At 67.2% G+C, this 56,110-nt stretch carries 56 protein-coding genes and 1 riboswitch (1 of these 57 running past the window's edge); of the genes, 41 read left to right on the top strand and 15 right to left on the bottom strand.

Annotated elements, in window-relative coordinates:
• Window positions 1–24: 24 nt before the first annotated feature.
• Window positions 25–528 (bottom strand): hypothetical protein, encoded by a 504-nt coding sequence (locus tag KXZ72_RS08275; protein ID WP_226080142.1) that lies wholly within the window; start codon window positions 526–528, stop codon window positions 25–27.
• A 69-nt stretch (window positions 529–597) separates the two neighbouring features.
• Between KXZ72_RS08275 and proC the strand changes: the two genes are divergently transcribed.
• The 4 genes from proC (at window position 598) to KXZ72_RS08255 (ending at window position 4,198) form a co-directional block, all read left to right on the top strand.
• Window positions 598–1,431 (top strand): pyrroline-5-carboxylate reductase, encoded by an 834-nt coding sequence (proC, locus tag KXZ72_RS08270; RefSeq protein WP_226080140.1) that lies wholly within the window; start codon window positions 598–600, stop codon window positions 1,429–1,431.
• Window positions 1,432–1,512: 81 nt separating this feature from the next.
• A complete protein-coding gene (locus KXZ72_RS08265) occupies window positions 1,513–1,782 on the top strand; it encodes a hypothetical protein (RefSeq protein WP_226080139.1) in 270 nt (89 codons plus the stop codon).
• On the top strand, window positions 1,782–3,623 hold the full coding sequence (locus KXZ72_RS08260) for an alpha/beta hydrolase (protein ID WP_226080137.1): 1,842 nt from the start codon (window positions 1,782–1,784) through the stop codon (window positions 3,621–3,623). The genes KXZ72_RS08265 and KXZ72_RS08260 overlap by 1 nt, the downstream gene beginning before the upstream one ends.
• A 122-nt stretch (window positions 3,624–3,745) precedes the next feature.
• A complete protein-coding gene (locus KXZ72_RS08255) occupies window positions 3,746–4,198 on the top strand; it encodes a hypothetical protein (RefSeq protein WP_226080133.1) in 453 nt (150 codons plus the stop codon).
• On the opposite strand, the gene KXZ72_RS08250 is transcribed toward KXZ72_RS08255, so the two are convergent.
• The gene (locus KXZ72_RS08250) at window positions 4,195–4,866 is read right to left on the bottom strand and encodes a potassium channel family protein (protein ID WP_226080132.1); all 672 of its coding nucleotides are present in this window, start codon (window positions 4,864–4,866) and stop codon (window positions 4,195–4,197) included. The genes KXZ72_RS08255 and KXZ72_RS08250 overlap by 4 nt on opposite strands.
• A 31-nt stretch (window positions 4,867–4,897) precedes the next feature.
• Window positions 4,898–6,340, bottom strand: a complete 1,443-nt coding sequence (locus KXZ72_RS08245; RefSeq protein ID WP_404823646.1) for a TrkH family potassium uptake protein — start codon at window positions 6,338–6,340, stop codon at window positions 4,898–4,900.
• Window positions 6,341–6,434: 94 nt separating this feature from the next.
• Between KXZ72_RS08245 and KXZ72_RS08240 the strand changes: the two genes are divergently transcribed.
• The 4 genes from KXZ72_RS08240 (at window position 6,435) to KXZ72_RS08225 (ending at window position 7,767) form a co-directional block, all read left to right on the top strand.
• Complete coding sequence (locus KXZ72_RS08240) at window positions 6,435–6,887, top strand: ArsR/SmtB family transcription factor (RefSeq protein ID WP_226080126.1); 453 nt, start codon at window positions 6,435–6,437, stop codon at window positions 6,885–6,887.
• Window positions 6,888–6,996: 109 nt separating this feature from the next.
• A complete protein-coding gene (locus KXZ72_RS08235; RefSeq protein ID WP_005504750.1) occupies window positions 6,997–7,095 on the top strand; it encodes a 30S ribosomal protein bS22 in 99 nt (32 codons plus the stop codon).
• Window positions 7,096–7,179: 84 nt separating this feature from the next.
• Window positions 7,180–7,431: a glutaredoxin family protein gene (locus KXZ72_RS08230; protein ID WP_226080124.1), complete on the top strand. Its 252-nt coding sequence runs from the start codon at window positions 7,180–7,182 to the stop codon at window positions 7,429–7,431.
• A gap of 33 nt (window positions 7,432–7,464) precedes the next feature.
• A complete protein-coding gene (locus tag KXZ72_RS08225) occupies window positions 7,465–7,767 on the top strand; it encodes a Dabb family protein (RefSeq protein ID WP_226080123.1) in 303 nt (100 codons plus the stop codon).
• 78 nt (window positions 7,768–7,845) lie between these two features.
• Here the strand turns inward: KXZ72_RS08225 and aspS are convergent, their stop codons facing one another.
• Window positions 7,846–9,186 carry an aspartate--tRNA(Asn) ligase gene (gene aspS, locus KXZ72_RS08220; protein WP_226080121.1) on the bottom strand — a complete coding sequence of 447 codons (1,341 nt, stop codon included), beginning with the start codon at window positions 9,184–9,186 and terminating at the stop codon, window positions 7,846–7,848.
• A 90-nt stretch (window positions 9,187–9,276) separates the two neighbouring features.
• Between aspS and KXZ72_RS08215 the strand changes: the two genes are divergently transcribed.
• The 5 genes from KXZ72_RS08215 to ccsB are packed head-to-tail and all read left to right on the top strand — an operon-like array spanning window position 9,277 to window position 13,947.
• The gene (locus KXZ72_RS08215) at window positions 9,277–9,912 is read left to right on the top strand and encodes a histidine phosphatase family protein (RefSeq protein WP_226080119.1); all 636 of its coding nucleotides are present in this window, start codon (window positions 9,277–9,279) and stop codon (window positions 9,910–9,912) included.
• 2 nt (window positions 9,913–9,914) lie between these two features.
• The gene (locus KXZ72_RS08210) at window positions 9,915–10,511 is read left to right on the top strand and encodes a TlpA disulfide reductase family protein (RefSeq protein WP_226080117.1); all 597 of its coding nucleotides are present in this window, start codon (window positions 9,915–9,917) and stop codon (window positions 10,509–10,511) included.
• A 7-nt stretch (window positions 10,512–10,518) separates the two neighbouring features.
• Window positions 10,519–11,265, top strand: a complete 747-nt coding sequence (locus KXZ72_RS08205; protein ID WP_226080115.1) for a cytochrome c biogenesis CcdA family protein — start codon at window positions 10,519–10,521, stop codon at window positions 11,263–11,265.
• Window positions 11,249–12,928 (top strand): cytochrome c biogenesis protein ResB, encoded by a 1,680-nt coding sequence (gene resB, locus KXZ72_RS08200; protein WP_226080113.1) that lies wholly within the window; start codon window positions 11,249–11,251, stop codon window positions 12,926–12,928. Before KXZ72_RS08205 ends, resB begins: the two co-directional genes overlap by 17 nt.
• Before the next feature lie 20 nt (window positions 12,929–12,948).
• A complete protein-coding gene (ccsB, locus tag KXZ72_RS08195) occupies window positions 12,949–13,947 on the top strand; it encodes a c-type cytochrome biogenesis protein CcsB (protein WP_226080112.1) in 999 nt (332 codons plus the stop codon).
• Window positions 13,948–14,007: 60 nt separating this feature from the next.
• Here ccsB and KXZ72_RS08190 read toward each other — a convergent pair whose 3' ends face one another.
• On the bottom strand, window positions 14,008–14,319 hold the full coding sequence (locus KXZ72_RS08190; protein ID WP_226080105.1) for a DUF3024 domain-containing protein: 312 nt from the start codon (window positions 14,317–14,319) through the stop codon (window positions 14,008–14,010).
• A 67-nt stretch (window positions 14,320–14,386) separates the two neighbouring features.
• A complete protein-coding gene (locus KXZ72_RS08185; RefSeq protein WP_226080103.1) occupies window positions 14,387–15,388 on the bottom strand; it encodes an o-succinylbenzoate synthase in 1,002 nt (333 codons plus the stop codon).
• 52 nt (window positions 15,389–15,440) lie between these two features.
• Between KXZ72_RS08185 and KXZ72_RS08180 the strand changes: the two genes are divergently transcribed.
• The gene (locus KXZ72_RS08180; protein ID WP_226080102.1) at window positions 15,441–16,148 is read left to right on the top strand and encodes a FadR/GntR family transcriptional regulator; all 708 of its coding nucleotides are present in this window, start codon (window positions 15,441–15,443) and stop codon (window positions 16,146–16,148) included.
• Between the two features lie 9 nt (window positions 16,149–16,157).
• Here KXZ72_RS08180 and KXZ72_RS08175 read toward each other — a convergent pair whose 3' ends face one another.
• On the bottom strand, window positions 16,158–16,754 hold the full coding sequence (locus KXZ72_RS08175; protein WP_226080101.1) for a DUF1349 domain-containing protein: 597 nt from the start codon (window positions 16,752–16,754) through the stop codon (window positions 16,158–16,160).
• Between the two features lie 60 nt (window positions 16,755–16,814).
• On the opposite strand from KXZ72_RS08175, the gene KXZ72_RS08170 reads away from it, so the two are divergent.
• From KXZ72_RS08170 to KXZ72_RS08160, 3 genes are all read left to right on the top strand, one after another.
• Window positions 16,815–17,408, top strand: coding sequence for a maltose acetyltransferase domain-containing protein (locus tag KXZ72_RS08170; protein ID WP_226080100.1), 594 nt, complete (start codon window positions 16,815–16,817; stop codon window positions 17,406–17,408).
• Complete coding sequence (locus KXZ72_RS08165) at window positions 17,405–17,944, top strand: TetR/AcrR family transcriptional regulator (RefSeq protein ID WP_226080099.1); 540 nt, start codon at window positions 17,405–17,407, stop codon at window positions 17,942–17,944. Before KXZ72_RS08170 ends, KXZ72_RS08165 begins: the two co-directional genes overlap by 4 nt.
• A 67-nt stretch (window positions 17,945–18,011) precedes the next feature.
• Window positions 18,012–18,659: an SDR family oxidoreductase gene (locus KXZ72_RS08160; protein WP_226080098.1), complete on the top strand. Its 648-nt coding sequence runs from the start codon at window positions 18,012–18,014 to the stop codon at window positions 18,657–18,659.
• 49 nt (window positions 18,660–18,708) lie between these two features.
• On the opposite strand, the gene KXZ72_RS08155 is transcribed toward KXZ72_RS08160, so the two are convergent.
• From KXZ72_RS08155 to KXZ72_RS08145, 3 genes are all read right to left on the bottom strand, one after another.
• Window positions 18,709–20,112 carry a GntP family permease gene (locus tag KXZ72_RS08155; RefSeq protein WP_226080097.1) on the bottom strand — a complete coding sequence of 468 codons (1,404 nt, stop codon included), beginning with the start codon at window positions 20,110–20,112 and terminating at the stop codon, window positions 18,709–18,711.
• A gap of 7 nt (window positions 20,113–20,119) precedes the next feature.
• Window positions 20,120–20,638, bottom strand: a complete 519-nt coding sequence (locus KXZ72_RS08150) for a gluconokinase (protein WP_226080095.1) — start codon at window positions 20,636–20,638, stop codon at window positions 20,120–20,122.
• 316 nt (window positions 20,639–20,954) lie between these two features.
• Window positions 20,955–21,575 (bottom strand): histidine phosphatase family protein, encoded by a 621-nt coding sequence (locus KXZ72_RS08145; protein WP_226080094.1) that lies wholly within the window; start codon window positions 21,573–21,575, stop codon window positions 20,955–20,957.
• Window positions 21,576–21,673: 98 nt separating this feature from the next.
• Window positions 21,674–21,844: riboswitch (M-box (ykoK) riboswitch) on the top strand.
• Between the two features lie 394 nt (window positions 21,845–22,238).
• Here KXZ72_RS08145 and mgtA point away from each other — a divergent pair.
• The 6 genes from mgtA to KXZ72_RS08115 all read left to right on the top strand — a co-directional run bounded on the left by mgtA (window position 22,239) and on the right by KXZ72_RS08115 (window position 29,454).
• Window positions 22,239–24,953: a magnesium-translocating P-type ATPase gene (gene mgtA / locus KXZ72_RS08140; protein ID WP_226080088.1), complete on the top strand. Its 2,715-nt coding sequence runs from the start codon at window positions 22,239–22,241 to the stop codon at window positions 24,951–24,953.
• Between the two features lie 223 nt (window positions 24,954–25,176).
• Entirely contained in the window at window positions 25,177–25,683 is a 507-nt protein-coding gene (locus KXZ72_RS08135; protein WP_226080087.1) for a hypothetical protein, read from the top strand.
• A 184-nt stretch (window positions 25,684–25,867) separates the two neighbouring features.
• Window positions 25,868–26,290 carry a hypothetical protein gene (locus KXZ72_RS08130; protein ID WP_226080080.1) on the top strand — a complete coding sequence of 141 codons (423 nt, stop codon included), beginning with the start codon at window positions 25,868–25,870 and terminating at the stop codon, window positions 26,288–26,290.
• Window positions 26,291–26,324: 34 nt separating this feature from the next.
• Window positions 26,325–27,230 carry a 1,4-dihydroxy-2-naphthoyl-CoA synthase gene (locus KXZ72_RS08125; protein ID WP_226080078.1) on the top strand — a complete coding sequence of 302 codons (906 nt, stop codon included), beginning with the start codon at window positions 26,325–26,327 and terminating at the stop codon, window positions 27,228–27,230.
• Entirely contained in the window at window positions 27,230–28,384 is a 1,155-nt protein-coding gene (locus KXZ72_RS08120; RefSeq protein WP_226080076.1) for an AMP-binding protein, read from the top strand. Before KXZ72_RS08125 ends, KXZ72_RS08120 begins: the two co-directional genes overlap by 1 nt.
• A 131-nt stretch (window positions 28,385–28,515) precedes the next feature.
• Entirely contained in the window at window positions 28,516–29,454 is a 939-nt protein-coding gene (locus tag KXZ72_RS08115; RefSeq protein ID WP_404823645.1) for a 1,4-dihydroxy-2-naphthoate polyprenyltransferase, read from the top strand.
• A gap of 55 nt (window positions 29,455–29,509) precedes the next feature.
• Here KXZ72_RS08115 and KXZ72_RS08110 read toward each other — a convergent pair whose 3' ends face one another.
• Window positions 29,510–29,800, bottom strand: a complete 291-nt coding sequence (locus KXZ72_RS08110; protein WP_226080074.1) for a DUF4229 domain-containing protein — start codon at window positions 29,798–29,800, stop codon at window positions 29,510–29,512.
• 53 nt (window positions 29,801–29,853) lie between these two features.
• Here KXZ72_RS08110 and KXZ72_RS08105 point away from each other — a divergent pair, with 53 nt between their 5' ends.
• From KXZ72_RS08105 to KXZ72_RS08070, 8 genes are all read left to right on the top strand, one after another.
• Complete coding sequence (locus KXZ72_RS08105) at window positions 29,854–30,249, top strand: PLDc N-terminal domain-containing protein (protein WP_226080072.1); 396 nt, start codon at window positions 29,854–29,856, stop codon at window positions 30,247–30,249.
• Window positions 30,249–31,955, top strand: coding sequence for a 2-succinyl-5-enolpyruvyl-6-hydroxy-3-cyclohexene-1-carboxylic-acid synthase (menD, locus tag KXZ72_RS08100; protein WP_226080070.1), 1,707 nt, complete (start codon window positions 30,249–30,251; stop codon window positions 31,953–31,955). The genes KXZ72_RS08105 and menD overlap by 1 nt, the downstream gene beginning before the upstream one ends.
• Before the next feature lie 352 nt (window positions 31,956–32,307).
• Window positions 32,308–33,675 (top strand): NAD(P)H-dependent oxidoreductase, encoded by a 1,368-nt coding sequence (locus KXZ72_RS08095; protein WP_226080062.1) that lies wholly within the window; start codon window positions 32,308–32,310, stop codon window positions 33,673–33,675.
• 104 nt (window positions 33,676–33,779) lie between these two features.
• The gene (locus KXZ72_RS08090) at window positions 33,780–34,520 is read left to right on the top strand and encodes a FadR/GntR family transcriptional regulator (protein ID WP_226080060.1); all 741 of its coding nucleotides are present in this window, start codon (window positions 33,780–33,782) and stop codon (window positions 34,518–34,520) included.
• 70 nt (window positions 34,521–34,590) lie between these two features.
• Window positions 34,591–35,940 (top strand): MFS transporter, encoded by a 1,350-nt coding sequence (locus tag KXZ72_RS08085; RefSeq protein WP_226080058.1) that lies wholly within the window; start codon window positions 34,591–34,593, stop codon window positions 35,938–35,940.
• A gap of 91 nt (window positions 35,941–36,031) precedes the next feature.
• On the top strand, window positions 36,032–36,628 hold the full coding sequence (locus tag KXZ72_RS08080; protein ID WP_226080056.1) for a class I SAM-dependent methyltransferase: 597 nt from the start codon (window positions 36,032–36,034) through the stop codon (window positions 36,626–36,628).
• 98 nt (window positions 36,629–36,726) lie between these two features.
• On the top strand, window positions 36,727–37,590 hold the full coding sequence (locus KXZ72_RS08075; protein WP_226080054.1) for a polyphosphate kinase 2 family protein: 864 nt from the start codon (window positions 36,727–36,729) through the stop codon (window positions 37,588–37,590).
• 106 nt (window positions 37,591–37,696) lie between these two features.
• Complete coding sequence (locus tag KXZ72_RS08070) at window positions 37,697–38,974, top strand: acyl-CoA dehydrogenase family protein (protein ID WP_226080052.1); 1,278 nt, start codon at window positions 37,697–37,699, stop codon at window positions 38,972–38,974.
• Window positions 38,975–38,983: 9 nt separating this feature from the next.
• On the opposite strand, the gene KXZ72_RS08065 is transcribed toward KXZ72_RS08070, so the two are convergent.
• Window positions 38,984–40,246, bottom strand: coding sequence for an isochorismate synthase (locus KXZ72_RS08065; protein ID WP_226080050.1), 1,263 nt, complete (start codon window positions 40,244–40,246; stop codon window positions 38,984–38,986).
• 184 nt (window positions 40,247–40,430) lie between these two features.
• On the opposite strand from KXZ72_RS08065, the gene KXZ72_RS08060 reads away from it, so the two are divergent.
• The 4 genes from KXZ72_RS08060 to KXZ72_RS08045 all read left to right on the top strand — a co-directional run bounded on the left by KXZ72_RS08060 (window position 40,431) and on the right by KXZ72_RS08045 (window position 44,951).
• The gene (locus KXZ72_RS08060) at window positions 40,431–41,135 is read left to right on the top strand and encodes a demethylmenaquinone methyltransferase (protein ID WP_226080048.1); all 705 of its coding nucleotides are present in this window, start codon (window positions 40,431–40,433) and stop codon (window positions 41,133–41,135) included.
• 61 nt (window positions 41,136–41,196) lie between these two features.
• Entirely contained in the window at window positions 41,197–42,213 is a 1,017-nt protein-coding gene (locus KXZ72_RS08055; RefSeq protein ID WP_226083479.1) for a polyprenyl synthetase family protein, read from the top strand.
• Window positions 42,214–42,301: 88 nt separating this feature from the next.
• Entirely contained in the window at window positions 42,302–43,660 is a 1,359-nt protein-coding gene (locus KXZ72_RS08050; RefSeq protein WP_226080046.1) for an FAD-dependent oxidoreductase, read from the top strand.
• 145 nt (window positions 43,661–43,805) lie between these two features.
• Window positions 43,806–44,951 (top strand): alpha/beta hydrolase, encoded by a 1,146-nt coding sequence (locus tag KXZ72_RS08045; protein WP_318999863.1) that lies wholly within the window; start codon window positions 43,806–43,808, stop codon window positions 44,949–44,951.
• Here the strand turns inward: KXZ72_RS08045 and KXZ72_RS08040 are convergent.
• Window positions 44,948–45,895 (bottom strand): hypothetical protein, encoded by a 948-nt coding sequence (locus KXZ72_RS08040; protein WP_226080045.1) that lies wholly within the window; start codon window positions 45,893–45,895, stop codon window positions 44,948–44,950. The two genes, KXZ72_RS08045 and KXZ72_RS08040, sit on opposite strands and share 4 nt — an antisense overlap.
• Window positions 45,896–45,934: 39 nt before the next feature.
• Between KXZ72_RS08040 and KXZ72_RS08035 the strand changes: the two genes are divergently transcribed.
• The gene (locus KXZ72_RS08035) at window positions 45,935–46,972 is read left to right on the top strand and encodes an NAD(P)H-dependent flavin oxidoreductase (RefSeq protein ID WP_226080043.1); all 1,038 of its coding nucleotides are present in this window, start codon (window positions 45,935–45,937) and stop codon (window positions 46,970–46,972) included.
• Here KXZ72_RS08035 and KXZ72_RS08030 read toward each other — a convergent pair.
• Together KXZ72_RS08030 and KXZ72_RS08025 are read right to left on the bottom strand one after the other, a co-directional pair.
• Window positions 46,969–47,823, bottom strand: a complete 855-nt coding sequence (locus tag KXZ72_RS08030; RefSeq protein ID WP_226080041.1) for a hypothetical protein — start codon at window positions 47,821–47,823, stop codon at window positions 46,969–46,971. The two genes, KXZ72_RS08035 and KXZ72_RS08030, sit on opposite strands and share 4 nt — an antisense overlap.
• A 66-nt stretch (window positions 47,824–47,889) precedes the next feature.
• Window positions 47,890–49,494 (bottom strand): helix-turn-helix domain-containing protein, encoded by a 1,605-nt coding sequence (locus tag KXZ72_RS08025; protein ID WP_226080034.1) that lies wholly within the window; start codon window positions 49,492–49,494, stop codon window positions 47,890–47,892.
• Between the two features lie 199 nt (window positions 49,495–49,693).
• On the opposite strand from KXZ72_RS08025, the gene gabT reads away from it, so the two are divergent.
• From gabT to KXZ72_RS08000, 5 genes are all read left to right on the top strand, one after another.
• Window positions 49,694–51,034 (top strand): 4-aminobutyrate--2-oxoglutarate transaminase, encoded by a 1,341-nt coding sequence (gene gabT / locus KXZ72_RS08020; protein WP_226080032.1) that lies wholly within the window; start codon window positions 49,694–49,696, stop codon window positions 51,032–51,034.
• A gap of 11 nt (window positions 51,035–51,045) precedes the next feature.
• A complete protein-coding gene (locus tag KXZ72_RS08015; protein WP_226080030.1) occupies window positions 51,046–52,506 on the top strand; it encodes an NAD-dependent succinate-semialdehyde dehydrogenase in 1,461 nt (486 codons plus the stop codon).
• Window positions 52,507–52,589: 83 nt separating this feature from the next.
• Window positions 52,590–54,023, top strand: a complete 1,434-nt coding sequence (locus tag KXZ72_RS08010; RefSeq protein WP_226080028.1) for an aminobutyraldehyde dehydrogenase — start codon at window positions 52,590–52,592, stop codon at window positions 54,021–54,023.
• 50 nt (window positions 54,024–54,073) lie between these two features.
• Window positions 54,074–55,435, top strand: coding sequence for a flavin monoamine oxidase family protein (locus tag KXZ72_RS08005; RefSeq protein WP_226080026.1), 1,362 nt, complete (start codon window positions 54,074–54,076; stop codon window positions 55,433–55,435).
• A 134-nt stretch (window positions 55,436–55,569) separates the two neighbouring features.
• Window positions 55,570–56,110, top strand: partial view of a universal stress protein gene (locus tag KXZ72_RS08000; RefSeq protein WP_226080024.1) — the 5' portion only. It continues 344 nt past the right edge of the window; 541 of the gene's 885 nt are visible here — the first part of the coding sequence; its start codon is at window positions 55,570–55,572; the stop codon falls past the right edge of the window.

The raw sequence follows: 56,110 nt of genomic DNA, 5'->3' as shown, positions 1-56,110 counted from the left end.
ACTGGGCTGCCGATGCAAGCCATCCTAGACCTCGGGGGCCGCGGCCGGGCCGGGGTGGCGATAGGTGTCCCGCATATGGTCGGAATCCAGGAAATCGGCCACACCGATCAGGATCAGGCTGAAGACGATCTGCTCGGTAACCATCCACAGCGGATAAAACCCCGGGATCGCCGCCATCACGAGGGTCACCACGGGAAAAATCTTGCTGAATAGGCGCAGCCGCGAATAGCCCCAGACGTAGCCCAGGCGCGCGCGCCACGCAAAATAAAACAGCGTCGCGGTCATGGCCAGCACCACGAGGGAACGGGACCAGACCGAGAGCGCAACATGCTCGCCCGAGCCCGCCAGAATCAGCGCGATCACCACCGCGCCAATTCCCAGTAGCAGCTCGATCGCCAGCAGCCAGTACACAGCGGTAAACGCGCGGCGGGTGCGGGGATGCTCGCGGGCCGCCGGATCGATGCGGAGGGAGGATTTGGATCCGCCGGCCAGGCGATCCACCCGGCGCAAAAAACGTTCGCTGTCCATAAAACTCACACTAGACCCGGGGCCACCCTTTAGGGCGGATTATGGGCCGCGGACTTCTAGGATGGGGACATGACTACGATCCCGCATATTGCAATTCTTGGCACCGGTTCGATGGGCGCGGCGGTGCTATCCGGCCTGCTTCAGCCCGGGATTGAGGTGACCGGGGGAGTGACCGCGACCAATCGCAGTGCCGCCAAGGCCGATGCGCTCGCCGCATTGGACGGCGTGAACGCGGTGGCGCTTGAGCGCGATCCCGAGGGCAACCGCACGGCCGCCGCGGCCGCGGATATCGTGCTGATCGGTGTAAAGCCCGGGATGGTGCCCGCGCTCTTGGAGGAGATCGCCCCGGTGCTGCGCCCCGGCACCATCGTTGTGAGCCTCGCCGCCGGCGTGTCCGTGGCCACCTTTGAGCGCCTCCTGCCGGAACACACCATCGTGGTGCGCTCGATGCCCAATACCCCGGCCGTGGTGGGACGGGCGGTGACCGGCATCTCCGCGGGCACCCGCGCGGATGCCGCGGCGATGGCCACGGTACACGAGGTGTTTAGCACGGTGGGTGAGGTGCTGGAGGTGCCCGAGGAGCAGATCGATGCACTCAGCACGATCTCGGGTTCGGGACCGGCCTATGTTTTCCTGCTGATCGAGGCGCTGACCGAGGCCGCGCTGGCGAAGGGGTTCACGCGCGAACAGGCCGACATCATGGTGCAGGGCACCTTCCGCGGGGCCAGCGAGTTGCTCGCCCAATCGGAGAAGACCCCCGAGGAGCTGCGTATCCAGGTGACCAGCCCGCAGGGCACCACCGAGCGCGCCCTGAATGTTTTGCAGGGGGCCGGCCTGCCCGCGCTTTTTGCCGAGGCCACCGATGCGGCGCTCGCCCGGGCCCGGGAGCTCGCGCGCGCCTAACCCGTATGATTCCCCGGATTCCCAGCCGGTTGGGAGATCCGGGGACGTAGGATTTTCGCACCATTTCGGTTGTGGAGGTCCATGATGGAGGCAGCTCTTGATCCCGCCGCGGGGGAAGCGGCGGCGGCCCGGCTCGCGGCAATCTGCGCCGCCCAGTGGGAAGACCCTCCGGTCGAGGAGCGGGCGCTGCGCAGCGGCGTGGTGAGCTTCACCCTGGGAACCTGCGATTCCTGGCTCCGCGAGTCCCGCGCGCGGCTATGGGACGAACTCGCGGAGGGCCTGCGCGGTTTGCGCTCGGGAACCGGCGCCCTGGTGGAGGCCGATCGCGAGGTGGCCGGGGGCATGGGCTGATGATCGAGTGGGAGTGGGATCACCCCGGCCAGGGTGACCTTTGCGAGGTGAATGAGTGTGCACGGGCGTGGCGATACCGCGCCGAGCAGCTCGTGGCCCTGACCGCCGAGCTGGATGCGGTTGAACGGGAGGTGACGGCGGCCTGGCAGGGCGATGCCGCCGAGTCCTGGCTCGCGCTCCATCGGCGGGCCCGCGCGGAGGCGGACGAAATTTTTGAGGCCTATCGGCGCTGCGTCCTGACCGTCGAGAGCTTCGCGAGTGAGATGCAGGAGATCCTGGATCGCGCGCGCATCGGGCAGGAGGTGCGCGCCGATTGCGAGGCGGAAAGAGACCGGATCCTGATGCGCCTGAGCGATCCGGCGGTGCTGGTAGACCCCGACCTCGAACGCCACCTGCGCCGCGAATTGGCCTGGGCGGAGGACGATCTGGCCGCAAGCCGAGCCCGGATCGAGTTTCTGGCCGGCGATCGGGAGGAGAACGAGGCCGGGCTGCGGGGGCGACTCGCGGCGGCGCTCTCGGAGTTTCCCTCCGCACGGTTTGGCGAGGTATCCCTCGCGGCGAATAGAATCGCGCGGCTCCTGGACGGCCGCATCCCGGGGGAGGGTGCGGAGAGCCTGCTGAGGCGGCAGCTGGGCGAGATCCGCGGCCTGCCCGCCGCGGAGGTCCGCGGCGCCTGGGGGTCCCTCCCCGAATCGCTGCAAAAAACCTTGCTGCTGCGTTTTCCCGCCGAGCTGGGGGCTACCGAGGGCCTCCCCGCACCGGATCGGGACCGGGCCAACCGTTCCCTGTTGGGGCCCGCGCTTGAGGAGGCGCGGGAGGCTCTGGCCCGGGCCGAGGAGCGTGAGGCGGAGGCGATGCGCGACCCGGAGGGGCTCGCGGCGGCCCGGCGAAAGATGCAGGGGCTTGAGGCCCTCTGGGGTTATTTTTCTGGTGAATCGGCATGGGAAGTCGACCCGCCGCTCTTTCTTTATGCATTTGACCCGAGCGGCCCCGATCAGCCCCTGTCGGCGGTGGCCGTGGGGAATCTCGACGTTCTTCCCCGAATCGCCGTGGTGGTGCGCGGCCAGGACAGCGGGGTGGCCGATCTCAAGGGTGAACTCAGGATTGCTAAAAATCTGCGCGGGCGCGACGACGGGCTGGGGATCCTCTTATGGGACGGCTATCCGACCCCACACTTCTGGGCGGAAACAACGGCCCACCCCGACTCCGGTGAAGACGTACGGTTGTCCTATCCCACCGCGCAGGCCCTCGGGGAGGAACCGGCGCGCATCGGCGCGGTGCGCCTGGACCATACCCTCGAGGGGCTGCGGGCTCTTGGCCTGCCCGGGGCGCGCCTCACCGTGATTGGGCACTCCTATGGCACCAATGTGGTGGCGCGCGCACTCGCGCTGGGTGACCACGGGGTGGATGCGGCGGTACTCGTGGGCTCGGCCGGGCTCCCCAATACCCTCGCGCCCGAGGACCTGCATATGCCGCCGGAGCGAGTCTTTGTGGCCGAGGCCAAGGGCGATATGGTCGCGCCGCTGGGGCGGGTGCCCGGGCGCTACGACCCGCTGCGTGCCGGGTCTCCGTTCACCGGGATTGGCACCGAGGGCGGGCTGCAACCGGATGGATCGGTGCTGGATCCTATCCGTGGGCATGGGGCGATTGGGTCCTCAGAATCGGATGATCGGGGGCATTATTTTGGGCCCAATACGGAGCTGACTAAAAATCTGCAACGTATCTTCCTGGAACAGATCGGGGAGCTCACGCCCTCCGAGGCGCATGCGGATTATGAGGATGAGGCGGAGCACCATCGGCAAGTTGTCCGGGATTATTTTGACGGTCGAGGCGGAAGATAGCGATGATGCGGCGGGGTATGCGCGCATGGATCGCGACCGGGGTGATGCTCCCGGCGTTGGTGGGCTGTTCGGGGTGGCATGGCGAATCGTTGGTGGGTCCGAAAACACAGGGGGCGGGGGTTATGGAGGAGATTACGCCGCGGGAGCTGCGGGATCGGTTATGGCGGGAACTCGCGGATTTGGAGGAGCTTACGGGCGGGCCCTGGACTCAGGAACGGAGCCGGGGGCCCTCGCGTTGCGATGACGACACATATTATTACGATGCGGCCGGACGCTATAAGGGTGAGCACACGGACTTCCTGGCGATGGCCGATCAGATCGCGGATTATTGGCGCGGGCTCGGGTTCACCCCGGAGCGCATTTCATATCTGGACGATCAGGTGATCTACGAGATCACCACGCCCTGGGGCGATATTTTGAGCACCACGGTGAACGGTCCGTGGATTGAGATTACGGGGGAGACGCGGTGCCTGGCCGCGGATTGGGATCGGCAGCGCGCCGAGGACCTGCGCGAATACGGCACGGGCAGGCCGACCCCCAGCACCGACCCCGACCCCAACCGGGGCGCGGGCTAGGTCCCGATCGCGGCGAAACGCTCGATATCGGCGGAGGTTCCCGACACGATGACCAGGTCATGATTGGAGACCACGGTCTGCGAGGTGGCATAGGTAAAGGGTTTGCCGGGGGACTTTACGCCCACCACGGTGATGCGATATTTGCTGCGCACACCGGATTCGCCGAGGGTCATGCCGCGAATGGGCTTGGGCGGATACATTTTTACGAGCGCAAAATCATCATCAAACTGGATAAAGTCCAGCATCCGTCCGCTCACCAGGTGCGCCACGCGCTCGCCCGCCTCGGCCTCGGGATAGATCACGTGATTGGCGCCCACCCGGGCCAGGATCTTGCCGTGTGACTGCGAGACCGCCTTCGCCCAAATCTGCGGAATCTTCAGGTCCACAAGATTCGCGGTGATCAGCACACTGGCCTCGATCGAGGAGCCCACGGCCACCACGGCAATCGAGAAGTCCTGCGCGCCGATCTGCTTCAGTGCCTCGATATTACGCGCATCGGCCTGCACCGTATGGGTGACCCGGTCACTCCACTTCTGCACCAGATCAACATCGGTATCGAGGGCCAGGACCTCGCGGTCGAGACGGTCCAACTCACCCGCACAGGCCGCGCCAAAGCGACCGAGCCCAATGATAAGAACCGGTGCGTCGTGTTTGATGCGATCAACCAACGTGCTGCCTTTCTGTCTGCCGTGGGAAAAACTACCCGACGATCGGGCGTTCCTCCGGACGTCTATAGAGTTTAGAGCTGTTTGTGGCGGCCACGGCCGCGGCGAGCGTAACCGTACCCACCCGGCCGAGCAGCATCGTGATCGCCAGCACGTATTTTCCGGGATCATCCAGCGATTCGGTGATGCCCGTGGAGAGCCCCACCGTGCCAAAGGCCGAGACCACGTCAAAGAGCACGTCCTCGAGTGGGGCCTTGGTCATCTGCAACAGGATGATCGTGGAGGCCGCCACGATCGAGGCGCCCCAGAGCACCACCGAGAGGGCCACCCGCACCACGTCCTGCGGGATCCGCCGGCCAAAGGCCTCCATATCCGGGCTTCCCTTGGCCTCGGCCCAGGCCGCGAGGAAAAGCACCGCGAGCGTCGTGACTTTAATGCCACCCGCGGTGGACGCGGAGCCTCCTCCGATGAACATCAGCATCGAGGCCACAAGCTTGCTGGACCCGTTCAACTCGGACATATCCAGCGCGCTAAAACCGCCCGATCTGGTCATGACGGAGAGAAAAAGGGACTGGAACGCGGTATCCCCCGCGTTCATCCCGCCGAGTGTTCGCGAATTATCAAATTCCAGCGCGGTAAAGGCCATAGCCCCCGCAAAGATCAGGATCACCGTGGTCACGAGGGTGAGCTTGGCGTGAAGCGGCAGCTTGCGCGGGTGGAAGAGGTGCTTACGCAGCGCAAAGATCACGGGGAAGCCCAGCGCGCCGAGGAATACGGCGATCATGAGGGTGCCGAGGAAAAAATAATCGTTGCTGAAGCTGCCCAGCCCGGCGGCGTTGGGGGTGAAGCCGGTATTGGTGAAGGCCATCGCCGAATAATAAAAGCTCTGCCAGACCGCGGTGCCGGTGGGAACGCCGTCGATGAGCATCCGCGGAAAGAGCAGCAGCGCCACGGCACCCTCGATCACCACGAGGCTAATCGCCACCGTAAACAGCAGGTTTCCGATCTCGCCGAGGCGCACGGCCTGGCTCTCGGCCACGGGGCCGTGGTGGATGCGCATGGGGTTGCTATCGCTGGCCGCCATGAGCTTCGCGCGCAGCCCGAGGCGGCGCGAGATGATCATTCCGAGGATCGATGCAAGGGTCAACACGCCGACGGCGCCGATCTGCACACCGCTATACACAAAAATATTTCCGATGACCGACCAGTGTGCGGACATATCCACCGTGGATAGCCCGGTGACGCAGATCACGGAGACGGCCGTGAAGAGGGCATCGGCGAGCGGGGCGCGCGTGCCGCTCGCGCTGGCCATCGGGAGGGAAAACAGCAGGGTGAACATCAAAATGAGCGCCGTGAACACCAAAATGGCAAACCGGGAAGGCGAGTTGCCGGTGAAGACGTTTATCGCTTCCCGGACCCGCGCGAAGCCGCGACGCACGGCGATGGGCGAGTAGCCCTGCCCCCTCTGACGCGCCAATTTACCCCCACAAAATGAAAAAATTTATGCCCGGAAAAGTGGAACCCTGGCCGTAGTCATGGTACTCCGACTCCGGAGTTAGTAGCCTGGGGACATGGCAGACATTTTCGACGTGATCGCGGACTCCACTCGGCGCGACATCCTGCACCTCCTGCACGAGCGTGGGGAGGGCATCTCCGCGGAGGAGGACGCCGGCACGAGCGTCTCGGAAATTGTGGCCGCCCTGGGGCTGAGCCAGCCCACCGTTTCGAAGCACCTGAAGGTGCTGCGCGAGGCGGGTCTGGTGCGCGTGCGCGAGGAGGGTCAGCACCGTTTTTATAGTGTTTCGGCCGAGCCGCTGGAAATTATTGAAGACTGGTTAATGCCGTTTTTGGGTGGCGAGGCCGTGGCCAGCGATGTCATGGCTCTTGCGGCCAGTTTGCCCCAGCAGGCCCGGGAAATCGCCGATGCTATCGGTCACGCGGCCGCCGGAACCACCCACCGGGTGGCGTCCGCGGTGCAGGCCGTGAGCAAAAAACTCGGGGCCGGAAAGCCCGGAAACGAGTAGCGACCCGCCTCCGCGTCGCGGAACGCCCCCGGAATCGGTTACACTTACACGAGGCATTTTTTAGCCGGCCGCGGCTTTCGCGTCCATACCCAATCTTTGTGAGGTCTACGTGGGTTCCGTAATCAAGAAGCGTCGTAAGCGCATGTCGAAGAAGAAGCACCGCAAGTTGCTTCGTAAGACTCGTCACCAGCGTCGTAACAAGAAGTAGAGTTACAACCAGCTAGCGCCAACCCCTCGGGGTCGGCGCTTTTTGGTTTAACCGGGTGGGCACGCGGGGCGCTAGGCTCGAGGCGTGTCTACAACTCGTTTAACCCTGATCGGGAAGCCCGGCTGCCACCTGTGCGAGGACGCACGGGCCGTGATCGACGCCGTGCGTGCCGAACCGGGGATGCCGGAGGTGGAACTCGAGGAGCTCTCGATCCTCGACGATCCCGCGCTGCATGACCGCTACTGGGAGGAAATCCCCGTGCTGCTCATTAACGACCGGATGCACACCTATTGGCGCGTGGATCCCGCACGCCTGCGCGCGGCCCTCGGCGCCTAAAACACCACCCTCATACCCACAGGAGAATCCCGCATGAGCATTCGTCACGTTGTCACCTGGAAGCTTGCCGCCACCGATGAGGCCGAGCGCACCGCGCACGCCCGGGAGATGCGCGAGCGCCTGACCGCGCTCGTGGGACAGATCGAGTCGATCCGTCACCTCGAGGTGGGCATCAACAGCGTTTATCCCGAAAATAACTGGCACGTGGTGCTGGTCTCCGAATTTGACGACGTGGCCGGACTCGACGCCTATCAGGTGCACCCGCTGCACCAGGAGATCGTGACGTTTGTGCGCTCCGTGACCGCCGAGCGCGCCGCCGTGGACTACGAGGTCTAACGGGCGCAGGCGCCGCCCTCCGGGCAAAAAAATACCCGGGACACCACTGCGGTGTCCCGGGTATTTTTATCGCTTAGCCTACGGCGCGAGGCGCGTGGGGCCGCGGAACAGGAAGCTGGTCTCGCGGATCGACGTCTCGTGCAGCATGAGCATCAGCACGCGGGCGAGGCCCATACCGAAGCCACCGTGGCTCGGGGCGCCATAGCGGAAGAAGTCGAGGTAGAAGTCCAGCTCAACCGGGTCCATGCCCTTATCGCGCATCTGGGCCTCGAGGACCTCAACGCGGTGCTCGCGCTGGGCACCCGTGGAGATCTCCACGCCGTTGAAGATGAGGTCATAGCTATTGGTGAGCGTGGCGTCGTTCTCGTGGCGCATGTGATAGAACGGGCGGATGCTCGCCGCATAATCGGTCAGGAAGACAAACTCGTGGCCGTAGGTCTCGCGGACATAGGCCGCGATCTGACGCTCGCCCTCGGGGTCCATATCGTCATCGGCACGCGGAACCTCATAGCCGCGCTCCGCCACGATCTTCTTGGCCTCGGCCAGGGGGATGCGCGGGAACGGGGTGGTGGGAACCTGGATGTCCACATCGAAGAGGTCCTTGATGGCCTCGCCGTGCTTGGCCTTGACCGCGGCAAAGCCGGCCACCATGAGCTCCTCGTGCAGCTTCATGACGTCCTCGTGGCTGTCCACCCAGCTGATCTCGGCATCCACCGAGGTGAACTCCGTGGCGTGGCGGCTCGTGAACGAGGGGTCGGCGCGGAACGCGGGGCCCACCTCGAAGATCTTGCCAAAGCCGGCCGACTGGGCCATCTGCTTAAAGAACTGCGGGCTCTGCGCGAGATACGCCTTGCCGTCGAAATAGTCCACCTCAAAGAGCTCGGCGCGCGACTCGCTCGCGCTGGCCATGAGCTTGGGGGTGTGGATCTCGATGAAGTCATTATCGATCCAGTATTCGCGCAGCGCGTGCAGGAATGTGGTCTGGACCTTAAAGATGAGGTTCTGCTTGGGGTTACGCAGATCGAGGAAGCGCCAGTCCTGACGCTTATCCAGCGAGGAGTCCGCGGCAATCGGGGTCTCCGGGTTGGCGGCGCTCAGAACACGCAGCTCGCCGATCTTCACCTCGAGGCCGCCGAGCTTCACGCGCTCGTCGTGCTTCAGGTCGCCGGTCACGCTGATGAACGAGCCGTGCGCGAGACCCGAGATCGCCTCGGTGATCTCCAGCTTCGCGGCCGAGCTCGGATCGTCTTCCACGAGCTCACGAACCGCGGGATTCACCAGCTGCAGGGCCCCCGACTCATCGCGGAGCACGATGAACTGGACCTTTTTCTGGTCCCGCACCGTCTCTACCCAACCGGAAACGGTCACCGGGCCCTCGGCCCGCGCCGCCAAATTCTTCACTAGCACTCGTTCAGTCACGCCCTCCAGCTTAGTGTGGGAAGGGGGGTCACGTGGTGGCCCGACTTATAGTGAGCGTTTTCACAGCCGGGGGACACGTAGACTGGAGCGGTGGCCGCTAGTCAAATTCACCTCGTCCGACACGGAGAGGTACATAACCCCGATCGTGTTCTCTATGGACGCCTTCCCGAGTTTGGTCTCTCCGAACGGGGTCATAAAATGGCCGCCGCGGCGGCCAATAACCTGCTCTCGCGGGATCGCCACTACGGCACCCTGATCGCCTCGCCGCTGCAACGCGCGCAGGAATCCGCGGCCCCCGTCTCCACGCTGCTCTCGCTGCCCATCGGCACCGAGGAGCGCGTGATCGAGCCGCATAATTATTTCGAGGGCAAGCGCATGAGCCGCGCCGTCCTCAACCCGCTGAACTGGCATGCGCTGCGCGATCCCAACCTCCCCAGCTGGGGGGAGCCCTATGGCTCGATCGTCACGCGAATGATGGCCGCGATCGAGGACGTCTGGAAAAACACGTCCTCGGGAGATGCCGTGATCGTCAGCCATCAGCTTCCGATTTGGATGGTGCACCGCTATCTCGCCGGTGAGAGCCTGCGCCACGATCCCCGCAAGCGCCGCTGCGCGCTCTCGAGCATCACCACGCTCGAACGCTCGGGGGACGGCTTTATCGAGGTCGACTATCAGGACCCGGCGGCGGCACTCTCCGCCGGTTCCGTGGACGTGGGAGCCGTATAGCCGTGTTGAAAAAAACCCGCCTGGTAGCCATCGCGGCCGCCACCCTGGCCCTCGGGCTGGGCCTGAGCGCATGCGGATCCGATCCGCTCTCCGAGCAGTATCGCAGTGCCGATAATAAAAACTATATTGCCGGCGATGGCACGCTCACCGAGATTGCCGCGGCCGACCGCGGCGAGCCCGTCGCGTTCTCCGGCAAGGATGAGCACGGCAAAACCATCAGCTCCGAGGACCTCGCGGGCCAGGTTGTGGTGATGAACTTCTGGTACGCCGGCTGCGCACCGTGCCGCGCCGAGGCCCCCGATCTGGAGGCCGTTTACGGGGAGTTCAAGGATCAGGGTGCCACGTTTGTGGGCGTGAACGTCTACGATCAGGCCGATACCGCGCTGGCCTTTAACAACACCTATGGCATCACCTACCCCTCGATCCTGGATATCGAGGACGGCGCCGTGAAGCTCGCCTTCACCGGCCAGGTGCGCCCCAACGCCGTGCCCACCACCCTCGTGATCGATAAGGACGGCCGCGTGGCCGCCCGCATCCTCGGCAAGCTCAAGGATCGCTCGATCCTCTCGACGCTTGTCAAGGATACGATCGCCGAGTGACCCCGCGATGAGTATCGGCGAAATCATCGGCGACGGCGGCATGCTCGTCGCATTGCCGATCGCAATCCTCGCGGGCCTGGTGTCCTTCGCCTCCCCGTGTGTCCTGCCCCTGGTGCCCGGCTATCTCGCCTATGTGGGCGGAATGGCCGAGAGCGGCGAGGAGAATACCCGCCGCGGAAAATCCCGCATGCTCGCGGGCGTGGGCCTGTTTATCCTGGGCTTCACCGTGGTTTTTGTCACGATGGGTATCCTCGCGGGAACCGCGGGCGTGCTGCTGGATCAGTGGCGCGACCCGATCACCCGCATCCTCGGCATCATCATCATCGTGATGGGTCTGGTCTTTGTGGGCCAGTTCTCCTTTATGCAGCGCCAGATCAAGCCGCGCTGGGTTCCGGCCACGGGCCTCGTGGGCGCCCCCATCATGGGCTTTGCGTTTGCGATCGGCTGGGTCCCCTGCATCGGGCCGACCCTCGCCGCGATCATCGGCCTCGGCTATAACTCCGGTACCGTCTCGCGCGCCGTGATCCTCGCGGTGGCGTATTGTGTGGGACTGGGGCTACCCTTCCTCCTCGTGGCCCTCGGCCTGGGCTGGATGACCGGCGCCACCTCTTTCCTCAAGAAGCATATTCGCGCGATTAACATCGGCGGCGGAGTGCTGCTCGTTCTCATCGGTATCCTCATGGTCTCCGGGCTGTGGGGCATGCTGATGTCCAACCTAGGTTCGGTGATTTCCGGCTTTGACCCGGCCCTCTGATTACGTTGACTCGAGCTCCTCGCCGGAGCCGGAAGATTCCGGTTCGGCGGGGGTCACCCTGCCCAAGCTCGGCTTTATCGGCACCCTGCGTTTTGCCTGGCGGCAGCTGACCAGCATGCGCACGGCGCTGCTGCTCCTGCTGCTGCTGGCGATCGCCGCGGTGCCCGGATCGCTGGTGCCCCAGCGCAGCTCCGACCCCAATGGCGTGGTGCAGTATTTCCGCGATAACCCCGACCTGGCACCGATCCTGGACAAGATCCAGATGTTTGACGTGTACTCCTCGGCCTGGTTCTCGGCGATCTATCTGCTGCTGTTTATCTCGCTGATCGGCTGTATCGTCCCGCGCACCAAGCATCACTTCCAGGCGATGCGCTCGCGCCCGCCGCGCACCCCCGCGCGCCTGTCCCGGCTCTCGGTGCATCGCGAGCAGACCCTCGCCGGCGGCAGCGCCGGGGAGGCCGTGGACGCCGCGCGTGCGCTGCTGAAAAAATCCGGCTACCGCACAGAGCTCTATCAGGGCCGCAACGGTGAGGTATCCGTCTCGGCCGAGCGCGGTTATCTTCGGGAGACCGGAAACCTCGTATTCCACAGCGCACTCGTGCTGATCCTGGTGGCCGTGGGCTTCGGCGGTGGGCTCGGTTATGCCGGGCAGAAGGTTGTGGTGGTAGGCCAAACGTTTGTGAACTCCCTCGTGGACTTCAACTCGTTTAACCCGGGCCGGTTCCTGGACAGCGATACCCTCGCCCCGTACTCCCTTAAGGTTGACGATTTTAAGGTTGAATACGAGATGAAAAACCGGGACGCCTATGGTCAGGCCATCGACTATACGGCCTATCTCACCGCGCGTCATTCGGATGGGCGCGAGTCCAAGGAGCAGATCAAGGTGAATCAGCCGCTGCGCATCGAGGGAACCAATGTGTACCTCCTGGGCAACGGTTATGCCCCCAAGATCACCGTGCGTGATCCCGAGGGCGTGGTGAAGTTCACCGACTCGATCCCGTTCCTCCCGCAGGACACCAACCTCACCTCGCAGGGAGTGATTAAGGTTCCGGACGGGCTCGCGGAGCAGATCGGAATGGTGGGCTTCTTCTATCCCACCGCCGTGCAGCTGGACAGCGGCGCCTATACCTCCAATTTCCCCGATCTGGTCTATCCGATGCTCACGCTCAACGTGTACTCGGGTGACCTTGGCATTAACGACGGCGCACCCAAATCGGTGTACTCGCTGGACACGGATAAGATGACCGAGATCGCGGGACGCACGATCGCCAAGGACGGCGGGCCCGAGCCGATTAAGCTCATGCCCGGCCAGACCGCCGAGCTGCCCGATGGCCTCGGCACCGTGACCTTCGAGAATATCGACCCCAACGCGACCGATGAGGACTTCTCCTCCTCGGTGGCCCGCTTTGTCTCGCTGGATATTCACCGCGATCCCACCCAGGCGTGGGTCGCAACCTTCGGTGCGCTGATCCTGCTGGGCCTGCTGGCCTCGCTCTTTGTGCCGCGCCGCCGGGTCTGGGTGAAGGCCACCGATACCGAGGAGGGCACCGTGCGGGTGGAATATGCCGGACTGGCCCGGGGCGAGGATCCCGGCCTGCGCGAGGCCGTAGACGTGATTGCCCAGCGGCATCTTGGCGCCCTCGGCGCCGAGCAGGAAAAGTAGTGGAGAGGTAGTCTGGGTTCGTGAGTCTAAATGATATTTCTATCTGGTCGCTGTGGTCGGCTATCGCCGTCTACTCGATCGCCTTTGTCGCGTTCACCTTTGACCTCGCGCGCCGCAGCGCCGAGGTAACCGCCGCCGCGGACCGCGCGGCGGCCGCGGGTGCGGCCCAGGCGGCCGCCGCCGCTGCCGGGGGTTCCTCGCGCACCGCGGTGGGTACGCTCACCCGCGAGGAGGACCACTCGGGCTCGGTCACGGCGAGCCGCTCGGCGAGCCTGCGCGTGGCCGTGGCCCTCACCGTGCTTGGCTTCCTGCTGCACCTCACCGCCGTGATCACCCGCGGCGTGGCCGCGGAGCGCGTGCCGTGGGCCAATATGTACGAGTTTGCGATGACGGGCACCCTCGTGATCGTGGCGGTATTCCTGGCCACGCTCACGCGCGTGGACCTGCGCTTCCTCGGCGCGTTTGTGCTCGGGCTTGTGGTCATTTTCCTCGGCCTGTCCACGCTGAACTTCTATGTCGAGGTGGCCCCGCTGCCGCCGGCACTGCACTCGGCCTGGCTCGTGATCCACGTGTTTGTGGCCACGCTGGGAACCGCGTTTTTCACGATCGGCTTCGCGATCACCATCGTGCAGCTGATTCAGGACCGGCGCGAGCGCGCGGGCACCGAACTCAGCGCCAAGCACCTGCGCTTTATGGCCACCCTGCCCAGCTCGCAGCGCATGGATAACCTCGCTTACCGCACCAATATCATCGGCTTTATCCTCTGGACCTTCACCCTGATGGCCGGCGCCGTCTGGGCCGAGGCGGCCTGGGGACGCTATTGGGGCTGGGACACCAAGGAGGTATGGACCTTCATCATCTGGGTGGTCTACGCGGGATATATTCACGCCCGGGCCACGCGCGGCTGGCGCGGCAACCGCGCCGCCTGGCTGTCGATGGTGGGTGCCGTCACGGTGCTCTTCAACTTCACCGTGGTGAACCTGTTCTTCAAGGGCCTGCACGCCTATTCGGGACTCTAGCCTCCACGAAAAAACCGCGGCATCCGATTTCGGATGCCGCGGTTTTTTTATGCGCCGGGCCTAGAGCCGGAAGATCGGATCGGCCCCGCTGGACAGATAGTCGAGGATCTTGCGCACGTGCGGGGTGCGGCCCAGGCCGCGGTGCTCGTGATAGCCGCCGGATTCGGTGAACCAGTGCAGGCTCCACAGGCCCGTGGTCTCGGTATAGCGCAGCCGCGCGAGCGGGGCGGAGCCGGCGTCATCCACCAGGCGGATGGTCACGTCCAGGCGGCCAAACTCGGGTTCCAGGCGCGCGTGCTCCCGGCGATCCTCGGGCAGTGCGGAGGCGCACCAGCGCCGGATGCGGGCGAGGTCTGCGCGCGGAGCGGCCACGATGATCTCCTTCCGAAATTCTGCGGTGATAAGACCCTACTGAGCGTGCGCGCCGCGGGCAAATGCGTTAGGCGCGCTCGGCCAGATAGCCGTGGCAGGCGGCGAGGCGCGCAAACCACCAGGCCTCGCGTTCGGGGGCGGCCCGATACTCGTCCAACAGCGCGGGGGATACCTCGACCCGCGCGGCCGCGATGCTGCCGTTTATGGGCAGCAGCGGCGACTCGGTGACATCCGCTGCGAGCAGCGCCGCGGTGCCCAGGCCACACGCAAAGTCCAGGCCCGGTACCGTGGCGGCCAGCAGAGCCCCCATCGACAGCCCCACCGATGTATCCAGCGCGCTGGAGACCACCACGGGGAGCCCGGTCTCGGCGATCAGCGCCCGCGCCCGGGTAATGCCCCCGAGCGGCTGCGCCTTCACCACGAGCAGATCGGCGGCCCCGGCGCGCGCGACCGCGAGCGGATCGCTCGCCTTGCGCACGCTCTCATCCGCGGCAATCGGGATACCCAGGCCGCTCAGGCGCGCGCGCAACTCGGCCAGCTCGGGCACGGTGGCGCAGGGCTGCTCGGCATATTCCAGCCGATAGGGGGCCAGCGCCCGGAGCGCCTCCTCGGCCTGATCCACGCTCCACAGGCCGTTGGCATCCACGCGCAGGCGCGCATCCGGACCCATCAGCTCGCGCGTGCGGGCGACGCGCGCGATCTCCTGGCCCAGACCCTGACCGGGCTCGGCCACCTTGATCTTGGCGGTGGTGCAGCCCGGATAGAGCGCGAGGATGGCCTCTAGTGCCTCGGCCTCAACCGCCGGCACGGTGGCATTCACGGGGATGCGCTCGCGCAGCACACCCGTGACCGGGCGATAGGCAAAATCGAGGGCGCCGGCGAGCCACGTGGAGGATTCGGCGGTGTCATATTCCACAAACGGCGAAAACTCGCTCCAGCCCGCGGGCCCGGAAAATAGCAGCGCCTCGCGCGTGGTGATCCCGCGGAAGCGGGTGCGCAGCGGCAGCGAAACCACCCGCGCACTATCCAGCAGATGGTCAAGGGAGGGAAGCGGCACCGGGGTACTCATGTCTTCCATTGTCGCCCCTTCGGCGCGGCCGCGCATCCGCTAGTCTGGGGCCATGTCTTCGAGCCTCCATGATCGCGCCGTGGAAGACCTCGGCCGCCGCATTATTTCGGGTGAACTCGCGCCCGGCGATACCGTTCTGGCCACCGATCTGGCCGAGGAGATGGGCGTGGGCCGCTCTGTGATCAGGGAGGCGGTGCGGGTCCTGCAATCGCTGGGCCTCCTCGAATCGGTACGCCGCCTCGGCATCCGGGTATTGCCCGAGGAGAACTGGAACTCCTTCGATCCACAGCTGATCTCCTGGCGCCTGGCCGGTTCCGAGCGGGCCTCCCAGCTGCGTTCTTTGACCCAGCTGCGCCGGGCCGTGGAGCCCGCCGCGGCGGAGCTCGCCGCGCAATACGCCGATCCCGAGGCCGCCGCCGATCTGGTGGCCCTCGCCGATGATATGCGCACGCTGGGCCGCGCGGGAGACGTCGCGGGATTCCTCGCCGCCGATATTCGCTTCCACGCCGGCGTGCTGGAACTCAGTGGGAACCGCATGTTTGCCGCGATGGACGGCATGGTTGCCGAGGTGCTGCGCGGGCGCACGCGGCACGGCCTGATGCCCCACCACCCGCATGAGGACGCCCTGCGCCTGCATATCGAGGTGGCCGGCGCGATCGCCGCGGGCAACGGCGAGCGGGCGCGCGATGCGATGGACCGAATCATGCGGCGCACCGCCGCCGAGGTGGACCATAACCTCGGCACGGCCCCCGGGGCCTAAAACCCCGGGCTAGTGCAGCGCGGCATCGGCCGCTGTGCGCACCCAGGAGAGGAAACGCACGCTCAGCCCGGCGCGCGTGGGCGCGCACAGATACGGGCCGGCCTGCGCGGCGCAATTCGGGGGCAGATGGGTGACCCGCACCAGGCGCAGCGGCCCATCATCCACCCGGGAGCGCACCGTGACCGCCGCGGGCTCGCGGCTCAGCCGGATCGTGATGACGCGCCCGTTCCACTCCGGAACCGGCGCCACCGACCAATCCGAGCTGCCGTGGGTCACCACCGCGCCGAGCTGGAGGGCGCCATCGGCCCACTCCACCCCGGCCTTAATCCAGGTCTGCGTGTCCACGCGCAGGAAGAGCCCGGCCTGATCAAATTGCTCGGCAAACTCCGCCCGGAAGGACACCTCCATCGCGGACCCCACGGGCAGATCCGCCAGCAGCGCATGCTCGCTCTCGTGGATAAACCCATAGGAGGTATGCCGCCAGGCATCGCTGCCCGCGGCCGCCTCGACCAGCAGGTCCGTGCCGTCCTCGCGGAGGGATACCGGCGGGGTTGTCCAGGCTCCCTCGGCCCAGCCGAGGGGTGTACCGTGCTCCGGGTTTATCATTATGCTCCTCTGTTCCGCCCGATGTGTACGATCGTACACGAACGGGGTACACTCGTCACCATGCCCAGCACCGAGGACCGCGATACCCGCACCCAGCGCGAGCGCATGCTCGCGGGAGACCCCTATACGGCCGATGATCCGGAGCTGCGCGAGGCCGTGGCCGCCGCGCGCGCCCGCGCCGCCCGCTATGCCGCGGCGCATGCCGCCGATCCCGCCACCGCGGGCGCCGTGCTCCGGGAACTCCTGGGGTCCGTGGGTCCCGGGGTGGAGGTGCTGCCGCCGCTATATGTGGATTATGGAATACACATCACGATTGGCGAAGGCACGTTTATCAACTACGGACTCACGGCGCTCGACGTGGCCCCGATCCGGATCGGCGCCCACTGCCAGATCGGCCCACACGTCCAGCTCCTGACGCCGACCCACCCGATCGACCCGGGCGAGCGTCGGAGGGGCATCGAGGCGGCCGCGCCGATCACGATCGCCGATAACGTGTGGCTCGGCGGGGGAGTGATTGTGCTGCCCGGCGTGAGCATCGGGGAGAACTCGGTGATCGGGGCGGGCGCGGTGGTGACCCGGGATATCCCCGCCAATGTGGTGGCCGCGGGCAATCCCGCCCGCATCCTGCGCGCGATCGAGGGGGCCGGGGCATGACCGTGCGGCGCGTGGAGCCGGGGCGGCGCGAGCGCCTGCTTGAGGTGGCCACCGATCTGATCGCCGAGCGCGGTGTTGCCCGCACCTCGCACCGCGGGATCGCGGAGCGCGCGGGGGTCCCCCTCGGCTCGATGACCTATCATTTCTCGGGCATGGAGGAGATTCTGCGCGAGGTTTTCACGCGCTTTGCCGAGGACGCGAGTGCGCGTTTTTCCGCGGCTCTCGCGGCGGCATCGACCCGCGCGGAGGCGTGCGAGGCCGTGGTTGCCATTGTGCATGATGACTCCCTCGCCTCCCCGCGCGGCACGGTTCTGGTGCATGAGCTCTATGCGCTCGCGGCCCGCGATAGCGCCTATCGGGTCATCACCACCCGGTGGATGGCCCGCAGCCGGGCCGCGCTCGAGCTGCACTTTGACGCGGAGACGGCGCGCCACCTGGACGCGCTGATCGAGGGGCTGGGGGTGCACCGCGCGCTGGAAACCCCGCCCGCCGGGCGCGAGGTGACGCGCGATGCCGTGGCCCGGATTACCCGTTAAATCCGCTGCGGGCGAATACATAACGAATGAACTGTGCGTGCCGGGAAGTGCGTGCTAACTTGATGTTATGTCACGCATTGCCATTATCGGGGGACACGGCAAGATCGCCCTGTACCTCTCGGAAATTCTGATCGGACGCGGCCACCGGGTCGGATCCTTTATTCGCAACCCCGACCATGCCGAGGACGTGAGCGCCACCGGCGCGGAGCCCGTGCTGGCCGATGTGGAAAACCTCCTCACCTGGCAGCTCGCGGATCTGCTGGAGGGCTATGACGCCGTGATCTGGTCGGCCGGTGCCGGCGGCGGAAACCCCGAGCGCACGTTTGCGGTGGACCGTGATGCCGCGATCCGCTCGATGGATGCCGCCGAGCGCGCCGGAGTCGCCCGCTATGTCATGGTGTCCTATCAGGGGTCCAGCCTGGAACATAGTATTCCCGTGGACGATAGCTTCCACGCCTATGCGCAGGCCAAGGCCGAGGCCGATGATTATCTGCGCCGCTCAAACCTGGCCTGGACCATCCTCGGCCCGAGCCGGCTGATCGATGAGCCGGCAACCGGCACTATCTCGATCACCCGCGAGTCCGGGAGCGTGCGCCGCGAAAACGTCGCGCTCGTGGCCGCCGAGGTGCTGAACGTGCCGGGCACCGAGGGACGCACGCTTCCCTTTAACGACGGGGACACCCCGATTATCAACGCCCTCCAGGTTTTTAACTAGGCGCGCAAAAGGGCCCCGGCGAGCATGCTCACCGGGGCCCTTTGGGGTTCTAGGCGCTGGCGACCAGGAAGATCGCGAGGGCGATCACAAAGCCCACCACGGCGACAAGCGCCTGGCCCACGGTCCAGGTTTTCAGCGTGGTCTGGGTGTCCATGCCAAAGAAGCGGCTCACGAGCCAGAAGCCCGAGTCGTTCACGTGGCCGGCGAAGACCGATCCGGCGGCCAGGGCCAGCACCACGGCGGCCAGCTGCACGGGGTTATAGCCGCTGGTGAGGATCACCGGCTGCACGAGGGCGGCGGCGGTGGTCAGGGCGACCGTGGCCGAACCCTGTGCAATGCGCACGATAGCGGCGATCACAAAGCCCGCGAGAATCAGCGGCAGGCCCAGGCTATCCAGCGAATCGGCGATTGCGCCGCCGATGCCGGACTCGCGCAGCACGCCACCAAACATTCCACCGGCACCCGTGATCAGGATGATCGAGCAGACCGGGCCGAGGGCGCTGTCCACGATGGTCTCCACAAGCGAGCCGGGCTTGCCGGTGCGCCAGCCGAGCAGCCACATCGCCAGGACCACGGTGATCAGCAGCGCAATCGGGGTCTCGCCGAGCAGGCGCAGAACCTGAACCCAGCCGTCCTCGAGCGATACCACGCCCGCGGTGGCCAGGGCGTTCAGGCCGGTATTGAGGAAGATCAGGCCAAGCGGAAGCAGCAGCAGGAAGAGGACGGTGCCCAGCTTGGGGCTGGACTTGAACTTATCTCCCGATTCGTCGTTCTGTGCGCCGAAGAGAATATCGGGGATCGCAATATTATATTTGCGGCCCACATAGCCTCCGAAGAGGTGACCCACCACATACCAGGTGGGGATCGCGACGATCAGGCCAAATACCAGCACAAGACCCACATCGGCGCCGAGCAGGCCCGTGGCCGCGACCGGTCCGGGGTGCGGGGGCACAAAGATATGCATCACGGAGAATGCGGTGGCCGCGGGGAAGGCATAGGTCAGCAGCGAGCCGCCCAGGCGTCGCGCCACGGTGAAGATGATCGGCAGCATGACCACGAGGCCCGCGTCGAAGAAGATCGGAAAACCCATCATCAGCGAGGCGAGGGAGAGTGCCAGCGGTGCGCGCTTCTCGCCAAACTTATTAATCAGGGCGTCGGTGAGCACCTTGGCGCCACCGCTGGTCTCGAGCATCCGGCCCAGCATCGCGCCCAGTCCCACCAGGAGCGCCACGCTGCCCAGGGTTCCGCCAAAGCCCGTGGTGAGGACCGTGACCAGCTGGGACGTGGGGATGCCCGTGGCGATTGCCGTGAGCACGCTCACAATAACAAGCGCGAGGAATGCGTGGATGCGCCCCCAGATGATGAGGGCAAGCAGCAGGGCAATAGAGCCCGCCGCGACGAGAAGCAAACCCCAGGTGGGGAGCTCCCAGAGGAGAGACCATTCTCCGGTCATCGTGGTCCTAACTGGTTGGTGAAGAGAGATACTGGCGCACGGCGGCCACGATCTGTTCCGGTGTTCCGGCCGGATCGATGGCAATGCCGATTTCGCCATCCTCGAGAGGTTCGAGGGTGTTGTACTGCGAGTCGAGCAGGCTATTGGGCATATATTCGTGGTTGCGGTGCAGCTGGCGCTCGGCGATGAGCGCGCGGTCGCCGCGCAGGTGAATAAAGGCGGTCTCGGGCGCATAGGCGACCAGCTGATCGCGATAGCGGCGCTTCAGCGCGGAGCAGGCCACGACGATCGGGTGGCCCTCGGCCAGTTCCGATCCGATCCGCTGCGCGATGATTTCGAGCCACGGGGCGCGGTCCTCATCGTTCAGGGGGTGGCCGGCGGCCATCTTGGCCTTATTGGCGCTCGGGTGCAGGTCATCGCCGTCGATGAAGGTGAGGCCAAAGCTATCGGCGAGGGCCTGTCCAATGGTGGACTTTCCCGAGCCGGAGACGCCCATCACGATGAGGGGAGGCGTGTGCGTGGACATAGGTGGTTTCTCCTTTGATTCCGGATGTCGCGTTGCGGCGCAGGGAACGCCGCGGGGAGCACGTAATAAGTCAGACGTATTTACTGTAGCACCCGTCGCGGCGGCGCGCGGTCGCGAAAGACCCGCCGCGCACGGGGCACGGCGGGTCCGGAAAGGAGGGCGCAGGCGGGGATCAAAACCGGGGGAAAAGACCCCGGGATCCCCAGAATCCTGCGGGATTTTGGTGCCGCCGGTGAGCGTCGGGCGGGCACGGGCGTGCCCGCGCGCAGGATCACGGGCGCCGATGCGCGCGTGACCGGCGGGCGGCGCGGCGGGTCTAGGCCCCCGCGGTGCCGGGGGAGAGCGGGGTGCCCACCCAGCTCTCCAGGATCCAGCCCTCCCGGGAGGAGCCCTCGAGGATGGCCACCCCGGTATTGGGCATGATGTTTTCGCGGGCGAAGCCCGGGGCGATATTGCCCGCGTGCGCCCCCACCCAGGAGCGGATCAGCGCGCCGTGGGCCACAAGCGCCACGGTATTTAGGCCCAGGGCCTCCGCCTCGGCCACCACACGATTCACGCGGTCATAAACCTCGTGGCCGTCCTCGGCCCCGGGCATGCGCACCGCGCGGTCGCCCTCGACCCAGGCCAGCAGGGCCTCGTGATAGCCGTGGATCGCGTCCGTATCATCCCGCATCTCAAACTCGCCACAGTCGATCTCGCGCAGATCCTCGCGGATCGCCACCTCCAGGCCCAGCCGCTCCGCGAGCGGGGCCGCGGTGATCTGCGAGCGCACCTGCACGCTGGCAAAGATCGCCTCGATCGGCTCATCAAGTTCCCGCCCCAGGATCAGGGCCTGCTCGTGGCCCCGCTCGGTCAGGCCGGGGCCCGGCACCCGGGTATCCAGCACACCGGCAACATTGGAGGGGGTCTGTCCGTGACGAATGAGGATGAGTCGCATGCCCCGAGCCTAGGGTGCGGCGTGAGATTTGAAAACCTCGCCGCCGCCACGGGGGCCCCGTATTGCACACCATCCCCACCGGTGATAGGGTTCCACACGCAGCACTTCGTTAGGCGAGGCTCCTGCACGAATAAAGGCCACTGATCTGACGACATCGAGAGATGCCCAAGGTTAGGACAGATATCCCCGGATTAAGGGGTTATCCAAAGTGGCTTCCAAAATTTTTGGATACGTCGTGCAGTGTCAAAGCTCTTACGTGGAGGTGACGCAGATATCCCGGCAATCGAGGCTTTCCCTTGCGAGCGGATATTTTTGCCTTCTTTATTGTGCGCCCGATATTTTTCCGTGAGGTGACCGCAATGGACGACGGACCTAGTCGGCGCGCGCCGCGCCCCCACTTATTATGGATGACCCCCACCGGCGGGCACCCCGCCGCCTCACCGCGCGCCTAGGCGCGGAACGCGGCCCAGGGTGCCGCCCGGGCGGTCAATAATGAGTGTGCCGGCCCCGCGCGCAGCGCCCCCGCTCAGATTATTTTTTGCGTGATTCCACGCCCGCTCGATTCTCCCCGCCCCGGAAGCGGCCGCCGTTTGGCGTGCCCCGCTGCCGCAGCCCCGGGGTGATCGGCGTGCCCGGACGCGCCTCCCCGAAGGACCACCGATCATGAAGCTCAACGCCCCCGAAATCCGTAACCCGAACCCGACCGGCACGGCGCCGCGGCGCCGGACCACACTCGAAAAGACCATCGCGGTCTCCGAATCCCAGCAGCGTGCGCTGCGCGAGGCAGCCCTGCGCAGCCCGGAGGATACCTTCCAGACGGAGGGCACCTCGATTGCCGGGCTGAGCCCCAAAAAGGTGGCCCTCCGGCAGGCCCGCTATGGCCCCAATCAGGTGCGCCACGATAAGCCCGCCCCGGCGCTCCTGCAGTTTCTGCGCACCTTCACCAATCCGTTTATCATCGTGCTGATCTTCCTCTTTGCGATCATGCTTGTGACGGATGTGATCCTCGCCGATCCGGCCGAGGGCCCCGAGTACACCGGCGTGAGCGTGATCGCCGCGATGGTGCTGATCAGCGCCGTGCTGCGGTTCTGGCAGGAATACCGTTCCTCACGGGCCGCCGAGGAACTGAAAAAAATGGTGCGCACCACCGTGCAGGTCACCCGGCGCGAAAGCGATCGCTCGGTATCCCGGGAGATCCCGCTGGAGGAGATTGTGCCCGGCGATATTGTGACCCTCGCCGCGGGGGATATTGTGCCCGGAGACGTGCGCTTTGTGCGCACCAAAAACCTCCAGGTGAACCAGTCGATGCTCACCGGCGAGGCCCTGCCCGTGGAAAAAACCGTGGCCGCGCTGGAACAGATCCGCGCATCCGAGGTGCTCTCCGCAAGCAACCTCGGGTTTATGGGCACCTCGGTGGTCTCCGGCTCCGGAACCGCCGTGGTCCTGCGCACCGGCTCGCAGACCTATTTTGGCGGCATGAGCTCCTCGCTCCTGGGCACCCGCCCCGAGACGGCCTTTGATAAGGGCATCAAATCGGTCAGCCTCACGCTGATACGGTTCATGCTGGTCATGGTGCCCGTGGTCTTCCTGATCAACGGGCTCACCAAGGACTGGACCACCGCATTCCTATTTGGGGTAACCACCGCGGTGGGGCTGACCCCCGAGATGCTGCCGCTGATCGTGACCGCGAACCTCGCCAAGGGTGCGGGGCTGATGGCCCGCAATAAGGTGATCGTGAAGCGCCTCAACTCGATCCAGAACCTCGGCGCGATGGACGTGCTGTGCACCGATAAAACCGGAACACTCACCGAGGACCGCATCGTCCTGGAGCGTCACCTCGACGTGACCGGGCGCGGCAGCGAAACCACGCTGGGCCTCGGCGCCGCAAATGCGCACTTCCAGACGGGGCTGCGCAACCTGCTTGATGCCGCGGTGATCGAGGCCGCGGGCCCCGATGAGATCGCCCGGATCGAGGCCGAATATACGCTCGTGGACGAGATTCCGTTTGATTTTGAGCGGCGGCGGATGTCGGTGGTTGTGGACGATGGATTCTCCCACTTCCTGATCACCAAGGGGGCCGTGGAGGAGCTCCTGGAGTGCTGCGAGACCGAGCTGATCGGCCGCGATAGCGTGCGACTGAGCGCGTCCCGGCTGGAGGAAATCCGCGCCCTCGTGGACGCTCAGAACGAGCAGGGCCTGCGCGTTCTCGCCGTGGCCACACGGTCGTTCTCCCCCGGGGACGGCCCCCGGCGCGAATACGAGACCGCGGATGAGAGCGAGCTCACGCTGATCGGGTTCCTCGCGTTCCTCGATCCCGCCAAGGCCTCCGCGGCCGAGGCCATCGCGGTGCTCCGCGAGCACGGCACGGCGGTGAAGGTCATCACCGGAGATAACGAGCTGGTGGCACGCACGGTATGCCGCGCGGTGGGCCTGGACCCCCGCGATACGGTGCTCGGAACGGAGCTCGAGGGGCTGAACCCGGAGCGGCTGCGGGAGCGGGTCGAGACGGCCACCCTCTTTGCCAAGATCAACCCGGTGCAGAAGGCCCAGATCGTGGAGGCCCTGCGCGAGAACGGCCATACCGTGGGTTTCCTCGGCGATGGCATTAACGACGCCCCCGCGCTGCGCGCCGCGGACGTGGGAATCTCGGTGGACACAGCGGTGGATATCGCCAAGGAATCGGCCGATATTATCCTGCTGGAAAAGGATCTGATGGTCCTGGAAAAGGGTGTGATCGAGGGGCGGCGCACATTTATTAACACCATGAAATACATCAAGATGACGGCCTCCTCGAACTTCGGCAATATGTTCTCGGTGCTGGTGGCCAGCGCGCTGCTGCCGTTTATCCCGATGATCCCGCTTGTGGTGCTGGTGCAGAACCTCAGCTATGACCTGTCCATGCTGACCCTGCCCTGGGACCGGGTGGATCCCGAGGACCTGCGCAAGCCGCGCACCTGGGACGCCGGCAGCCTGTCCCGGTTCATGATTCGGATCGGACCGATCTCGTCGATCTTTGATATTTCCACGTTTGCCCTGATGTGGTTTGTCTTCTCGGCGAACTCCCCGGACCAGGCGGCGCTCTTCCAGTCCGGCTGGTTTATTGAATCGATCATCTCGCAGACCCTGATTGTGCACATGATCCGCACCCGCCGGGTCCCGTTCCTGAAGTCGATTGCAAGCCTGCCGGTGCTGCTGGCCACGGGCGCGGTCTGCATCTTTGGGCTGGTCCTGCCGTTTACCGGCTGGGGCCAGGGGCTGGGCCTCGTGGCGCTGCCGCTGAGCTATTTCCCCTGGCTCGTGGCCACGCTGGCGGCATATTGTGTCCTCACCCAGTTCTGCAAGAACCTTTATATCCGCAAATACGGTTCCTGGATCTAGCCCACTTCCCACCCGCGCAATGACTGTGTGGGGTCGGAATCCGACATAGCTGCGCCCCGGTGGGGTGGACTTCGCCCTCGCGAGGCCACCCCGTCGGTGCGCTCTGCTAGATTTAACCGCGCACGCACCCTCACTCTTCCCGCGTAATGGCGGGGAAAATCTCGGTCCGACGGCCGGGGGGAAATCGAACCTGACTATCGGGGTGCCTGCGGAAAGTATTCTCATGATGAAAATTGCAAAATCCCGCCTGTCCACCCTCGCCGTGGTTGTTGCCCTGAGCGGCCTCGCCCTCACCGGATGCTCCGCCGGCAACACCGAGACCGCGTCCTCGACCGGTTCCAGCAGCGCGGCGAAGCCCAGCAAGGCACCCGCCGAGAAGAGCGTGGCCGAGGCCTGCAAGATTGTAAACACCCAGATGGTCACCGCAAGCCAGGAAATGCAGCAGTCGGTGGGCGCGTTCGCCAGCAACCCGATGGCCGAGGGCGCCGCAACCACGGCCTCCGACGCCATGAAAAAGCTGGTAACTGACTTTGACGCCTCGCTTGAAGAAGGCTCCAACGCCGAGGTCACCGCCGCCGCCGCGCCGCTGCGCGATATGTTCGAATCGATGGGTGACCTGCTGCAGCAGATCTCCGTTGACCCCGCCTCGGTAGACGTTACGGCCCTGAACGAGATCATGTCCTCTGGCCAGGCCGCGGGCGAAAAGTTCAGCGCCCTCTGCGGAGGCTAGTCTCCCACGCAATGCGGCGGCCGCGCGGATTCCTCGGAGTCCGCGCGGCCTCCGTGTTGAGGGGGCGACAGGTCCCGCATCACGCGCCGACCGCGGGCCCCGGCGCGGCGCAGCAACCGGGTAGCCTGAAATCTGCGTCCCGCGAGGGACGTTTTTTATTCCCCGCCCGGAAGGCCCCGTCCACATGCACTCCCGCCCCGTGTCCCGCTCCCTGAGCCTGCTCTGTCTTGCCGCCGCGGGCCTTATCCTGACCGGCTGCGCAGCCCCGGGCGGGCAGAGCGTGGCCGCGGCCTGCGCGATCCTGCGCGAGCCGATCTCCGGTGCCCAGGAGCGGATGCAGGAGGCGCTGCTGGGCGGCGACGCCCGGCCGGATTCGCCCCGCGCGCTCTTTGACGGGATCGATGCCGATATCGAGACAGCGTTGAATAACGTGAGCAACCCCGAGGTGGCCGCGGTCGCCGGCGCTGCGCGCACCTCGATCCAGGACGTGGGCGATGCCCTGGAGGGTCTGGGAGGCAACCCCGGCAACGCCGATCCCGGAGCCGTCATGGCGGTGATCTCCGTGAGCGAGCGCGCCGTGGGGGAGTACACCCGGCTGTGCCGCTAGGGCCGCACGGCCGCGGGGTCATATGCTGGAGGGCATGACCGTCTCGGAAATTTTTGATGCCAGTGAGTGGAATACCGTCCCCGGATTTGAGGCCCTCACCGATATTACGTATCACCAGGATGTGCACGGCCAGGTGGCCCGCATCGCCTTTAACCGGCCCGAGGTGCGCAATGCGTTCCGCCCCCGCACCGTGGACGAGCTCTATGCGGTGCTGGATGACGCCCGCATGAACCCGCGCATCGGCGTGGTCCTGCTCACGGGCAACGGCCCGAGCCCGCGCGATGGCGGATGGGCGTTCTGCTCGGGCGGGGATCAGCGCATCCGCGGCCGCGACGGCTATAAATACTCCGATTCCGAGGAGGCCTCGGGTGTGGACCTGGCCCGCTCCGGCCGCCTGCACATCCTGGAGGTGCAGCGCCTGATCCGGATGATGCCCAAGGTGGTGATCGCCGTGGTTCCCGGCTGGGCCGCGGGCGGCGGACACTCGCTGCACGTGGTGTGTGATCTCACGATCGCCAGTGCCGAGCACGGCAAGTTTAAGCAGACCGATGCGGATGTGGGCTCCTTTGACGCCGGCTATGGCAGCGCCTATTTTGCGCGCCAGATCGGGCAGAAATTCGCCCGCGAGGTATTTTTCCTCGCCGAGGAATACTCGGCGCAGCGCGCCTATGAGATGGGCGCCGTGAACCGGGTTGTGCCGCATGCCGAGCTGGAGCCCACGGCGCTGGCCTGGGCCCGCACGATCCTGACCAAATCGCCCACCGCGATCCGGATGCTGAAATTTGCGTTTAATGCCGTGGACGACGGCATGGTGGGCCAGCAGGTCTTCGCGGGCGAGGCCACCCGCCTGGCCTATGGCACCGATGAGGCCGTGGAGGGACGCGATTCCTTCCTGGAAAAGCGCGCCCCCGACTGGTCCGCCTACCCCTGGCAGTTCTAGTGCGCGAACTGCGGGGCGTGGATACCCGGGATCTGCCGGGACTGATCGCGGCCCTCGCCGAACTCCTGGAGGGGCGCGGCCCCGCGCTGGCCCCCGAGGGTGCGCCCGCGGGGCCCGCGGCCACCGTGCCCGCGGGCGTGGACCTCGTGGTGTCCACCTCGGGCTCCACGGGCATCCCCAAGCGCATCGCGCATTCCCGGCATGCGCTGCTCGCCTCGGCCCGCGCCACCGAGGAGGTCCTCGGCGGCCCGGGCACCTGGGTGCTGGCGCTGCCCGCGCACTATATCGCCGGCCTCCAGGTGCTGATTCGCTCGCACGTGGCCGGGACCTCACCCGAGTCGCTGCCGGGCGGGATCTTTGATCCGGCGGAATTTGCCGCGGCCACCGAGCGCGCGGCCGCCCGCTCCCCGCGGCTCTATACCTCCCTCGTCCCGGCGCAGGTGGAGCGGCTGCTCGACGAGAATCACGCCGCGTCCCTCGCCCGCTATAGCGCGGTGCTGGTCGGCGGCCAGTTCACCCCGGGGCCGCTGCGCGCGCGTGCCGCGGCCGCCGACATCACCCTCGTGCGCACCTATGGCTCCAGCGAGACCGGGGGTGGCTGCGTATACGACGGGCATCCGCTGCCCGGGGTGATCGCGGAGAGCGTGGGCGGCGAGATCCTCCTCGGCGGCCCCACGCTCGCGCGCGGCTATCTGGATGCCGCGGGAGGCTGGGACCACGCGGCCACCGCCCGCGCGCTGAGCGGCACCGGCGATGACCGCCGCTTCCATACCGGGGATGCCGGAACCGTGAGTGCTGACGCGGGGGTCAGCATCACCGGCCGGCGCGATAACGTCCTGATCTCGGGGGGCATCAACGTGAGCCTGGACCGGATCGAGAACCTGCTGCGCGGCCTGCCCGGGCTCTCCCCGGCCGTGGTGGTCGCCGCGCCCGATGCGCGCTGGGGGCAGGTCCCGGTACTGGTGCTGCCCGCGGGAGAGGATCCGGATGCGGCCCTGCTGGCGCTCGCCCGCGCCGAATGCGAGCGCGTGATCGGGGTGGCAGCCCGCCCGGCGCGGTTGATCCGGGTGGAGAAAATCCCGCTGCTGTCCTCGGGGAAACCCGATCGTCGCGGCCTCACCGCGAGGATCGCCGCGCTTCCCCCGACGCCGTAATCACGCGCGTTTGGGTCGCAAATCGCGTAAACTCCACTACGACTACAGGAGGTTACCCGTTGGTGGCTAAACAGCAGCGTTTCCCCCCGGCCCAGGTGTCGGACTCACACGCATCCAAGAAACTGCGCAATGTGCCCAAGGGCACCGGCAAGAGCGGAAACCCCGCGGCCCGGCAAATGTCCGAGGTGCGCCCCGCGCGCGCGGGCGATTGGATCAACGGGGCCCGGCCGTTCACGCTGTCGATGGCCATCGCGCCCGTCGCGATCGGAACCGGCGCCGCACTCTCCGCGAGCGACCCCGGCGCCTATCACTGGGTGCGCGCCCTGCTGTGTCTTGTGGTGGCGATCTCCCTGCAGATCGGCGTGAACTTCGCCAATGACTATTCGGACGGCATCCGCGGCACCGATCAGCACCGCGTGGGCCCGAGCCGCCTCGTGGGCAGCGGCCGCGCGAAGGCCCGCACGGTCCTGAACGTGGCCCTGGCGTTTTTTGCGATTGCCGCGCTTGCCGGGCTCGCCCTCGTAATCGCCTCCCAGCAGTGGTGGCTGCTCGCCGTGGGTGCGCTCGCGATCGTGGCCGCCTGGTTCTATACCGGCGGGAAGCGCCCCTATGGCTATATGGGCCTCGGCGAACTTTTTGTTTTTATCTTCTTTGGGCTGGTCGCCACCGTGGGCACCACGTTTGTGCAGGTCGGTAACGTCCCGCAGGCCGCGTGGATCGGCGGGGCCGGCGCGGGCTTTATCGCCGTGGCCACCCTGATCGTAAATAACCTGCGCGATATTGAGCAGGACCGCGAGGCGGGCAAGCGCACCCTCTCGGTGCGGATCGGGGCCACGGCCTCGCGCATCAGCTATGTGGTGCTGCTGCTGCTTGCGGTGCTCGCGGGCACCTGGATCGCGATCTTCTACCCGCCGGCCTGGATGGTGCTCTTCAGCCTGCTGGCGATCCTGCCGCTGATCCTGATTGTGCTCACCGCGAAGACCGCGCGCGAGTTTATCCTCGCGCTGAAACTCACCGGTATTGCCCAGCTGATCTACGGCCTGACCCTCGGGTTTGGCCTCTTCATCTAGGCATAAAAAAGGGGCGGGCCGCGGAATGATTCCGCGGCCCGCCCCCGGTTAAGCGCTAGGCCGAGGGCGCGGCCGGGCGCGGATCCTCGTCCTCATAGAGATCGTCCTCGGCCTCCTCATCGGCACCCACATGCTCATAGGCGGGGTGGCGGGCCTCATAGAGGGACCCGGAAACCTTCTCGCGCGAGGTGCGCAAAAAGACCAGGGACACGGCCAGGCCGGTGACCGCCGCGACCAGCGCCGACCACATCGGGGGGACGCCCACCCAGATCAGCAGGCCCAGCGGCACGGCAAACGCGAGTAGGCGGAGGACGGTGTAATAGATCACGGGGAGCAAGGCTTTCACCCCTCCAGTGTACGCCGAGCCCCCGGGGCCTCCGATCCGGCTACCATAGGGGCATGGCCCGTCTCCTCTTTGCCCTTGCCGTCATCGTCATTGTGGCGACCGTTTATACCGTGATCGACTGCGCCCTCCGGGAAAACGATCGCATCCGGGGGCTGGGCAAGCCCGTGTGGCTCGTGGTGATCCTGCTGCTGCCCGTGGTGGGAATGGTGCTCTGGTATGTGATTGGTCGCGCCCGGGTCCCCGCGGCCCGCCCGCGCACACCCGATGACGACCCGAGCTTCCTCGGCGATATCCGCCGCAATACCGAGCATGATGAGCGCATTCGCAAGATCGAGGAGGAGCTCGCCGCGCTGGACTCCGAATCCGATCTGCCCGATGGCCCCGCCACCTATGGCCGCGAGGATAATAACGGCCCCGAGGACGAGCCGCACGCACCGGGCACCCGGTAATGCTCCCGGACGCTCCCGCCACGGTATTTTCGCGCGCGTTCCTCTCCGCCCTGATTTCCGCGGGTGTGCGCGATATTGTGCTGTGCCCGGGCTCGCGCTCGCAGGCACTTGCGCTCGCCGCGGCCGAGGAGGAGGCCGCCGAGCGGGTGCGACTCTGGGTGCGCATCGATGAGCGTTCAGCGGGTTTTCTCGCGCTGGGTCTCGCCGCCGAGACCGGGCTGCCGGTACCCGTCATCGTGACCAGCGGCACCGCCGCCGCGAATCTGCACCCCGCGGTGCTGGAGGCCCACCACTCGGGCATTCCGCTGCTGCTGCTGACCGCTGATCGCCCCACCGAACTGCGCGGAATCCGCGCCAATCAGACCACCGATCAGCCCCACCTCTACGGGGAAGCCGCGCGGCTGAGCCTGGATATTGAGGCCCCCGCCGCGGAGGTGGACGAGATCGCCCGCGCGCGCGAGTATGCCGGCCGGGCCCTCACCGCGGCGCTTGGCGGCCCCGGGGCCGCGCGCCGTCCGGGCCCCGTGCAGTTGAATATCGCCTTCCGGGCCCCGCTCTCCAGCGCCGGCCCCGCCTCCCCCTCGCCCCGGGAGAGTGCCGAGGAGGCGCTCCTGGCGCCCGTATTTCCCGAGCCCGCACCGCGGGAGCCGCGCGTGCTGGAGCGCGGCCCGCGCACGGTGGTGATCGCCGGAAACGGCGCCGGGCCGGATGCCGAGGAGCTTGCGCATCGCGGCGGCTGGCCGCTGATCGCCGAGATTTCCAGCGGCAGCCGCTATGGCCGCAACCTCGTGGTGCCCTATCGCGAGATGCTCGCCGATCCCGAGTTTGGTGGGCTGGTGGAGCGCGTGGTGGTCTTTGGCCAGCCCACGCTCAGCCGCGAGGTGCCCGCGCTGCTGGCCCGCGCGGGCGTGCAGGCCATCGTGGTGCAGCCGGGCGAGGGCGAGAGCTATGACCCCGGCCATAACGCCGAGGTGGCCGCGTCCTGCGTGGTGGCCGAGGGTGCCGCCGATCGCGCATGGCTCGCCCACTGGATCGTGACGGCGCGCGAGCTGATCCGGGAACGCTCGATTGATACCGCCCCCGATCTGGAGGCCGCGCACTCGCATGACCCGGCCACGCGCCTCGCCTATGTGCGGGGAGAATTCGCCGCGGTGCGGGCCCCGATCGATCGCCGCGTGCTGGTGGAGGCGCTGTGGCGCGCAACCTGGCCGCACGACCGCCTGGTCTTTGGCGCCTCGCGCCTGATCCGGGTGGCCGATGAGTTTTTGACCGGCAAAAAGGTCTCGGTTTTTGCCAACCGCGGGCTCGCCGGGATCGACGGCACCGTGGCCACCGCGACCGGAATCGCGCTGGCCAGCCAGGCCGATAATCCCACCGGGGTGACCCGGGTGCTGCTCGGGGACCTGACGCTGCTGCACGATGTGGGTTCGCTCCTGCGCGTGGACGGCGAGAGCGCCCCCCGGCTCCAGGTGATCGTGGGCAATGACGGCGGCGGAACCATCTTTGACGGGCTTGAGGTATCCGATTCCGCCCCCGCGGCCCTGGCCGAACGGGTGCTTTTTACGCCTCAATCGGTGAACCTGGAATCGCTCGCCGCGGCCTATGGCTGGGAGTATCGCCGGGTGGCCACGCGCGCGGATCTGGACCAGGCGCTCACCGCCCCCACGCTGGGTCCGGTCCTGATCGAGGCCCCGCTGCCGCGCTAGCGCTCCGCTACCCGGGGCCGCGGGCGGCCGCATCCCGCCAAAAACGCGGCATCTTCGTGCTGCCGTGCTGCCGTGCTGCCGCGCTGCCGTGATGCCGCGCTGCGCCGAAAAATCCTCGCGCCGATCCCACGCTAGCGCCGTGCGCGAGTACCGCGAATATCCCGGCGATACCCGCGCCGCTGCCGCCGGGCGTTCCGCCGCCGGAAAACCGCACCCCGCGGGCAAACCCCGGGCCGGGATTGACTGATGGTCAGACCAATGTTATCGTTATGCTGGCTTGATGGTCAGACCAACGAGTCTCGGAAGACTAAACCGGCAGCCCGCGGCGGTGCCGCCTACAAAGGAGTAGCACGTGAATCTTTTTTCCCTCATGCAGAAGCGCACCGCGGAGGCCGGGCCCATCCGGGTTGGTGTGATCGGCGCGGGCAAATTCTCCTCGATGTTCCTGACCCAGGCCGTGGGGAGCGCAAATATCCACGTCGTGGCCGTGGCCGATATCAATACCGCCAAGGCGCGCGAGGCCCTCGCCCGCACCGGCTGGCCGAGCGAGCGCTATGCGGCCTCCTCGATCGACGAGGCGCTGCGCACCGGCGGCACCGCCGTCATGGATAACTCCGAGGGTCTCCTCACCCACGATGCGATCGAGGTGGTCCTGGAAATCACGGGTAACCCCCTGATCGGCACGTATCACGCGGTGACCGCGATCGATCACGGCAAGCACGTCATCATGGTCAACGTGGAGGCCGATTGCATGGTGGGGCCGCTCCTGCAGCGTCGTGCCCAGGCCGCCGGCGTCATCTACTCGATGGCCTATGGCGATCAGCCCGCCCTCATCTGCGAACTCGTGGACTGGTGCCGCACCGTGGGCTTTGACGTGGTGGCCGCCGGCAAGGGCACCAAATATCTGCCCGAATATAACTATTCCACCCCCGATACAGTGTGGAACTACTATGGGTTCACCCCCGAGCAGCTCGCCGGCGGGGACTATAACCCGAAGATGTTTAACTCCTTCCTCGACGGCACCAAATCCGCGATCGAGATGGCGGCCGTGGCCAATGGCACGGGCCTGCTTCCCCAGGACGAGGGCCTGCTCTTCCCGCCCGCGAGCAAGGACGACCTGCCCACCGTCTTCCGCGAGAACCGCCTGGCCGGTGGAAGCCTGACCCGGCGCGGCACCGTGGAGATCGCCTCCAGCATGTACCGCGACGGCACCGAGGTCCCGGATAACCTGCGTTGGGGTGTTTATGTCACGTTTGAGGCCACCACGGATTATGCCGTGCAGTGCTTCGAGGAATACGGCGTCCACACCGATTCCACCGGACGCTATGGATCGCTGTATCGCCCGTATCACATGATCGGCCTGGAGCTGGGGGTCTCGATCGCCTCCGCCGTGCTGCGCGGCGAGGCCACCGGGGCGCCCACCGGCTTCCGCGGCGATGTGGTGACCACCGCCAAGACCGGCCTGACCGCGGGCACCACGCTCGACGGCGAGGGCGGCTATACGGTCTTCGGGAAGCTCGCACCGGCCTCCGCCTCGCTCGCGGTGAACGCGCTGCCGCTGGGTCTCGCCCACGGCGCCAAGCTCATTCGCGATGTCCCGAAGGACGGCATCGTGACCTGGGACGATGTGGAGCTGGATGAGTCGCAATTTGCCGTGAAGATCCGCCGCGAACTGGAGTCCGAGTTCCGCGCGGAGCATGCGGCCGAGGCGCGCGCCTAGCCCGCGTCAATGGTCTGACCGTCGAACCATGGATACTACACTGGACCTATTCGGCCACCGACAAAATCAGCGTCGATCGGGCCAGCAATCAGGGGAGTATCTACGTGGCAACCGCGGAGGATCAGTGGCAGCCGGTGCAGCGGCTACGCACTTACGAGCAGGTCATGGCGCAGATCGAGGAGCGCATCCTCGACGGCAGGCTCAAGGCCGGGGATCATCTCCCGAGCGAGCGCGAACTCTCGGTATCCCTCGGGGTCTCCCGGCCCTCGCTGCGCGAATCCCTGCGGGTACTCGAGGCGCTTGGCGTGATCGATATCCGGCGCGGGGGAGAGGGCGGGGCCGTCCTCAACTCCACGCCGGGTCAGGGCATGGTCAACCTGCTCAAATTGCAGATCGCCCTCGCCCAGTTCTCCTGGACCGATGTCCTGGAGACCCGCCTCGCCCTCGAACGCTGGACGGTCGAGGAGGCCGCGCGCCGCGCGACCGAGGAGGACCACCGCGAGCTGGGTGACATCCTGGATCGGATGGACGATCCGGAGATTCAGAGCCCCGAGTTTAACCGCCTGGACGCGGCCTTTCATATGCGCATTGCCGAGTCCACGGGCAACGCGCTGACCGCCCACTTCATGGGCTCGCTGCGCACCGCCATTCACCGCCAGATGGTGGAGATGTATGCGGGGCTCAGCGATTGGAAAAAAACGGCAAAAACCGTTCGCCGCGAGCACCGGGCCCTGTTTCAGGCCATCACGGACCGCGACGGAACCCGCGCGGCCGCACTGATGACCGCGCATATTAACGATTTCTATGACATGCAGTCGCCCCGGGGGGCGGTGCGGCCCGACTAGCACGGGCCCGATCCACCTCCCGGGCATAACCGGCCTCGTGGCCCACTTATCAAGGGAGATATGGATCAACATGACTACGGCAACCTCAACACGGGCGGCGCGGGCCGAGCACGGCTCACCCGATAAGCTGCGCACGGCTATCGGTAGCGCGGTGGGCACCACGATCGAGAACTATGATTTTCTCGCCTATGGCACCGCCGCCGCGCTGTATTTCAACACCGTATTTTTCCATGCCGAGGACCCCGTCATGGGTGTGTTGCTTGGCTTTGCCACCTTCGGAATAGGCTTCGCGATGCGGCCCCTGGGCGGCATCATCGGCGGTTATCTGGGCGATAAGATCGGCCGCAAGCCCGTGCTGGTGGGGGCGCTGCTGCTGATGGGAATCTCCACGGTCGCAATCGGCGTATTGCCCACCTACGCGCAGGTGGGCATCCTCGCGCCGATCCTGCTCACGCTGATCCGGATGATCCAGGGCATCGCCTTTGGAGCCGAATGGGGCGGCGCGATCCTGATGACTTTTGAGCATGCGCCGTGGAAAAAGCGCGGCCGCTATACGGCCATCCCGCAGGCGGGTGTCCCGCTGGGACTGCTGCTGGCCAATGTGGTTTTCCTCTGGTCCACCCAGCTGGATAGCGAGCTGGCCTGGCGCGTGCCGTTCCTGTTTAGCGCCGTACTGGTGATCGCGGGTATGGTCATCCGCGCGAAGGTATCCGAGTCGCCCGAGTTCACGGAGGCCAAGGAGGAGGGCCTGATCGTGAAGAACCCCCTCAAGGAGGTCTTCCGCAACGACTGGCGCACGATCCTGCGCGTCATCTCGCTGCGCCTCGCGGAGTCCGGTGGTTTTTATGTGATCGTCACGTTTATGCTGTCCTATCTGACCGGCGGCGATGAGCCCATCACCGACCGTTCGGTGGCCCTGACCGGGCTCATCGTGGCCGCGGCGCTCGGCGCGGGCACCACAATCCTGTTTGGCATGCTCTCGGATCGGATCGGCCGCCGCACCATCTACCTGATCGGCACGGTGTTGCTGATCGCGTTTGCCTTCCCGATGTTCCTGCTGGTCAATACCGGGCTGCCCTATCTGATCGTATTTGTTTATGTGATCGGGATGGCGCTGATCCACGATATGCTCGCGGGCGCGCAGGGTGCGTGGTTCTCGGAGCTCTTCAGCACCAATACCCGCTCCTCCGGGGCCTCGATCGGCTATCAGTTCTCTGCCGCAATCTCGGGCTTTATTCCGCTGATCGCCACGGCCGTGGCCATTCCGCTGGGCTGGGGCGGCGTCGCGCTGGTATATATGGCCTGCGGTGTGCTGGGCCTGTGTGGCGCGCTGCTGACCCGGGAAACCTGGGGCCGCGCGCAGCGCGCCGAGGTGGACGCGATCATCGCCGAGCATAACGCCGGGCGCGGCCGCTCCTAGGCGAGCTGCGGGGGCCTCCCGCGGGAGGCCCCCGGAACCCGCATCGCGACGGTCTCGCACGGGAGGCCGCGGCGAACCGTATCCTGGGTAGATGAACCCGGGAGCCGAGAGCCGCACCGCCTATCCGGACTTCGAGGCAGCCCGGCGCCGGGCCGTGCGCGGATTGCGCGGGCGCACCCTGGAGATCGGCGCGGGGCGCGGGGCAAATTTTGCCGACCTGGATCCCGCGGTGGACTGGGTGGGGCTCGAACCGCGACCGGGAGCCCGCGGGCCCCTCGCGCGGGCCGCGCGCGAGGCCGGCTTCCCCGGGGCCGTGCTCACCGCGCGGGCCGAGGATATTCCGCTGCCCGATCACGGCGTGGATAACGTGCTGGCCACCCGGGTGCTGTGCAGCGTGGACGATCTGGAGCGCGCGCTGGCCGAGATCGCCCGGGTCCTGCGCCCCGGCGGGCGCCTGATCGCGGCCGAACACGTCGCTGCCCCCGCGGGCAGCGGCGCGGCCCGGCTCCAGCGCGTGCTGCGCCCCCTCACCCGAAGATTCCAGCACGGCTGTGATCCGACGCGGGATATCGCGCGCGCGATCCGCGAGAGTGCGCTGGTTATGGTGCGCGTGGAGGAGTTTGCGCTGCCCGTGCTGGGAGGGCTCTCGCTTCCCTCGCTGCTGATCGAGGCCCGCCGCGACGGCTAACCGGGCGGGCCATACCGGGGTTTTTCGCCCGCCCCGGCATCCGGCGCCGCGGAAAGAGACACTAGCGCTCGCGCCGCCCGGGGTGCAGAATAAGCGACATGTCATTCCATTCCGCTGCCTGGTCGAAGGACCCGCAGGATACGCTCCGTGTTGGCCCCGATTTTGATCTCTCGGCGGTGGACCCCGATTCCACCCCCGGCTTTAACGGCGGAAAAAAGGCGGGCCGCGCCGAACTCGCCGCGGTCTCCGAGGACCTGAGCGACCTCCAGGAGCGGCTCTTTGCCGCGGGCACCGCCGGCTCCACCGATTCGGTGCTGCTGGTCTTGCAGGCGATGGATACCGCGGGCAAGGGCGGAATCGTCCGCCACGTGGTGGGCGCCGTGGACCCGCAGGGTGTGCAGCTCGCGTCGTTTAAGAAGCCCACCCCCGAGGAGCTATCCCATGACTTCCTGTGGCGCATCCGGAAGGAGGTGCCCGCCCCCGGAAAAATCGGTGTATTTGACCGCTCCCACTATGAGGACGTCCTGATCGGCCGCGTGCGCAGCCTCGCGCCCGCCGAGGAGATCGAGCGCCGCTATGGCGCGATCGTGGACTTCGAGCGGGAGCTGGTGGACTCCGGCACCCGCGTGATTAAGGTCATGCTGCAGATCAGCCCGGAGACGCAGAAGGAGCGCCTCACCGAGCGCCTGAACCGGCCCGATAAATACTGGAAGTTTAACCCCTCCGATATCGATGAGCGCGCGTTCTGGCCCGCGTATCAGGACGCCTATCAGCGTGCCCTCCTGCGCACCTCCACCGCGGATGCGCCGTGGTTTGTGGTCCCGGCAAATAATAAGTGGTACGCGCGGGTCGCTGTGCAGCACCTGCTGGTGGACGCGCTGAGCGGCATCAACCCGCAGTGGCCCGCCGCCACCTATGACGTGGAGGCGGAGAAGCTGCGCCTCGCGGCCAGCACCGTGTAATCCTTTGCAATAAACCCCCCTCACGGGTGGGCACGCGGATAGCGTGGGGAGAAGTTGGCCGCCCCGAGACCGGGGCGGCCGCCTCCTCGCCGAAAGGACCCGCCCCGTGTCTACCCTCACCACCGCCCCCGCCCTTCCCACCGGTGTGGATGCGGACGGTCCGGCCGCAACCGATGCCGAGTTTGCCCGGATCCGCGCGGGCTTCCTGCCCCTGTTTGAGCGCATCGCCGCGGGGGCCGCCGAGCGCGACCGCACCCGCACCCTGCCGCGCGCGGAGATCCGTGAGCTGGCCGCCGCGGGCTTCGGGGCGCTGCGCGTGCCGCGCGCACTGGGCGGCCCGGGCCTGGATCTTGTGCAGGTATTCCGGCTGCTCGCCGAGCTCGCCGCCGCCGATTCCAATATCGCGCAGGCGCTGCGCGGACACTTCGCGTTTATCGAGGATCGCCTCGCCGGCGGTTCGCCCCGGTCCCGCGAGCTCTGGGCCCGGCGCGCGCTCGCGGGCGAGCTGGTGGGCAATGCCTGGACCGAGATCGGCGCCGCCGTGCAGGGCCGTCCCGGGACGCGGCTGAGCGTGGGCGGCACCGGGCTGCTGCTGAACGGCGAAAAATTTTATAGCACCGGCAGCATTTATGCCGATTGGATCGACGTGCTCGCGGGCGAGGACGGCACCGAGGAAACGGTATTCCTGGCTGTATCCACGCATCAGGACGGGGTGGAAAACAGCGATGACTGGGACGGCTTTGGCCAGCGCACCACGGCCTCCGGCACCGCGCGCTTCCGCGATGCGGCCGTGGATCCCGGGGAGGTCATCCGCGCCGAGGAACGCTTCGGCTATCAGGCCTCGTTTTATCAGGCCTTCCACCTGGCGGCACTCGCGGGTATCGCCCGCGCCGCGACCAGCGAGGCCGCCGCGCTGCTCGCCGCCCGCGATCGCTCCTATAGCCACGGCAATGCCGCCCGGGCCTCCGCCGATGCCCAGCTGCTCCAGGTGATTGGCGAGGCCTCCGCCCAGGCCTATCTGCTGGAGGCGCTGAACGAGCGGGTAGCGGGCACGCTGCGCGACGCCTATCTGGCGCAGCGCTCGGGCGATACCGAGCGTATCCGGCAGACGATTGATAACACGGTGCTCGCGGCCTCGGCCGCGCAGGTGGCGTCGATCCCGGCGGCGCTGCGGGCCACGGGCATCGTCTTTGATGCGCTCGGGGCCAGCGCCGTGCGCGAGGCAGCCGCGCTGGATCGGCACTGGCGCAATGCCCGCACGGTCTCCAGCCATAACCCGTGGGTATATAAGGCCCGCATCCTCGGCGAATACGAGGTGGGAGGGGTGCTGCCCGATCAGCACTGGCGCGTGGGCCGCCCGGACGGCGCCGCCGCGGCGTCCTAGCCGGGCCGGTTAGCTCAGGGCGTCGAGGATGGGGCGGAATTTAATCCGCGTCTCCTCGAGCTCGGAGGCCGGATCGGAACCCGCGACGATTCCGCCGCCGGCATAGGCGGTGAGTGTGCCATCCGCGTCGATCTGCGCGCCGCGCAGCGCGATCGCCCACTCGCCGTTTCCCTGGGCATCCACCCAGCCCACCGGCCCGGCATAGCGCCCGCGGTCAAAGGGCTCGAGCTCGGTGATCAGCGCGGTGGCCTCGGGGGTGGGGGTGCCCCCCACCGCGGCGGTGGGATGCAGGGCCTGCACGAGGTCCAGCGCGCTCGCGCCATCCAGGATGCGCCCGGTGATATCGGTGGCCAGGTGCCAGAGATTGGGGAGTTGCAGCGTAAACGGGCTCTCCCCGCCGAGCAGCTGCGCGGCATGCGGCGCCAGCGACGCGAGGGCGCTGCGCACGGCAAAATCGTGTTCATCGCGGTCCTTGCCCGAGTCCATCAGCGCATCGGCCGCGGCGTGATCGGCCGCGGCATCGATGCCGCGCGCAGCGGTCCCGGCCAGCACCCGCAGGCTCAGCGCGCCGCCGCGCACGCTGACCAGCGTCTCGGGGCTGGACCCGATCATGCCGTCCACGGCATATGTCCAGCAGTGGGGATAGGTTGCGGCCAGATCGGCCACGATGCGGCGACGATCGGCCCCCGCCGGGAGCGTGCCGGTGAGAGTGCGGGCCAGGACCACCTTGGCCACATCGCCACGCCGAATGCGTTCGATCGCGGCGCGCACGAGGTCGAGGTGTCGCTCGGCATCCGCCTCGGGGGCGGCAAGATCCAGGCGCACGCTCTCGCCCAGCGGATCGCGCGGCTGCGTGCGGCTGGCATCGGAGACCATCGCGGGGTGGTGCGTCTCGGGGCCGATGCGCACCCGGGTCACCCAGGCGCGGCCGCCCGAGCGCGCCAGAATCAGCTCGGGCACGATCAGCACGCTGCGATATTCGGAGACGGGGGAGAACGTAAACGTGCCCAGGCCCACGAGGCCCGTGCCGGGCAGCTGCACCGCATCGCGCACGGTGGCGGCGGCGCCGAGCTCGCGCCAATAGCGCGCGGCCTCGGTAAACCGATTCTCGCCCGAGAACTCCACCCGCAGCAGCTCGCCATAACCGGCCAGGCCCTCGCCCTCGCGCAGCCACAGCAGCGGCGACTCGCGCGGCGTATAGGCAAAGAGTGCGCCGGGGTCGGCCACGGCAACGGTGGAGACATGGAGCTGCGGAACGCTTACTGGGGGCACCCCCCTAGCCTAGGCGCTCCGCCGCCAACACACCCGTATGCGCCCGCCCGGCGCGCTCGCCCCCGCCCCGGGGACCGGGTTTTATGGCCCCGATTCGCGCACAGCGGACAAAACCTGCCTCCCGCGGGACGAGGAGCGGAAAACCGGGCCTCATCGCCGGCGTTTATTGCATAGGATGGGGGACATGAATAAGGCCGATCTCTCCAAACAGCCCACCCAGGTCTCGGCGATGTTTGACGAGGTGGCCGCTCATTATGACCGCACAAATACGATCATGAGCATGGGCAATGACCTGCTCTGGCGCGTGGCCACCACGCGCGCCGTGGACGCGGTCCCCGGGGAGCGCATCCTCGATATCGCCGCGGGCACCGGCACCTCGAGTGCGGCGATCGCCAAATCCGGCGCGAGCGTAGTGGCCGCCGATTTTTCCCCCGGCATGCTTGAGGTCGGGCGCAAGCGCTACGGCAAGCTGGCCCGCGTGAGCTTTGTGGAGGCAGATGCCACCAATCTGCCCTTCGCCGATAACGAATTTGACGCCACCACGATCTCCTTTGGCCTGCGCAATGTGGTGGAACCCAAAAAGGCCATCGCCGAGATGCTGCGGGTGACCAAGCCCGGCGGCCGAATTGTCATCTGCGAGTTCTCCACCCCGCCCAATGCCGCCTTCCGCGGCCTCTACGATTTTTATCTGGGAAAGATCACCCCGGCGCTGGTCAAGCTCGCGAGCTCCAACCCCGATGCCTATGACTACCTCAACGACTCCATCCAGGCCTGGCCCACCCAGCAGGTCCTCGCCTCCTGGCTGCGCGAGGCCGGATGGGTGGATGTGGAATACCGCAACCTCACCGGCGGCATCACCGCACTGCACCGCGGTACCAAGGCCAGCTAGGCTAAGTAGCGTGAATCTCAGCCCCAAGAAACGCATCACGAGTCTGTCCCAGCATCTGGGAATGACCGAGCGCATCTTCGCCTCCCCGGAAACCAAGCGCCTCTTGCGGTCGGTGGACGACGGACTCGCCCTGATCGAGGACGGTCTGGAGACCCAGCTGGCCTATACCGATTCGGTGGCCGATAGCATGAGCCGCTACCTCCTGGAGGCCGGCGGCAAGCGGGTGCGCCCGATGCTGCTGCTGCTCACCGCGCAGCTGGGAGCCGGCACCAGCGCCGATGTGATCACGGCCGCGGAGGCCATCGAGATCACCCACCTCGGCTCGCTCTACCACGATGACGTCATGGACGATTCGGATAAGCGCCGCGGCGTCCCGAGCGCGCATACGGTATGGGGAAACTCCGCCGCGATCCTCACCGGCGACCTCCTCTTCGCCCGCGCCAGCCAGCTCATGGCGGAGCTCGGGGAGCGCGCCATCCGGATCCAGGCCGGCACGTTTGAACGCCTGGTCCTGGGCCAGCTGCACGAGACCGTGGGCCCGCGGCCCGAGGATGACCTCGAGGAGCACTATATTCAGGTGCTCGCCGATAAAACCGGTTCGCTGATCGCCGCCGCCGCCCAGTCCGGCGTGATCTTCTCGGGTGCCGATCCCAGCTTCGAGGCCCCGGTGGTGGAATACGGCGAGAAGATCGGTATCGCATTCCAGCTGATCGACGACGTGATCGACCTCTCCCCGGCCCCCGAGGAGACCGGCAAGGTGCCCGGCACGGATCTGCGCGCGGGCGTGAGCACGCTGCCGATGATCTATCTGCGCCGCCTCGCCGAGACCGATGCCGAGGCCGCCGCGCTCGTGGCCCGCATCGAATCCGATAGCGAGGCCGAACTCACCGGCGAGGCCGCCGCGGACTTCTCCCGCGCAATCGCCTCGCTGCGCGAGCACGAGGTCACCGCGCGCACGCTCGACGCCGCGCGGCGCTGGGCCGATGAGGCCGTGGCCGCCCTCGCGCCGCTGCCCGATGGTGCCGTGAAGCAGGCGCTTACGCGCTTTGCCGAGGTCATCGTCGAGCGCTCGCGCTAGCCCCACCCGTTCCAGATTTTTCTACCCGCCGTATCTGCCCGCCTCCCGTTCCGGGGCGCGCGGCAATAGACAAGGAGATACCCGAAATATGAGCAAGCTGCGCCTCGCAATCGTTGGAGCCGGTCCCGCCGGCATCTATGCGGCCGACATTCTGCTCAAGGCCGAACACGACCACAACGTGTCGATCGACCTCTTCGAGCAGCTCCCCGCACCCTATGGCCTGGTGCGCTACGGTGTGGCCCCGGACCACCCGCGCATTAAGGGCATCGTAAACGCGCTGCGCGATGTGCTGGACCGCGGCGATATCCGCATCTTTGGCAATGTGCGCTACGGCGAGGACATCACCCTCGACGACCTGAAGAAGCACTATAACGCCGTGATCTTCTCGACCGGTGCCGTGCGCGATGCCAACCTGGACATCCCCGGAATCGATCTCGATGGCTCCTATGGTGCCGCCGATTTTGTGAACTGGTTTGACGCCCACCCCGATGTTCCCACCGAGTGGCCGCTGGAGGCCCGCGAGGTTGCGGTGATCGGAAACGGCAACGTGGCGCTGGATGTCGCGCGCATGCTCGCGAAGCACGCCGATGACCTGCTGCCCACCGAGATCCCCGATAACGTCTATCGCGGACTCAAGGATTCCCCCGTGACCGATGTGCACGTATTTGGCCGCCGCGGCCCCGCCCAGGTGAAGTTCACCCCGCTCGAGCTGCGCGAGCTGGGCGAGCTGAATGACGTGGACATGGTGCTCTATGACGAGGACTTCGATCACGATGCCGCGTCGCAGGAGGCCATCGAAACCAATAAGCAGATCATGGTGATTAACCGCGTGCTGCAGAAGTGGCGCACCGAGGAGCCCGGCACCGCGAGCCGCCGCCTGCACCTGCACTTCTATGCCAACCCGGCCGAGGTGGTCGGCGAGGACGGAAAGGTCACCGCCTTCCGCTATGAGCGCACGCGCGCGACCGGTTTTGGCGGGGTCGAGGGCACGGGCGAGATCCGCGAGCTGCCGATGCAGGCCATCTATCGCGCGGTGGGCTATTACGGTTCGCCGCTCTCGGAGATCCCGTTTGACGAGACCCGCGGCGTGATCCCGAACCGCGCCGGCCAGGTGCACGATGCCAGCGGCGCCCAGGTGCCCGGCGTTTATGCCACCGGCTGGATTAAGCGCGGCCCGGTGGGCCTGATCGGTGCCACCAAATCCGATGCGATGGAAACCATCGAGCAGGTCCTCGCCGACCGCGAAACCTGGTGGACCCCCGAGGACCCCTCCGAGGAGTCGATCCCGGCGCTGCTGGAATCCCGCGGCGTGGAATATACCGACCTGGACGGCTGGCACCGCCTGGACGAGCACGAGATTAAGCTCGGTGAGCCGCATGAGCGCGCGCGCATCAAGGTGGGAAACCGCGAGGATATGGTCAATATTTCGCGCGATACCCGCGGCTAAACTCGCAGCTTAATCCGGCCGTGCGCCCGTCCCGCGAGGGAGGGGCGCACGGTTTTGTGGTTTTTGACCCGCGCGCCGCGCGAGGCGCTACGCTGAGAGCACGGCCGGGACTGCCCGCCGTGGCGAGCGAAACGGGTGGGCGATCTTGGCCGAAAAAAACAGCGACGCGGGCCGCGGGCCCGCCCTGCCCCGGATCATCCCCGCGCGCCCGGCCGGGCCGGGGCAGATACCGGAGCGCGCCCCGGAAGTTTCCGGCTGGCATCCCGATGTGCTGGGTGCGCCGTTTCAGGCACTCACGCTGCCGCTCGGGGAGGACGTGGACGGGCCGATCCTGGCCACCCTGGTGCGCGATTCGCGCCGCCCGCGCCGGTTCACCGGTGGCGCCGTGCGCGCCGCCGCCACCCGGGCGCATGCCCGCCCGCCCGGCCGACTGGAGGCCGCGGCGGCCCGCGGCACGGACATCCTCTATCTGCACGGCTGGTCCGATTATTTTTTCCAGACCGAGCTCGCCGATTTTTGGCATGAGCGCGGCGCCCGCTTCCACGCGCTGGATCTGCGCCGCTATGGGCGCAGCCTGCGCCCCGGCCAGACCCCGGGGTTCATCGAAAACCTCGAGGATTATGACGCCGATATCGAGGCCGCGCTCGAGGCGATGGGACACGGGGAAAACCCCACCTCGCGCCGCCGCCTCATCCTGATGGCCCACTCCACCGGCGGGCTCACCGCGAGCCTCTGGGCCCACCGCCATCCGGGCCGCATCGAGGCACTGATCCTGAACGCGCCGTGGCTCGAGTTTCAGGCGGGGGAGTTTGGGCGCAATACGCTGGAACCGCTGATCCACCTCGGGGCGCTCTATGACCCGCGCGCCAAGCTCCCGGGCGTGGACTTCGGCTATTACAGCCGGGCCACAAGCGATGTCTTTGGCGGGGAATGGCACCTCGATCCGCACTGGCGGCCCGAACGCGGCTTCCCCGTGAGCGTGGGATGGCTGCGCACGATCCTCGCGGGGCATGCGGCCGTGGCGCGCGGGCTCACGCTCGAGGTTCCCGTGCTCACGCTGCTCTCGGATTCCTCCACGGTCACGCCGTCCTGGTCGGAGCGGATGCGGCATAGCGATAGCGTGCTGGTGGTGGACGATATCGCCCAGCGCAGCCTGCGGCTCGGCTCCACCGTGACGGTCTCCCGGGTGGCCGGGGCACTACACGACGTGTTTTTATCCGAGCCGAAGGTGCGGGCGGATGCCTATGCGCGGCTGGACTCCTGGCTGCGCCGCTATCCGCGCGGCCTCTAGGGCAGGAGGGTGAGCCCCAGCGCCGCCGAGGTTTCCAGGGTCAGATCGGCGACCACGATCAGCGAGCCCGCGGCCAGATCCGCGTCCAGGGGCAGGGCGAGAACCAGATAGGCCCCCGCCGATTGGCCGGATTCCAGCCACTCAACATCGTAAATATTGGGGCGATCCAGGCCCGCGGATTCCAGCGGCCCCAGATATTGCTCCGCGAAGGGCTCCCCCTCCGCCGTGTAATAGGTGAAGCTCAGATCGGTCGCGGGGGAGCCCTCGCCGGTGCCGGGATTATGAACGCTCAGGGGAATGATCATCCACCGGGTGCCCTCGGGGGCGGGGCGAATATCCTCCGCGATCAGCGGCTGCGCGGGGCCATCCACCGCCACCTCAAACTCGGTATCGTAGAGATCCAGTAGTGCGTATTCCCCGACCGGAACGGGTTCGGGGCCCTCGTGATAGGCAAAAAGATCCGCCGAATCATAGCCGGTGGTGTATTCGGTTCCCTGATAGGAGTATTCGGGGGTGTTCTCCCCGGAGGAGGAGATCAGGCCGCCGAGGCCGCCCAGCACCAGCACGCCGAGGGCCACAAGCGGGCCGATAAAGCTGCGGCCGCGCGAGGCGGGGGAGGCCGCGGCGGCGGGCCGTGCCGGGGGGCGCGGGGCGGCGGGAGGCGGAGTGGGCCGCGCGGGCGCGGGATGGGTCGCGGCGTAGCTCTCGCTCTCCATCTCGCGGCGGCGTTCGCGCTCCTGGGCGATGGCGCGCTCGCGCTGGGCCTGCTGCTCGCGCGGCGTGATCGGGGCGATATTCGCGCTGCCCGCCCGGAGGGTCTGGGCGCGGGGATCGCGGCCGCGCCGCGCCTCAACCTCCTCCAGGGAGGGCATCAGAATATAGGTGGGTTCGGGCTCGGGCCCGCGTTCCCGTTTGGCCCGACGCGATTCCCAGGGTGAACTCATAACGCACATCCTATCTAACGCGCGGGGTAGCATCGGGGCATGCAGGTCCTCCCCGAAACCCCGCTCCCGCTGATCGTCGCGCCCATGGCCGGGGGCCCAAGCACACCCGCGCTGGTGGCCGCGGCCGGGCGCGCGGGGGCCCGCGGATTTCTCGCCGCCGGCTATCTGAGCCCCGAGGCCTTTTCCCGGGACCTCGAAGCTACGCACGGGGCCGTGGGGTCACCCGCATTTGGCGTGAATCTTTTTCTGCCCGAGGCCCGGCCGGTGATCCCGGAGGGCCCCGATTATCGGCGCTATCGGGAGGCGCTGGACGGGTTTGCCCGGGCCCGGGGCTATCTCCCGCCGGGGGATCCCGCGCCGTTTCGCGAGGATCATTATCTCCCCGAAAAGCTCGCGCTGATCCTGCGGAACCCGCCCGAGACCGTGAGCTTTACGTTTGGCATCCCCGAGGAGGCGCCGATCGCGGCGCTGCGCGCCCGAGGGTGCAGCGTGGGCGTCACGGTGACCACGGCCGCGGAGGCGCGGGCGGTGCCCGGGGGCCGGGCCGATTATTTGATCGTGCAGGGCACCGAGGCCGGGGGACATCGGGGCAGCCATACGCAGGACGGCGATGCCGCGGGTATTCCCCTGCGCACCCTGCTTGCGGAGGTATCCGCCGCGACCTCCCTGCCGCTGATCGCCGCGGGCGGGGTATCTCGCGCCGCGGAGGTGCGTGAGCTCCTGGCCGCGGGGGCCGCGCGGGTGCAGGTGGGCACGCTGCTGATCGCCGCCACCGAATCCGGGGCCTCGGCGGCGCAGAAGGAGGCGCTGATCGCCGCGTCCGCGGGGGAGAGCGCGATCACGCGGGCCTTTTCCGGGCGCTGGGCGCGCGGCATCCATAACGACCTGATGCGGGAGATCGACCCGGTTGCGCTCCCGGGATTCCCCACGATTCATCACCTCACCGCGGGCCTGCGCGCGCAGGCAGCGGCCGCGGGTGATGCCTCCGCGCTGGCGCTCTGGGCCGGGACGGGGTTGGGCGGCGCGCGCCGGGCCGATGCCGCGGAGATCCTGGCCGGACTGGACCCCGCGGGTTAGCCCGCGGGCGGGGTGAGCACGAGGTACCGCGCTCGCAGGGAGGCCCCGGCGAGGGAGGCCTGCAGATAGCCGCCCGAGATGACGTCCTCGGGCGCGGTGAATCGCAGCGTTGCGGTGACCGATTCCCCCGGGTTCAGGAGGTTCTCCGCCCGGTCCTCCCAGGAGGTTATCCCGGCGGTTGCTGCCTCGCGCGCGCCCATCGGGATACCCGCGGCGTCCACGAGGGCGAGCCGGATCTCCGTCCCGGGTCGGGCCGGGACGGAGCCGGTATTCAGGGCCGTGAGCTCGATATCCAGCCGGGCCTGTCCGTCCTCCTCCGCGGGGGAGATCACGGGTGTTCCGGCGATCAGTTCAAAGGGTTCCTCGCCCGCGGGCCCCAGCGCCATCGGGTCTCCGGGCCGCGCGGGATCCTGCCCGCCCGCGAGGAAGAGGGAAAACGCCGGGTTGCGCGTAGCCGAACCCACCGATTCCGCAATCTGCGCACGCACCTCGGGCGGGGGCGCGGCGGGGGTGAAGAGCCCGGGGCCGTAGACGCTGATCACGCTGAATGCCGCCGGGCCCGCAAGCGCCAGAATTCCCAGGACGGTGCCGAGCCGTGCCCCGGCACCGCGGCGTGTGTTGCGGCTGGCGCGTGCTGCCCGCGGGTGGCGGGCCGCGGGCGTGGGAACGGGGGTGAGTCGCGGGCCCGGGCGTTGCTGCTCAAGAGGGGGAAGCAGGCCGTAGTCGGTTGTGCCCGCGGGCGGTGTTTTTTTGCCGCGCCGCCGCCCGGACCAGCCCTCGTCGAGCGGGGGCATCAGTATATATCCGGGCGTGGGTTCCCCCGGGGTGCCGTGCGGCCGCCGATCCGTCATCTCCTCATCGTAGAAAGCCGTCGCATTTGGCGCGGCGCCGTGGCGCCTCCGGGATGTTTATCCGGCCTATACGGTGTGCAGGGCGAGCCAAAAATTGGTGCGGCTGGCCATCCCGGAGAGGTCCTGCTCGGTCAGGGATTCCACGAGGGTGATCCGGGCGCGCAGCGTATGGCGGTGGATGCCCAGCTCGCGTGCGGCCGGATCCCACTGCCCGTTCTGATCCAGCCATGCGGCCAGGCTCGCGAGCAATTCGGTGCCGTGATGGGCATCGTGTTCGCGCAACGGGGCGAGGATCGCGCGCGCGCGTTCGGCGGCCTCGGTCCCGGTCAGGAGCGCGGTGAGGGTGCGCCCGCCGAGCTCGGCGAAGGTGGTGACGGGCCCGGCCCCGCGCGGGCCGTCCAGCGCGCGCCGCGCCTGGTCGATGCCCGCGCGCAGCTCGGCATAGCCCACCGCATCGGAGAGGCCGGCGCGGAGTTCCGGCGCGGGGGCGGCCTTCTCCGGCCCGGAACCCGCCCCGAGGGGATCGCAAAAATGCAGCGCCCGCTCGGGGGCCTCGCCCGCGGGGAATATCGCGATGATCTCGCGCCCGAGCGTGCCAAAAAATGCGCGTCCGGGCCGGGACTGGGTGTCCTCATCCAGTTCGCGCAGCAGCGGATCGCCCGCGCCGTGCTCGGGCCGCCACAGCGCCACGCGCACGGGTTCCGCCGGAAGCGCCTCGTGGATCTGTTGCAGCGTGAGCCGCGCGAGCCCCGTTTTACCGTCCAGGAGCACCTCCAGCAGCCCCGAGCGCAGGGCCCGCCGGGCGCGACGCAGCCCGCGGCCCTGTCCGAGGGCGAGGCCCGCGAGTGCCACCACATTGGTGATCACCGAATGATCGGCGGCATCGGGCAGGGGCCCGCCGGCAATCGCGAGGACGCCGCGCAGATCGCCGCGCCGGCCGATGGTTTGCAGCCCGATCTCGACCGTGTCCACGCGCAGGGTCGCGGCGGAGCGCTGCCCGCGCGCGAGCAGCCGTTCGGCCTCGGCAAGCATGCGCCCATGCATTTCCGCGGTGAGTGCGGTGCCCGTTCCAAATACGGAGACGGTGGGCCCGGGCGCGGCAAAAAGCACCACCCGGCGCCCGAGCAGCCGGGCGAGTTCCGCGAGGACCGCGGCGAGGGGATTGGGGCGCAGCGCGGCAAAGGAGATCGCGCGCTGGGCGTTAATCGCCCACAGCTCGCGCGCGTGGGAGGCCGCCGCGACCCCGTCGGCCACATAGCGGATCAGGGCGATAAACGGCGTGCGATAGGGCACCTCAAAGAGCGGCAGGCCCACCCGGCGGCAGGCCTGCACCAGCCCGCCCGGGACCCCCTCCCGGATCACCTCGGTGCCATAGCCCAGCGCGGTGGCACCGGCCGCATGCAGCCGCTCCACATAGGAGTCATAATCGGTGCTTACGGCGGGGCCGGTGCGGGCGCCATTGGCCGAGAACTCCCCCTCGCGGCGGCCGCCGCCCAGAAACTGGGTGCCCGTGGTGAGCAGCACCTGACGCGGCGCAAAAAACGGGGTGGGATCGGCGAGGTCCGAGCTGGAGACCCATTCGATCTGCCCGGCCAGCGCGCCGGGCTCATGGGTGATCATGCGCAGACCCAGATCGGGCTGCGAAACGAGTTGGGCCAGTGACAGGGGCATGGCCCCAGGGTAGGAGAGTTCATGCCAGTGTGTCTAATCGTTTGGCCAGATTTTGCCAGATTGGCGTGGGTGTTTCGGGTGTGGCCGACCTAGCATGGCCAGAAGAGGTGCACAGGAGCGCCACCCGCGGGTCAGCACCCGCGTCGCTCCCTCCGGATCGCACCGGTAGCCCGATACCCCAAGACCATGAGGAGTGACAATGTCAGATATCACCGCACGCGGAGCGCAGATCACCCAGGCCCGCAACCTGGTAACCAGCATCCCGGGCCCGCGCTCGCAGGAACTCATGGCCCGCAAACGCCAGGCCGTCTCCTCCGCAATCGGCACCACCATGCCGGTATTTGCCGAGGCGGCCTTTGGCGGGGTGATCGTGGACGTGGACGGCAATACCCTGATCGACCTCGGCTCGGGTATCGCCGTGACCGGCGTGGGCAATGCCGCGCCGCGCGTGGTCGAGGCCGTGACCGCCCAGGTGAATGCCTTCACCCATACCTGTTTTATGGTGACCCCCTACGACGGCTATGTTGCGGTGGCCGAGAAGCTCAACGCGCTCACCCCGGGCACCTTCGAGAAGCGCTCGGCGCTGTTTAACTCCGGGTCCGAGGCCGTGGAAAACGCCGTGAAGATCGCGCGCTCCTATACCAAGAAAAACGCCGTGGTGGCCTTTGATCACGCCTATCACGGCCGCACCAACCTCACCCTTGCGCTCACCGCCAAAAACCTCCCGTATAAGAGCGGCTTTGGCCCGTTTGCCTCCGAGATCTATCGCGCCCCGATGTCCTATCCCTTCCGCGATGGCCTGAGCGGGCCCGAGGCCGCGGCCCGCGCAATCTCGCAGATCGAAAAGCAGGTGGGTGCCGAAAATCTCGCGGCCATCATCATCGAGCCGATCCAGGGCGAGGGCGGATTTATCGTTCCCGCCGAGGGCTTCCTGAACGCCCTCGTGGACTGGGCCCGCGCCAATAACGTGGTTTTTATCGCCGATGAGGTGCAGACAGGTTTTGCCCGCACCGGCGCGATGTTTGCCTCCGAACACTTTGGTATCGAGCCCGATCTGGTGGTCACCGCCAAGGGCATCGCGGGCGGCCTGCCGCTCTCGGCCGTGACCGGTCGCGCCGAGCTGATGGACGCCCCGCAGACCGGCGGGCTGGGCGGCACCTACGGTGGAAACCCGCTGGCCTGCGCCGCGGCCCTGGCCACGATCGAGACCTATGAGGCCGAGGACCTGGCCGCCGAGGCGCGCCGCATCGAGAGCCAGATCCGCGAGGCCTTCACCGCCGCGCAGCGCGAGGACGCCCGCATCGGCGATATCCGCGGGCACGGCGCGATGATGGCCATCGAGTTCATCAACCCGGAGACCGGCGACCCCGATGGCGCGCTCACCGGAAAAATTGCTGCCGCTGCACACGCCCAGGGTGTTATCGTGCTCACGTGTGGCACGTATGGCAACATCATTCGTTTTCTTCCCCCGCTGACCATCGGGGCGGATCTTCTGAACGAAGGCCTGTCCGTGGTTCTTAACGCGCTCGCCGCGGCCTAAGGAGATACATCATGATCACCGAAAAAGAACTGCTCGCCAAGATCCCCACGGGTCTGTTTATCAACGGCACCTGGCGCGCCGCCGCGGGGGAGAAGACCCTCGACGTTTATGATCCCGCCACGGGCGAGGTACTGCTGGCCATCGCCGATGCCTCGGTGGCCGATGGCGCCGCCGCGATGGATGCCGCCGCGGCCGCCCAGGCCTCCTGGGCCGCCACCCCGGCGCGCGCCCGCGGGGAGATCCTGCGCCGCGCCTTTGACCTCCTGCAGGAGCGCCGCGAGGAATTTGCCCTGCTGATGACCCTGGAGATGGGCAAGCCCCTCGCCGAGGCCAACGGCGAGGTGACCTATGGTGGTGAGTTCCTGCGCTGGTTCAGCGAGGAGGCTGCCCGCCTGAGCGGACGCTATGGTGTGAACCCCGAGGGCACCGGCACGATGACCGTATCGCTGCACCCCGTGGGCCCGTCCTTCCTGATCACGCCGTGGAATTTCCCGCTCGCGATGGCCACCCGCAAGATCGCCCCGGCCCTGGCCGCGGGCTGCACCGTGGTGCTCAAGCCCGCCGCGCTGACCCCGCTGACCAGCCTGTATTTTGCGCAGCTGCTGGCCGATGCCGGCCTGCCCGCGGGCGTGGTTAACGTGGTCACCACGTCCAGCTCCTCCGCGGTCTCGGGCCCGATCATCTCCGATTCGCGCCTGCGTAAGCTCAGTTTCACGGGGTCCACCGGGGTGGGCCAGTCGCTCATCACCCAGTCCGCGGAAAACGTGCTGCGCACCTCGATGGAGCTCGGCGGCAACGCGCCGTTTATCGTATTTGAGGATGCCGATCTGGACGCCGCGGTGGAGGGCGCCCTCGCCGCGAAATTCCGCAATATTGGCCAGGCCTGCACGGCGGCCAACCGCTTTATCGTGCATGAATCGGTGGTGGCCGAGTTCACCGAGCGGATCGTGGAGCGCGTGCGGGCCATGAAGATCGGCCGCGGCACCGAGGAGGGCGTGACCATCGGCCCGCTCATCGACGACCGCGCGGTGGCCAAGGCCACCGAGCTGGTAAACGACGCGGTGGAGCGCGGCGCGACCCTGCATATCGGCGGCGCGGCACTCGAGGGTCCCGGCTCCTATTTTTCCCCCGCGGTGCTCAGCGATGTGCGTCCCGGCTCCGATATCCTCCGCGAGGAAATCTTCGGACCGGTCCTCGCGATTGTGTCCTTCTCCACCGAGGAGGAGGGTGTGGCCCTGGCCAATGACACCGAATACGGCCTCGTGAGCTACGTATTTACGCAGTCCGCGGCCCGCGGCCAGCGCATGATCGGCGCGCTGGAGACCGGCATGATGGGCCTGAACGTGGGCGTCATCTCCAATGCCGCCGCCCCGTTTGGCGGGGTCAAGCAATCGGGTATCGGCCGCGAGGGCGGCGCCGAGGGCATCCACGAATATCTCTATACGAAGTACACCATGGCGCCGCTCGGCTAGCGTCGCCCGGGCCGTTTCCGCACTCGCGGGAACGGCCCTCCCCGCAGTACGGCCACAACATTTACAAGGGAGTAGGTCTGGTTATGACTCAGGACACGCTGAAAAACTACATCAACGGACGGTTTATATCCGCGCACGGCGAGAAGACGCTGAACGTGGTGAGCCCCGTGACCGAGGAGGTTGTGGCGCTCTCGCCGGTCTCCGATGAGACCGATGTGAACGCGGCCTTTGCCGCCGCCGAGGCCGCCTCCCGCACCTGGAAGCGCACCACCCCGGGCCAGCGTCAGCACGCGCTGCTGGCCCTGGCCGATGCGATCGAGGCCAATGCCGATGCGCTGGTGGCGGCCCAGGTGCGCAATACCGGGCAGCCGATCGAGACCGTGCGCGCCGAGGAGATCCTCACCGGCGCCGATCAGATCCGCTTTTTTGCCGGGGCCGCCCGCAACCTGGAGGGTAAGTCCGCGGGCGAATACGTCGAGGGCTTTACCTCGTTTGTGCGCCGCGAGCCGATCGGCGTGGTGGCGCAGGTCACGCCGTGGAACTATCCGTTCCTGATGGCGATCTGGAAGATCGGCCCCGCGCTGGCCGCGGGAAATACCATCGTCCTGAAGCCCTCGGATACCACCCCCGAGTCCACGCTGGAACTGGCGCGAATCGCCACCGGAATCCTCCCGGACGGCGTGCTGAACGTGGTGCTGGGGGATGCCAGCACGGGAACGCTGCTGACCGAGAGCCCGGTGCCCGGGCTGGTCGCGATCACCGGCTCGGTGCGCGCGGGTCAGGCCGTGGCCACCTCGGCCGCAAAAAACGTCCACCGTGTGCACCTGGAGCTCGGCGGCAAGGCCCCCGTCATCGTCTTTGAGGACGCCGATATCCCGGCGGCCGCCGCGGCCATCGCCGAGGCCGGCTACTTTAACGCCGGCCAGGACTGCACCGCCGCGACCCGGGTGATTGTGCACGAGTCGCGTCACGACGAATTTGTCCAGGCGCTGGTGGCCGCGGCCAATAACACCGTGACCGGCGGCCCGGAAAATACCGAGGCGCTCTATGGCCCGATGAATAACGTGAACCACTTCACGCAGGTTATGGATATCATCGCCGCGCTGCCCGCGAATGCCACCGTGGCCGCGGGCGGAACGCGCGTGGGGGATACCGGCTTCTTTATCGCCCCCACCGTGATCACCGGGGTGAAGCAGACCGATGACGTGGTGCAGAAGGAGAGCTTCGGCCCGATCCTCACGGTACAAAAATTCTCCACCGAGGACGAGGCTGTGGGCCTGGCCAATGACGTGGAATACGCGCTCGCCTCGAGCGTATGGACCGCGAATCACCCGCGCGCCATGCGCGTCTCGCGCGACCTGGACTTCGGCTGCGTGTGGATTAACACCCATATTGTTCTCGCGGCCGAGATGCCCCACGGCGGATTCAAAAAATCCGGCTACGGCAAGGACCTTTCGGCCTATGGCCTCGAGGACTACACCCGAATCAAGCACGTCATGACGAGTCTCGACGGCTAGGTGACCGAGACCATCCTCGGACACCAGGTGAACCAAGAGTAAGGAAAATAATGACTGAAATTACCCGCGACGTTGTCATCATCGGCGCCGGAGCCTCGGGCCTCACGGCCGCCACCGACCTGCGCAAGGCCGGGCTGAGCGTGGCCGTGCTGGAGGCGCGCGACCGCGTCGGCGGCCGCCTCTGGACGCGCGATATTGAGGGCGCCATGCTGGAGATCGGCGGCCAGTGGGTCTCGCCCGATCAGGAGGCCCTGATCGAGACCCTGGACACCCTGGGGCTCGGCACGTTCTCGCGCTACCGCGAGGGAGAGGCCGTATATATCGGCCGCGACGGCGAGAAGAAGCGCTATACCGGAGATATTTTCCCCGTGGATGCCGAAACCGCCGCCGAGATGGAACGCCTGATCGTGGTGCTCGACGAGCTCTGTGCCGAGATCGGGGCCACCGAGCCCTGGGCCCACGCCCGCGCCCGCGAACTGGACGAGATCACGTGGGAGCAGTGGCTGGAGGCCGCAACCGATAACGTCGAGGCCCGCGATAACATCGGCATGTTTGTGGCCGAGGCCATGCTCACCAAGCCCCGACACTCGTTCTCCGCGCTGCAGGCCATCCTGATGGCAGCCTCCGCGGGCAGCTTCTCCAACCTCGTGGACGAGGACTTCATCCTGGATAAGCGCGTGATCGGTGGGCTGCAGGGCGTGCCGCTGCGCCTGGCCGAGAACCTCGGCGAGGACGTCTTCCTGAACCAGCCCGTGCGCCGCCTGGAATATACCGAGGACGGGGTGCACGCATTTGCCGATGGCATGAGCGTGAAGGCGCGCTATGCGATCATGGCCGTGCCGCCGAACCTCTACTCGCGCGTGGACTTCCAGCCGCCGCTGCCGCGCCTCAAGCACCAGATGCACCAGCACATGTCGCTGGGCCTCGTGATTAAGGTGCACGCGGTGTATGACACCCCGTTCTGGCGCGAGGACGGCCTGTCCGGCACCGTGTTTAGCCCGTATCAGCTGGTGCACGAGGCCTATGACAATACGAACCACGAGGACCCCCGCGGCACGCTGGTGGGGTTTGTCTCGGACCGGCACGCCGATGCGGTCTTCATGACGGACGCCGCCGCCCGCAAGGAGGCCATCCTGTCCTCGATGGCCGAGTATTACGGCGAGCAGGCCAAAAACCCCGTGGTCTATTACGAGTCCGACTGGGGTGCCGAGGAGTGGACCCGCGGCGCCTATGCCGCGAGCTTTGATATGGGTGGCCTCTCGCGCTATGGCGCGATGCAGTCCACGCCCGTGGGCCCGATCTACTGGTCCTCGAGTGATCTCGCGGCCGAGGGCTATCAGCATGTGGACGGCGCGATCCGCGTGGGCCACGATACCGCCGCCACGATCATCGCCCGCGACGCCGGAAACTAGCGCCTCCGCGCTATCCGCCGGAGCATAACACCCGCATCAGCGAACGGCCGCCCGGCCACGGACCCCCGGTCCGGGCGGCCGTTCGCCTCCCCGAACCATCCCTCCACCCTTTCAACGAGGAAAGCGAGAGCCCCATGCACTACATCGTTGGCTATACCGATACCCCGTCCGGGCGCGATGCCCTGGCGTTGGCCGCGCGTCTTGCGCTGCCCAATGACGCGATCGTGGAGGTGGTGATGGTGCTGGACCGCGAGGAGCGCAACCAGCTTGTCCCTCCCTCGCCGGGCTATAACCGGCACCTGCATCAGCTCGCCGAGGGCTGGCTCGCGGAGGCCGCGGCCTCGCTGCCCGCGGAGGTGCGCAGCGCCACCCACGTCATCTATGCCGATTCCTTTGCCGAGGGCCTGACCCTCGCCGCCGAGGAACTCTCCGCCTCGCTCATCATCGTGGGCGCCGGCGGCGGCGGCATCCTGGGCCGTTTCACGGTGGGATCGGTGGCCAATGCGCTGCTGCACTCCTCGGTGATCCCCGTGGCCCTGGCCCCCTCGGGCACCGGCGACCTGCCGATGACCACGCGGCTGAGCCGGGTGACCTGCGCCGTGGGCCTGCGCCCGGGCGCCGATCGCCTGCTGGAGGCCGCCGTGATCCTCAGCCGCGCCGCGCAGGTGCCCCTGC

Origin of the sequence: Mycetocola spongiae, assembly GCF_020424085.1 — a bacterium.
GTDB lineage: Bacteria > Actinomycetota > Actinomycetes > Actinomycetales > Microbacteriaceae > Mycetocola > Mycetocola spongiae.
This window is presented reverse-complemented; position numbering and strand designations above follow the sequence as displayed.

Excerpts from the sequence above, each read along its gene's own strand:
- KXZ72_RS08085 (WP_226080058.1), top strand. The coding sequence starts at position 34,591 with ATGACTACGGCAACCTCAACACGGGCGGCGCGGGCCGAGCACGGCTCA.
- KXZ72_RS08130 (WP_226080080.1), top strand. The coding sequence starts at position 25,868 with ATGCACTCCCGCCCCGTGTCCCGCTCCCTGAGCCTGCTCTGTCTTGCC.
- KXZ72_RS08015 (WP_226080030.1), top strand. The coding sequence starts at position 51,046 with ATGATCACCGAAAAAGAACTGCTCGCCAAGATCCCCACGGGTCTGTTT.
- KXZ72_RS08185 (WP_226080103.1), bottom strand. The coding sequence starts at position 15,388 with ATGAGTACCCCGGTGCCGCTTCCCTCCCTTGACCATCTGCTGGATAGT.
- KXZ72_RS08180 (WP_226080102.1), top strand. The coding sequence starts at position 15,441 with ATGTCTTCGAGCCTCCATGATCGCGCCGTGGAAGACCTCGGCCGCCGC.
- KXZ72_RS08080 (WP_226080056.1), top strand. The coding sequence starts at position 36,032 with ATGAACCCGGGAGCCGAGAGCCGCACCGCCTATCCGGACTTCGAGGCA.
- KXZ72_RS08075 (WP_226080054.1), top strand. The coding sequence starts at position 36,727 with ATGTCATTCCATTCCGCTGCCTGGTCGAAGGACCCGCAGGATACGCTC.
- KXZ72_RS08050 (WP_226080046.1), top strand. The coding sequence starts at position 42,302 with ATGAGCAAGCTGCGCCTCGCAATCGTTGGAGCCGGTCCCGCCGGCATC.
- KXZ72_RS08175 (WP_226080101.1), bottom strand. The coding sequence starts at position 16,754 with ATGATAAACCCGGAGCACGGTACACCCCTCGGCTGGGCCGAGGGAGCC.
- KXZ72_RS08005 (WP_226080026.1), top strand. The coding sequence starts at position 54,074 with ATGACTGAAATTACCCGCGACGTTGTCATCATCGGCGCCGGAGCCTCG.
- KXZ72_RS08150 (WP_226080095.1), bottom strand. The coding sequence starts at position 20,638 with ATGTCCACGCACACGCCTCCCCTCATCGTGATGGGCGTCTCCGGCTCG.
- KXZ72_RS08165 (WP_226080099.1), top strand. The coding sequence starts at position 17,405 with ATGACCGTGCGGCGCGTGGAGCCGGGGCGGCGCGAGCGCCTGCTTGAG.
- KXZ72_RS08225 (WP_226080123.1), top strand. The coding sequence starts at position 7,465 with ATGAGCATTCGTCACGTTGTCACCTGGAAGCTTGCCGCCACCGATGAG.
- gabT (WP_226080032.1), top strand. The coding sequence starts at position 49,694 with ATGTCAGATATCACCGCACGCGGAGCGCAGATCACCCAGGCCCGCAAC.
- KXZ72_RS08135 (WP_226080087.1), top strand. The coding sequence starts at position 25,177 with ATGATGAAAATTGCAAAATCCCGCCTGTCCACCCTCGCCGTGGTTGTT.
- KXZ72_RS08125 (WP_226080078.1), top strand. The coding sequence starts at position 26,325 with ATGACCGTCTCGGAAATTTTTGATGCCAGTGAGTGGAATACCGTCCCC.
- KXZ72_RS08040 (WP_226080045.1), bottom strand. The coding sequence starts at position 45,895 with ATGAGTTCACCCTGGGAATCGCGTCGGGCCAAACGGGAACGCGGGCCC.
- KXZ72_RS08205 (WP_226080115.1), top strand. The coding sequence starts at position 10,519 with ATGAGTATCGGCGAAATCATCGGCGACGGCGGCATGCTCGTCGCATTG.
- KXZ72_RS08030 (WP_226080041.1), bottom strand. The coding sequence starts at position 47,823 with ATGACGGATCGGCGGCCGCACGGCACCCCGGGGGAACCCACGCCCGGA.
- KXZ72_RS08035 (WP_226080043.1), top strand. The coding sequence starts at position 45,935 with ATGCAGGTCCTCCCCGAAACCCCGCTCCCGCTGATCGTCGCGCCCATG.
- KXZ72_RS08105 (WP_226080072.1), top strand. The coding sequence starts at position 29,854 with ATGGCCCGTCTCCTCTTTGCCCTTGCCGTCATCGTCATTGTGGCGACC.
- KXZ72_RS08275 (WP_226080142.1), bottom strand. The coding sequence starts at position 528 with ATGGACAGCGAACGTTTTTTGCGCCGGGTGGATCGCCTGGCCGGCGGA.
- KXZ72_RS08260 (WP_226080137.1), top strand. The coding sequence starts at position 1,782 with ATGATCGAGTGGGAGTGGGATCACCCCGGCCAGGGTGACCTTTGCGAG.
- KXZ72_RS08055 (WP_226083479.1), top strand. The coding sequence starts at position 41,197 with ATGACCGAGCGCATCTTCGCCTCCCCGGAAACCAAGCGCCTCTTGCGG.
- KXZ72_RS08240 (WP_226080126.1), top strand. The coding sequence starts at position 6,435 with ATGGCAGACATTTTCGACGTGATCGCGGACTCCACTCGGCGCGACATC.
- menD (WP_226080070.1), top strand. The coding sequence starts at position 30,249 with ATGCTCCCGGACGCTCCCGCCACGGTATTTTCGCGCGCGTTCCTCTCC.
- KXZ72_RS08155 (WP_226080097.1), bottom strand. The coding sequence starts at position 20,112 with ATGACCGGAGAATGGTCTCTCCTCTGGGAGCTCCCCACCTGGGGTTTG.
- KXZ72_RS08145 (WP_226080094.1), bottom strand. The coding sequence starts at position 21,575 with ATGCGACTCATCCTCATTCGTCACGGACAGACCCCCTCCAATGTTGCC.
- KXZ72_RS08060 (WP_226080048.1), top strand. The coding sequence starts at position 40,431 with ATGAATAAGGCCGATCTCTCCAAACAGCCCACCCAGGTCTCGGCGATG.
- proC (WP_226080140.1), top strand. The coding sequence starts at position 598 with ATGACTACGATCCCGCATATTGCAATTCTTGGCACCGGTTCGATGGGC.
- mgtA (WP_226080088.1), top strand. The coding sequence starts at position 22,239 with ATGAAGCTCAACGCCCCCGAAATCCGTAACCCGAACCCGACCGGCACG.
- KXZ72_RS08010 (WP_226080028.1), top strand. The coding sequence starts at position 52,590 with ATGACTCAGGACACGCTGAAAAACTACATCAACGGACGGTTTATATCC.
- KXZ72_RS08265 (WP_226080139.1), top strand. The coding sequence starts at position 1,513 with ATGATGGAGGCAGCTCTTGATCCCGCCGCGGGGGAAGCGGCGGCGGCC.
- KXZ72_RS08025 (WP_226080034.1), bottom strand. The coding sequence starts at position 49,494 with ATGCCCCTGTCACTGGCCCAACTCGTTTCGCAGCCCGATCTGGGTCTG.
- KXZ72_RS08170 (WP_226080100.1), top strand. The coding sequence starts at position 16,815 with ATGCCCAGCACCGAGGACCGCGATACCCGCACCCAGCGCGAGCGCATG.
- KXZ72_RS08160 (WP_226080098.1), top strand. The coding sequence starts at position 18,012 with ATGTCACGCATTGCCATTATCGGGGGACACGGCAAGATCGCCCTGTAC.
- KXZ72_RS08255 (WP_226080133.1), top strand. The coding sequence starts at position 3,746 with ATGGAGGAGATTACGCCGCGGGAGCTGCGGGATCGGTTATGGCGGGAA.